Genomic DNA, 57,371 nt, shown 5'->3' with positions numbered 1-57,371 from the left:
GTCTCGCCGTTCACCCGGATCTCGCCGGCCGTGGGCTGTTCCAGCCCGGCCAGGATGCGCAGCACGGTGGACTTGCCGCAGCCGGACGGGCCGAGCAACGACAGGAACGACCCCTTCCGCGTACGCAGGTCCACGCCTTCGACGGCGGTCACGCCCTTGCCGAACGTCTTGCTCAGCCCGGTGACGCTGATGCCGGTCATGACAGCTTCAGGCTCGGGTCGGCCTCGTAGACCTCGTCCAGGATCGTCAGGTCGAACAGCTGCTCGGCCTTGATGGTCAGGCCCGCCTTGGCCAGGGAGTCGATGTTCTGCTCGATCAGCTCGGGGGTCATCGTGAACAGGCCGTTGGCCCGGACGTCCTCGGTGACGACGAGGTCGTTCTGCATCTTGGCCTCCTCGGTCTGCTCCTTGACGTCGAGGTTCTGGTCCTTGCCGTAGACCGTGGCGGCCAACTCGGCGGACCTGGCCGGGTCGGCGACGGCTTCCTTCCAGCCCTTGATCTCGGCCGTCAGGAACGCCTTGAGCTTGTCGCGCTCGCTGTCGATGGTCTGCTGCGTCACCGTGAACGTCTCGGCGACCAGCGGCAGGCCGGCGTCGGCGAGCAGCAGATAGGCGGGGTCGTGGCCCTGCATCCGCAGGTTCACCGGGCCGCTGGTGACGAAGCCGACGTACCCGTCGAGCTGGCCGGAGGTGAGCATCGAGGGGTCGGACTGGAACGGCACCCGCGTCACGCTCGCCGCGTCGATGCCGTTGGCCTTGAGCAGCGCGTTCCAGACCAGCTCGTTGGAGTCCTGCACGCCGATCCGCTTGCCGACCAGGTCCGTGGCCTCCTTGATCGGGTTCTTGTTCAGTGAGATGACGGCGAACGGGTTCTTCTGGAACGTCGCGCCGACGATCTTCAGCGGGGCGCCCTGCAGGACGGCGGGGGCGGTGATGGTCGGCGCGGACAGGCCCGCCCAGCAGCGGCCGGTCGCCAGTCCCGACTCGACAGAGGTGCCTGAGCCGCCGCCCGACAGCAGCTCGACCTGCGTGAACCCGGCCGACTTGAAGTGGCCGTTGGTGTCGGCGAAGTACTCGCCGGCGAACTCGACGTTCTTCTTCCATGACAGCTGCAGCTTGACCGAGCCGAACCCACTGCCGGAGGAGGCGGTCGACGTGCCGCTGTCACCGCAGGCGGCCAACCCGAACGCCAGACCGGCCAGACCCGTTGTCCGCAGGAACGCGCGGCGGTCGAGGGTAGCCATATCTCTCCTTGGACGGCAGGGGAACGTGCAGGTCAGGAAGGTATACATCGATTATTACCATCATGTGACGGTATTTCCGGACGATACGCGGGCCTGGCCGCCGTAGCGCGCCAACTCGGGAAAACCGCTGGCCGATCCTGTAGGTCCCTACGAGAAGCTCGTACGAGGACCGTAGATCCCTCCAACCGTATGGAGGCTCGGGTAGCGTCGATCGTGAAATGAGACTCGACGGAATCCCCCTTTGGGACGGTACCGAACATCGCGGCCCGGTCGATCTGAGCTGGGAGCCGGACCAGATCACCGAGGTGGCCCCCGCCGCCGCCCGCTTCGACGACCTGTGCGTCCTGCCCGGCCTGGTCGACACCCACGTCCACCTGATCGGCCACGCGGGCCCCGGCGACCCGCCCGACTTCGCGACCTGGCCACTGGTCACCTCGCGGGACGAGCAGGTGCTGCACGGAGTCGCCCACGCCCAGCGGGCGATGCGGCACGGCGTGACGACGCTGCGCGACCTGGCGGGCGACGAGGCCCAGATCGCGCTGCGCCGGGCGTTCGACGCGGGGGTGCTGCCGGGGCCGCGCATCCAGGTGCACGGCGTGGTGGGGATGACGGCCGGGCACAACGACCTGTTCGTGCCGCCGGCGTTCCCGCTGCGCAAGCCCACGGCCGACGGGCCCGACGAGTGCCGCAAGCTCGTACGCACCTGGGCCAGAGCCGGAATGGACGGCATCAAGCTCACCACCAGCGGCGGCGTCCTGTCGATCGGCGACAAGAACCGCTGGCGCAACTACACCCGCGACGAGATCAAAGCGGTCGTGGACGAGGCGCACGCGCTCGGCATGCCGGTCGCCTCGCACGCCCACTCCGAGGACGGCATCCGGGTGGCCGTCGAAGAGGGCGTCGACTCGATCGAGCACGGCACGCTCATGAGCAGGGACCTGGCCGAGACCTTGGCCGCCCGCCGCACGCCGGTCGCCCCGACGCTGCTGATCAACGAGGCCATCGCGGAGGGCCGCGTCCCCGTCACGCCGGAGGCCAGGGCCAAGGCCGCCGAGCTGGTGGCCACCCGCGACGTGCTGCTGGCCCAGGCCCACGCGCTGGGCGTGCGGTTCGTGCTCGGCACCGACGCGAACGGCCACCACGTACGGTTCGGCGACCAGCTCGCCGAGGTCGTCCACATGACCAGGATCCTCGGCATGGACGCCGAGTCGGCGCTGCGCGCGGCCACCTCCGACGCGGCGGACTCGATCGGCGTGCCGGTCGGCAGGATCGCGCCCGGCCTCGGCGCCGACCTCATCGTGCTGCGCGGCCGCCCGTGGGAGCGCGTCGAGGACCTGGCCGCCGCCAACATCGTGGCCGTGGTCTCACGGGGCAGGCTCGTCGCGGGCCGCCTGCCCTGACCGCAGCGCCAGGTACAGGTCCGTACGATCCCGCATCGACGACATCCGCCGCCCGGTCAGCTCCTCGATCCGCTGCATCCGGTAGCGCAAGGTGTTGACGTGCACGTACAGCTCGTCGGCCGTGCGCTGCCAGGATCCGCAGGTCTCCAGGAAGATGTCCAGCGTGCGCAGCAGCTCGGAGCCGTGCCGCGCGTCGTACTCCACCACCGGCCCGAGCAGGTGCTCGCGGAACGACCTGCGCACGCTGGCCGGCAACGAGGCCAGCAGCAGGTCGAAGCTGGCGATGTCGGCCACCGACATGATCGACACGGGTCCCTGGCCGCCCCTGGCGGACTCCATGCCGCGCCTGGCCGTCTCCAGCGCCTCACCCAGCTGCGCCACGCTCGCCGCCACCTCGCTGATCCCGGCCGCGATGCTCAGCCCCGGCCGCTCCGCGACCAGAGCGCGCAGCTCGTCGGCCAGGCTCCTGCGCGACGCCCGGCCGTTGACCAGCACGGTCGCCTCGCCGGGCGAGCCGCCCACGATCAGGTGCCTGCCCTTCCTGGCCAGGCCCGCGTGCAGCACCTCCGGCAGGTCGTGCTCGCCCCCGGCCCTGAACACCACCATGGCCGTCGTGGGCAGCCCGGGGTCGGCGCCGAGCAACCTCATGTGTGCCGACACCTCGCCCGGCGGGATCTCGCCCAGCACGTCGAGCAGCGTCTGCGCCCTGACCCGCTCGGCGCCGCGCCGCTCGGCGGCGAAACCCTCGGCGGTCACGACCTCGGTGATCGCGCCGAACGACTGGTCGGGCGCCGCCAGGAGCAGCGGCAACCGCCGGCTCTCGCACGCCTTGACCAGCGCGCCTGGCAGCTCGCCGAGCACGATCAGGCCCACGACCAGGCCCGCCGCGTCGCTGGCCCACAACCCGTCGGCGAAGCGCTCGCAGTCGGCCGGCTCGCCGTACCAGACGCCGCTGGTGAGCACGAGATCGCCGGAGCGCAGGTAGCGCCGGGGGTCGGGCAGATCCGTCGGGTACGCGCGCCGGATCTCGCGATCCAGCACGTCGGCACCGGTGATGAGGGTCAGCCGCAGGTCGTCGCGTACGAGCAGATCCGCCAGCCTCATGAAATCTGATGTTATGCCAGCTCAACGCCTGAGAGTTCAGAGGTTCGCACGATACCTCCGGTGATCGCGGTCCGGTTTACTCGTCGTCATGCGTCCCAAAGCGGAACTCCACCTGCACATCGAAGGCACCCTCGAACCCGAGCTCGTCGTCGAGCTGGCCAGGCGGAACCGGGTCGATCTGCCGTCCTTCGACCCGGAGGTCATCCGCGCGCGCTACTCGTTCACGGACCTGCGGTCGTTCCTGGACGTCTACTACGAGAACCTGGCGGTGCTGCGTACCGAGGCGGACTTCTACGACCTCGCCACCGCCTACCTGCGGCGGGCCGCCGGGCAGGGCGTACGCCATGCGGAGATCTTCTTCGATCCGCAGGCGCATCTGAGCAGGGGCGTTCCGCTGGAGGTCGTCTTCGGCGGGTTGTCGGAGGCGGTGCGGGACGGCGAGGTGCCCGCCGCGCTGATCCTCTGCTTCCTGCGTGACCGAGGCGCGGAGGAGGCGGAGGAGGTGCTGCGGGCGGCGCTGCCGTATCGGGACCTGTTCATCGGGGTGGGGCTCGACTCGGCGGAGGTCGGCTATCCCCCGTCGCTGTTCAGGCGGGTGTTCGACATCGCCGCCTCCGAGGGGCTGCGCCGGGTGGCGCACGCGGGCGAGGAGGGCGGGCCCGACTACGTGTGGGAGGCGCTGGACATCCTGCGGGTGGAGCGGGTGGATCACGGGATCAGGGCGATGGAGGACCCTAGGCTCGTGGCCAGGCTGCGGGACGAGCGGATCCCGCTGACGGTGTGCCCGCTGTCGAACGTACGGTTGCGGGCGGTGCCGTCCCTGCGGGACCACATCCTGCCGGCGATGCTGGACGAGGGCCTGGTCGTGACCGTGAACTCGGACGACCCCGCGTACTTCGGGGGTTACGTCGAGGACAACTACGAGGCGCTGCGTCGGGAGCTCGGGATGACCGAGGAGCAGCTCGACCGGATCGCCCGCAACTCCTTCGAGGCGGCCTTCGTGCGGGGAACCGAGAGCGGCGGAGGGGCCCACCCTGCGGGCGGGCCCCATGATTGCGTTGATCAGCTTATGAGGACCGAGGTCAGCTGAGTGTGCACTTCACGTCGTCGCCGCTGCCCTTGCCGAGAATCCCGGACAGGATGTCGCCGGTGTCGAGGAAGATCAGGCCGGTCTTGTTGGCCTCGGCCTCGTGCGCGATGATGTTTTCGTCACCACAGACGAGGATGATCTTCCTCGAGTCGTCGCCTTCGTCCGCGGGCCACTTGGTGGTCGACGCGAGTGCGGAGCCGCCGGACAGGAGCAGTCCTCCAACGACCCCGGCCAGGATGAGCCCTGATTTGAACATAGAAGTATCTCCTCTGATACGGATTGACTACGCTCCGTAGCTACCGGGGAAGATCTGCCCTGCGGCCCAATTCGACAAACTACGAGGCCTTCGGCCTTGACCGGTACGAATACAACACCTGCACAAAGCAGTGCCGAAGATCAGCCGCCTTGACGATCAGATGTGATTCCGAGAACGGCGACCGGTGAATTCCTGCCCTTCCCGCGACCATGGTCCGAGCCCTTTTGCGGCATCACACTGGTCCTGGCCCGTAGGACGAATCATGACAACTCATATCGAACCATTACAATGAGTAACCGCCGCACGGCGTCGGAGAGCTCGCCAGACCCGCTCGCGGGCCCCCTACGGCACGGTGAGGATGACCGGGCCGTCGGCGGTGATGGCGACCGTGTGCTCGACGTGAACACTCCTGCTGCCGTCGCCCGAGCACACCGACCACCCGTCGGTGGCCACGTGGTAGTCGTCGTCGCCCCCGGCCATCAGGCTCGGCTCGATGGCGATCACCAGGCCGGGGCGCAGCCGCATCCCGCGTCCCCTCCTGGCCTCGTTGGGCACGAACGGCGACTCGTGCATGGCCCGCCCGATGCCGTGGCCGCCGAAGTCGTTCTGCATGCCGTAGCCTGCGCCGCGGCCGACCGTGGACATCGCGTGGCCGATGTCGCCCATTCTGCCGCCGGGCACGGCCGCCTCGATGCCGGCCGCCAGCGTCTCCTCGGCGACCGTGATGAGTTTGAGGTCCTCCTCGCGTGCCTGCCCGACCGTGAAGCTGACCGTGCCGTCGGCGTGCCAGCCGTCGATGTACGCGCCGGTGTCGATGCTGATCAGGTCACCGTCCCGCAACCGGTACGGCGTCGGCAGCCCGTGCAGCATGACGCCGTTCACGGACGTGCAGATCACGCCCGGGTACGGCATGGCGCCGAACGACGGGTGGTATCCGAGGAACGACGACCCCGCCCCGGCCTCCTCGATGACCGTCCGCGCCACCTCGTCCAACCGCTTCAGCGACACGCCGATGGCGGCCTGGTCGCGCACGGCGGCGTGGACGGCGGCGACCACCCGGCCCGCCTCCCGCATCGCGGCTATCTCCCCGGTGCTCTTGAGTTCGATCACGTCCATCCCTCCTTACCGATAACTATACCGGTATTATTATCACGGATCATGGTCGTGTCGAATCCCTCGCGATCGCCGACTTCCGGCTTGTCGACGTCCTGGAGCTTGAGCACCTCCGGCGAGCCGTAGGCGTAGTAGCGGATGGCCTTCATCGCGGCGCCCCTCTCCCACCGTAACGGCGGCTGTTCATGTGTAAGAAACTTCTGACATATGAAAGAAGGTAGCGCCAAGGATTCACTCGGACAATGCTCAGGTGCCGGCGGCCACCAGTTCGACCTCGAACCCGTCCGCGTTCTCCAGGTAGGCCGCGTAGTGCCGGTCACCGCCGGCATAGGGGTGACGGTCGGCGAACATCAACGTCCACCCGTGCCCGGGTGCCTGCTCGACCAGGGCATCGAGCGCGCCCCTGCTGCCCACGTGGAAGGCCAGGTGGTTCAGCCCGGGACGGCGACGGTCGTGCCGGTCTGCGGTGAGCGCGGGAGACCGCTCCACCACCAGGTAGGTGGCGCCCAGGCGCCAGCTGCGGCCGTCGTCCCAGTCCTGGAAGCGGGAGTAGCCGAGGGCCTCCAGCAGCCACTCCCAGCACGCGATGGCCCGCCGCAGGTCGGGCACCCAGATCTCGACGTGGTGCAGCGTTCCAGTAGGGACGTCCTCGCTCATACCGGGACATGCTAAAGGGGCAACGAGCGAGTGCTCGTTGCCCCTTCAGAACAGGTGGTTACGCCTGCAGCCAGCTCATCATCGGGCGGAGCTTGGCGCCCGTCTTCTCGATCGGGTTCTCGGCCAGCTCCTCACGGTGGCGGGTGAACTCCTTCTGGCCGCTGTCGAACTCCTCGACGAGCTGCCGGGCGAAGGTGCCGTCCTGGACCTCGGCCAGGATGCGGCGCATCTCCTGGCGGGCCTCGTCACCGATGACGCGCGGGCCACGGGTGTAGCCGCCGTACTCGGCCGTGTCGGAGACCGACCAGTACATCTTCGAGATGCCGCCCTCGTACATGAGGTCGACGATCAGCTTCATCTCGTGCAGGCACTCGAAGTAGGCGACCTCCGGCTGGTAGCCGGCCTCGATCAGCGTGTCGAAGCCCGCCTTGATGAGCTCGGAGACACCGCCGCACAGCACGGCCTGCTCGCCGAACAGGTCGGTCTCCGTCTCCTCCTTGAACGTGGTGCGCAGCGCCCCGGCGCGCGTCCCGCCGATGCCCTTGGCGTACGACAGCGCCAGGTCCAGCGCCTTGCCCGAGGCGTCCTTCTCGACGGCCACCAGACACGGCACGCCCCGGCCGGCCTCGAACTGCCGGCGGACCAGGTGCCCAGGACCCTTGGGCGCGACCATGCACACGTCTACGCCCTCAGGGGCCTCGATGAGGCCGTAGCGGATGTTCAGGCCGTGGCCGAAGAACAGCGCGTCGCCCTCGACCAGGTTGGGGGCGACGTGGTCGGCGTACAGGTGGCGCTGGATGTGGTCCGGCGCCAGGATCATCGTGAGGTTGGCCTCCTCGACCGCCTCCGACGGGGTGAGCACGCGCAGCCCGTCGTTCTCCGCCTTCTCGCGGCTCTTGGAGCCCTCAGGCAGACCGACTCGCACGTCCACGCCGGAGTCTCGCAGGGAGAGCGCGTGGGCGTGGCCCTGGCTGCCGTACCCCAGCACGGCCACGTGGCGTCCCTGGATGATCGACAGGTCGGCCTTGTCGTCGTAGTAGATCTCGGTCACTTGCTCAAAACCTTTCAGGCGATGATCAGGCAGTACGGTCCAGTGCCCTGAGGGACCGGTCGGTGATGGAACGGGCGCCGCGGCCGATGGCCACCATGCCCGACTGGACGAGTTCTTTGATCCCGAACGGCTCGAGCACCTTGATGAACGCGTCGAGCTTGTCGGGAGTGCCGGTGACCTCGATGGTCACCGCGTCGGCCGCCACGTCGATGCAGCGGGCACGGAAGAGTTGGACGAGCTCCAGCACGTGGGAGCGGTTCTCCGCGTCGGCCTTGACCTTGATCAGCATCAGCTCGCGCTGCACCGACTGCGTCGGGTCGAGCTCCACGATCTTGAGGACGTTCACCAGCTTGTTGAGCTGCTTGGTGACCTGCTCGAGAGGCAGCTCCTCGACGCTGACCACGATGGTCATCCGCGAGATGTCGTCATGCTCAGTAGGGCCTACGGCGAGGGAGTCGATGTTGAACCCGCGCCGGCTGAACAGCGCAGAAACCCGTGCGAGCACCCCAGGCTTGTTCTCGACAAGCACAGACAACGTGTGACGGCTCATTGGTCGCTCACCGCTCCTCGTTCGCTCCGCGGGCGCTCCTTCGTCGCGACCACTCCGCTCATTGCGTCGGGTTCGCTCCTAGTCATCTTCGTTCTCCCACCTAGGCGCCATGTCACGGGCGATCTTGATGTCGTCGTTGCTCGTGCCGGCCGCGACCATGGGCCAGACCATGGCGTCCTGGTGGACGACGAAGTCGACCACGACGGGCACGTCGTTGATCTCCATGGCCTTCTTGATGATGGCGTCCACGTCCTCGGGACGCTCGCAACGCAGCCCCACACAACCATAGGCCTCGGCCAGCTTGACGAAATCCGGAATGCGGCGTGTCGCCTGCAGGTCGGTGTTGGAGTAGCGCTGGTCGTAGAAGAGCGTCTGCCACTGGCGGACCATGCCCAGGTTGCCGTTGTTGATGACGGCGATCTTGACAGGCACGCCCTCCAGCGCGCAGGTGGCCAGCTCCTGGTTGGTCATCTGGAAGCAGCCGTCGCCGTCGATCGCCCACACGGTCGCGTCGGGCCGGCCCATCTTCGCGCCCATCGCGGCCGGCACCGCGAAGCCCATCGTGCCGAGGCCGCCGGAGTTGATGAACGTGCCCGGGTTCTCGTAGGCGATGAACTGCGAGGCCCACATCTGGTGCTGCCCGACCCCGGCCACGTAGTAGGTGTCCGGCCCGGCGATGGCGCTCAGCCGCTCCATGACGTACTGCGGGGCCAGCGACCCGTCCTCGAACGTCTCGTAACCCAGCGGGTACGTCTCCTTGTAACCGTTGAGCGTCGTCCACCAGTCGGCGTAGTCGCCCAGCTGCCCGGACGCCTGGATCACGCCGATGAGGTCGCTGATGACCTCCTTGCAGTCGCCCACGATCGGCACGTCGGCGTGGCGGTTCTTGGAGATCTCCGCCGGGTCGATGTCGGCGTGCACGACCTTCGCCTGCGGCGCGAAGGACGACAGATCGCCGGTCACCCGGTCGTCGAACCGCACGCCCAGGCCGATGAGCAGGTCGGACTTCTGCAGCGCGCCGACGGCGGAAACGCTGCCGTGCATCCCCGGCATGCCCATGTGCTGCGGGTGGCTGTCGGGGAAGGTGCCCCGCGCCATCAGGGTGGTGACGACCGGGATGTTGGTCAGCTCCGCCAGTTGCAGCAGCTCCGCCGCCGCGGCCGCCTTGTGGACGCCGCCGCCGACGTACAGGACCGGCCGCTTGGCCTCGGCCATCAGCTTGGCGGCCTCGCGGATCTGCTTGGAGTGGGGCCGGGTGACCGGTCGGTAGCCCGGCAGCTGCATGGTCGGCGGCCAGTTGAACGTGGTCTCCTGTTGCAGCGCGTCCTTGGAGATGTCCACGAGCACCGGCCCTGGCCGGCCGGTGGAGGCGATGTGGAACGCCTCCACGATCGTACGAGCGATGTCAGCCGGATCCGTGATCAGGAAATTGTGCTTGGTGACCGGCATGGTGATGCCCGAGATGTCGGCTTCCTGGAAGGCGTCCGTGCCGATCGCCCCGCTCGCCACCTGCCCGGTGATGGCCACGATCGGCACCGAGTCCATGTACGCGTCCGCGATCGGCGTGACGAGGTTGGTGGCCCCCGGTCCGCTGGTCGCCATGCACACCCCGACCCGGCCCGTGGCCTGCGCGTAGCCTTCTGCCGCGTGTCCCGCGCCCTGCTCGTGGCGTACGAGCACGTGCCGGACCTTGGTCGAGTCGTAGAGAGGATCGTAGGCCGGCAGAATGGCGCCGCCCGGGATCCCGAACACGGTGTCGACTCCCACGTGCTCCAACGCCCTCACCAGGGCTTGTGCACCTGTCATCCGTTCGGTCATCGGCTCGTTCCTTGCGTGGCTACTCGCTTAAGGACATAAAAAATGCCCCTTCCCACCAGGCGGTGGGGCTGGGGCGGCGCGCAGGTCGTGGTGCTTCGCTATCGGCCTGCGCGCCGGCGAAGTACTACGAGAATCTCACTGCGAAGCATGGCTTACACCATAGCCGCTCCGAATGCCCTGGTGTCAACTTGGTGGACACAAGTCTCAAACCGTGAGACTCGTCCTCATCAGCGAGTCGACTCCGCGCGCCGCCATCGGGCGGGCCACCAGGAAACCCTGGCCTCTCGTGCAGCCCATCTGCTTCAGCAACTCGAGCTGCTCGGGACGCTCGATGCCCTCGGCCACCACGATGAGCCCGAGGTCGTGACCGAGCCGCACGATCGTGCTGGTGAGCAGGGTCAGCGTGTCGTCGTTGCCGAGCCCGGACACGAAGGACGGATCTATCTTGATCATGTCGACAGGGAGCTGTCTGAGGAACGCCAGCGACGCGTAACCGGTGCCGAAGTCGTCGATCGCCAGGCGGACACCCAGCGCCCGCAGCTCGGACAGCCGCTTGATCGTCTCCTCGGCGTCCTCGACCAGCATCTCCTCGATCACCTCGAGGGTCAGCGCGGAGGCAGGCAACCCGCTCTCCGCGAGGGCCTCCTCGACCGTCTCGACGAACCGCGGCGCGGTGATCTGCCTGGCGGACAGGTTGAGCGACAACCCGATGTCCCACGAGGAGGCCCGCCACGCGGCCACCTCGCGGCACGCCTCGCGCAGGATCCACTCGCTCAGCGGCACGATCAGCCCGGTGTCCTCGGCCGGGCCGAGGAACTGCTCCGGCGGCACGAACACCGACCCGCGCCACCACCGCACCAGCGCCTCGACCGCCGTCACCCGCGACGTGGCCAGGTCGACGACCGGCTGGTATTCGATCGCGAACTGGTGCTCGATCAGCGCCCGCTGCAGGTCGGCGGCCAGCTCCAGGCGGCGCACCACGTCGGCGTGCATCTGCGCGGCGAACACCTCCACCCGCCGCCCGCCCAGCTCCTTGGAGCGCGCCATCGCCACGTCGGCGTTGCGGATGAGGTCGCCGGCCGGCATGTCGTCCTCGATGAACGCCACGCCCACGCTCGCGGTCAGCGCCACGTCGCGGTCGGCGACCCGGAACGGCTCCTGCGAGACCGCGCGCACGAGCCGCTCGGCCAGATCGACCGCGGTCTGCGCCTCGCCACCGGTCTCCACCAGCACCGCGAACTCGTCGCCGCCCCAGCGGGCGAGGGTGTCGTCGGCGCGCACGGCCCCGCGCAGCCGCCTGGCGGCCTGGCCGAGGAGGTAGTCGCCGCTGGCGTGGCCGACCGAGTCGTTGACGGAGGTGAACCCGTCGAGATCGAGGAAGATGACCGCGACGTTCGCCGCTCCGGCGCCGGACGTGCGCCCGGACAGCACCTCGCGGGTGCGCTCCTCGAAGTAGGCGCGGTTGGGCAGCCCGGTGACGCCGTCGTGGAAGGTCAGGTGGGCGACCTGGTTGCGCAGCGCCTCCTCGTCGCTGATGTCCCTGGTCGTCACCAGCATCAGCTCGTCGCCGCCGACGTGGCGGGTGGCGACGGACTCGGTGGGGCGCCAGGTGCCGTCGGACGCGCGCACACGGCAGGCGATCAGGCAGGCGCCGGGCGAGGCGTTCTCCTCGTCGAGGTGCATGGCGCGCATGGCGACCTGGATGCCCGGCACGTCCTCCGGGTGGATGTAGTCGAAGATCGACCCGCCGACCACCTGGTCGGCGCGGTAGCCGTACGTCGACTCGACGCCCGCGTCCACCTCGCGGACCACGCCTTCGTAGTCGCACAGGAGCACCACGTCGCCCGTGCTCTCCGCCAGCTCCCTGAGCTGCCGCTCGCCGAGCTTGACCAGGCCGCGCAGGCGTGTGTTGACCGCGGAAACCGTGAACAGGCGCACGACCAGGAGCAGCACCACGGAGACGGCGACCGCCACGACCCCGGTGACGGGCCGCTGGCCAGGCCCGCCGGCCAGGTGGGCTAGCAGCGTGCAGGCCGCCACGATGACCAGCACCAGCGGGACCACCGCGACCACGTTGCCGATCGCCTGGCCGCCCGCCGCGCTGGGGCGCGGGCCCCAGGGGATGGCGGCGAGCAGCAGGAACGCCACGGGCACGAGCATGAGGCTCCACGCCTGCGGATCGCCGTCGTCCAGCCGGGCCACGGCCGCCGCCAGGCCGGCCACGGTCATGGCGGCGAGCACGCCGACCCCGGCCAGGCCGAGCAGCCAGGAGGTCGCCTTGCTGGTGAGCACGGACGGGATCACGGCACACGTCACCAGCAGCGCCACCATGGGTGGCAGCATGACCAGCGTGAACCCCGCGGGGTCGCCCGCTCCCATGTAGACATGGCGCAGCTCGACCACCCAGCCGACCAGGAAGAGCGAGGCGGCGCACAGGTAGGCGTCGGTGAGGTGCCGCAGGACGACGCCCGCGGGAAGCTTGCGGTCGGCGGCGATCAACGCGCCGCCCGCCGTGACCACCGTGCCGACCAGCACGAACATGTCGGCGAAGCCGGACAGGAAGCTGTCGCCGAAGGGGCGCAGCGCAGCGCCGGCCGCCCAGATGACGGCGCCGCCGCCCATCCAGCGGGCGCCCATCGCCGCGGGGCGGTGCGCGGCCTGCCGCGCGGAGGCGGTCAGCAGGGAGGCCACGGCGACGATCGCCGTGAGCCCACCGGCGATCGCGCCGGAGAGCAAGGCCTGACCGCCCACGAGGAGCGCGGCAGCGAACACCACCGCGCCGGCCACCGCCGCTGCGGTCAGTGGCGCACGTGGATCACGCCAGCGGATCACAGTCGTTGCCCATCCCGTCTCGAACTCTGCACCTGTGAACCGCCGAAGCCCGGCGGACCACTTCGCCAGTGTGCGCGGTCACGGGTGCGCGGGTGGTGACAACGTCGATGTCGTCACCGATCTGATAACCACACAGACCAATTGCCGCCAAGAATTCCTTGACAGTGAGTCAGGAACTCCCTGCGAACGTAACCGTACGCACCGGAGGTCACGGACCAGCCACGGTCCGGAATCCTCTCAGTACGACTCGGTGATGATGTTGGTCAACTCCTCACCAGCGAGGTAGCGCCGCAGCTGGGAGCGCATCAGCCGCAGCATGCGGCGGCCGGACGCGGGGGTGCTGCCCGCGACGTGCGGGGTGATCAGCAACCCCGGAGCGCTCCAGAGGGGGTGGCCCTCGGGCAGCGGCTCGGGGGCGGTCACGTCGAGCGCGGCGCGCAGCCTGCCGTTCTTCAGCTCCGCGAGCAGGGCGTCGGTGTCGACGACCCCGCCCCTGGCGGCGTTGACGAGGACGGCGCCGCTCTTCATCCGGCCGAGGAACGCGGCGTCGACCATCCCGGTCGTGTGGGGGGTGGCGGGCACGAGCAGGACCACGACGTCCGCCTGGGGCAGCAGGGCGGGCAGCTCGTCCATGCCGTGGACGCCCTCGCGGGGGCTCCTGGCCACGCGTACGACCTCGACCTCGAACCCGTCGAGCCGGCGTTCGAGCGCGGCGCCGATGGAGCCGTACCCGACGATGAGGACGGTCGAGTCGGCGAGGACACCGGTGTGGTGGTAGGTCCACTCGCCCCTGCGCTGCGCGTCCACGAACCCGGGGAAGTCCCTGAGCACCGCGATCATCGCGCCGACCGCCCACTCGGCGGTGCCGGCGTCGTGGACGCCGCGCGCGTTGCACAGCACCGCGCCCTCGGGCATGTGCGGCCGGTACGGCTCCACGCCCGCGGTCACCGTCTGCACCAGCCGCAAGGAGCTCATCCTGGCCAGTGTCCCCGGCACGTCGGGCACGGTGATGAGCGGCGGGATCCAGACCTCCACCTCCTCGATCCCCTCCGGCATCGGGGACGTGCCGTCATAGATGGCACATTCCACCCCCGGAAGGTCGGACAGTACATCAGCCACCGAATCGGACGGAACCCAGGTCTTCATGCGGAGAACCTTACGACTCCGGGGGAAGTATGGAACACATGAGGAAGCTCTGGACGATCATGCTACTGGCCGCGCTCACCGCCTGCTCCAGCGCCGGAGAGCAGGTCGTGCCGACCGCCGCCGTGGTGGACGCCGCAGCGCCCGGCGAGCCGGAGGACGTGGCGACCGGACTGGCCGTGCCGTGGGCGATCGAGTTCCTGCCCGGCGGAGCGGACTCCGACGCGCTGGTGACCGAGCGGGACTCGGCCAGGCTGCTGCGCGTCAGCCAGTCCGGCGACGTGTCGGAACTCGCGACGATCGAGGGGGTACGACCGGACGGCGAGGGCGGCCTGATGGGAGTGGCCGCAAAAGGTGAGCACATATTCCTTTACTTCACCGCGGAACAGGACAACCGGATCGTCCGCTACACGCTCGGCGACAGCGGACTCAGCGACCGGAGAATCCTGGTCCAAGGCATCCCCAAGGCCGCCATCCACAACGGCGGCCGGCTCGAGTTCGGCCCCGACGGCTACCTGTACGCGACCACCGGCGAGACCGGCGACCGCGACCTTGCCCAGCGGCGCGACTCGCTCGGCGGCAAGATCCTGCGCATGACCGTGGACGGCGCGCCTGCGCCGGGCAACCCGTTCGGCACGCTGGTCTACAGCTACGGCCACCGCAACGTACAGGGCCTGGCCTGGGACGACTCCGGCCGCCTGTACGCCTCCGAGTTCGGCGCCGACGCCTACGACGAGGTCAACCTGATCAAGCCGGGCGCCAACTACGGCTGGCCCGAGGTCGAGGGCCGCGGCGACGACGACCGCTTCGAGAACCCGATCGTCACCTGGACGACGGCCGAGGCGTCGCCGTCCGGCATGGCGTACGCGAACGGCTCCCTGTGGGTCGGCGCGCTGCGCGGCGAGCGCCTGTGGCAGGTCCCGCTCGGCCGGGACGGCTCGGCGGGCAAGCCCGTCGCCCGCTTCCCCGACAGGTACGGCAGGCTCCGCGCGGTCACCAGGACCCCCGGCGGCGCGCTCTGGGTGGGCACCAGCAACAAGGACGGACGAGGGGATCCGGGCGCCGGTGACGACCGGATCATCTCTGTCAGCCTGGCGTAGCGGTGCAGGTCACCTGCGTCTGCGGCCGGTATTTCGTGGTCAGCTTCTTGTCCCGCTTGGCGACCTCGCCGTCCTGGAAGAACACGCGGGTGACGTCGATCGTGAAGCCCTGCTGGCCGGTCGTGGGCAGGCAGTCGGGCGCGGAGCTGGTCTCGCTGCGGAACGGCGTGAAGCTCCGCCGCTCCGACTCGACCGCCTGGATCTCGTCGTAGCGCTTGACGCCCCACAGCGCGACCGTGACCGACGTGTCGGTGAAGGCGGTCTTGACCAGCACACCGTTGTCGGAGTCGTTGCGCCACTTCAGATCCAGGTTCGGATAGAGCAGCGAGACGTCCCGGCCGGCCGGGTAGCGGGGGGCGTAGAAGTCCATCGGCTTGTGCTCGATGTCGTCGAACCCGGCGAAGAATGCCGCGTTGTACATCGCCGTGGCGAACTGGGCGTCGCCGCCGCCGACGATGTTCACCATCCGGCCGCCGACGATCTGCCCGGCCTCGACGTAGCCGTCCTCGACCGTGCGCTCGCCCACGACGTCGTTGATGGAGAACGTCTCCCCCGGCTTCACCAGGTGGCCGTCGAGCTCCTGGGCCATGCGCTTGATGTTGGTCACGCGCGGCTGACAGCAGTCGAACCGCGTGGTGAACGTGCTGACGAGCTCCTTGATGCCGAGGCCGCGTACCTGTGCGGTGGTGACGACCGGCTCGACGGTGCCGAGCCGCACGGGGATCGTCCTGGCACCGCCGGTGTCGAAGACCTTCTCGGCGTCCCTGGCCAGCAGCTTGTCGTTCACGCCCCGCCCGGTGCGCGAGGACACCAGCACCGGCTCACCGCCGACGATCTCGTACGTGGCGTCGCGCGGCTGCTGCGTGGCGTCGACCAGGCTGCTCTCCACGTTCGCCAGCACGGCCTTGGCGTCGAACTGGGGCACCAGCCCGCCGTCGCCGCTGGAGTTGTACGTGAGGTGCGCCGCGATCATGGCGGGCGGTATCTGCACCTGCTTGTCGTCGAGAGTCAGCGTGATGGGCCCGGCGACGGCCGCGCGCGCCTTGGTCAGGGCGTCCTGGACGGCCTCGGGCGTGGTGACGGGCTTGGCCGGCCGGATCGTGAGCGCCACCGTGCCGCCCCCGCTGAGGAAGGCGTCGCCGATCCTGCGTACGGCGTCGTCCCGGTCGAGCAGCACGCCGTCCTCCGGCTGGCGGGCCTTGGGCGTCAGGCCCTCGAAGAACACCCGGCCCTCGTGGGACTGCTTGTCCGCGGCCTCCGCCAGGCCCTCGACGGTCCTGGTGAGCTGCGAGGCGTCGACGGTGACCCTGGGCTCGAGCTCGGTCGTGCCGGTCAGGCCCCGCCACACCTCCTGCGGGCTGGGGAACCCGCTCGGCGCCTGCCCGATCGTGCCGACCACGTCGAGCTCCAGCCCGGCCTCGTCGACCTGGATGGTCTCCTTCGTGGCGCCGATCTCGACCACGACCGGCCTGCTGAGTCTGGTGGCCAGCTCGGTGCGGAGCTTGTCGGCCGCCTGGGTCACGGTGAGGCCGCCGATGTCGACGCCGCCCACGTGGGTGCCGCGCAGCACGGAGCCCGACATGACGACGGCGGGCACGACGTACGCCAGAGCCGCCAGCAACACCACGACCGTGAGCAGGCCCGGCAGCAGCCGGCGGCGCCTGGACGGCTCGGAGTCGTCGTAGGACGGCTGCAGTTCGGCCGGGGGCGGCGCGCCGAACACCGGGGCGGGCGGCTCCTTGCCGGCCATCGGCCACGGCTGCGCCGGTGGCGCCACCGGCGGCAGCGCGCCGCCAGAAGGACCGCCCTGAGCGCTCGGGGCCTGGGCCGGCCGGGACTCCTGCCTGTCCTGCGGGCCGAAGATGTCCCTGGACACACCCGGGGGCAGGCCTTCGATCCGCGGCTTCTTGGAGACGGCCGACGTGGGCATGGGCACCGAGGCGAACGGGTCGGTCGGTGATTCGATCGGTCCGGCGTTTCGCACGCCTCAATCTCCTCCCGGTCCGCAGCCAAGTCTCAGGCAACAGTAAGGCACGCCGATCCACATATGTCACGGGAAATGGCTACGGAAATGTGTCAACCTAGCCACCGGTAGCGATGTTCCGGTCGGCCGGCCGTCCCGTAGCGCGGCCTGAGTTCGGCCTGCCCCGCGACGCACAGGTATTCGAGATAGCGGCGGGCGCTGACCCGCGACAGGCCGGCGAGCTCGGCGGCCTCGGCGGCCGACAGATCGCGGCCCGCCTCTCGCAGGGTATCGGCCACCAGCGCGCAGGTGGCCGCGGACAACCCTTTCGGCATGGGGGCGACGCTCTTGGGGCTGCCGAAGAGGCGGTCCACGTCGTCCTGGCGGGCCTCGGGGCCGATGGCGGTCAGGCGCCTGCGGGTGTCGGCGTACTGCTGGAGGCGTTCGATGAGGGCGGCGGCGGTGAACGGCTTGATGAGGTAGTTGACCGCGCCCCCGCGCATGGCCTCCTTGACCGTGGGCACGTCGCGGGCCGCGCTGATCATGAGCACGTCCACGTCGTTGAGCGCCTTGAGCACCTCCAGGCCGGACATGTCGGGCAGGTAGATGTCGAGGAGCACGAGGTCGGGCCGCAGCTCGGCCACCGTGGCGAGCGCGTCGGCCCCGTTGTGCGCGACCGAGACGACACGAAAGCCCGGCACGCGAGCCACGTATCCACTGTGAATCCGCGCCACCATGAAGTCGTCGTCGACGACCAGAACTCTTATGGGGGAGGAGTTCATGGCCTCACCCCGTGAGGCGGGCTCGGTCGCCTCACGCCGCCGCCTTCCCCCGCTCCGGTCGCTCCGCTCCCGCCGCTCCTCCAGGCGACGGCACTCCCTCGCGTGCTCATGGCCTCACCCCGTGAGGCGGGCTCGGTCGCCTCACGCCGCCGCCTTCCCCCGCTCTGGTCGCTTCGCTCCCGCCGCTCCTCCAGGCGACGGCACTCCCTCGCAGGCCGGGGGCCTTCGCGGGGAGGAGGGCGGTGAAGACGGCGCCGCCGGAGTTGCGTACGCGGACCCAGCCGCCCCTGCGCAGGCAGGCCTGCCTGGTGAGGGCCAGGCCGAGCCCGCGCGGCCCCGAATGGGCGGCCTTGGTCGTGAAGCCCTCCCTGAACACCTCGTCCACCAGATCAGGGGCGATGCCCGGACCGGAGTCGCCGACGCGGACCCGCAGGCCGCCGGCGTCCGCCTGGACCGACACCTCGATCGTGCCCTCGGCCCCGTCGAGCGCGTCGATGGCGTTGGCGACCAGGTTGCCGACCACGAGGACCGCGTCCTGCGGGTCGCCGATCAGGCCCTCGGGCACCGCGGAGTCCTCCGACAGCACGAGCTCGGCGCCGCGCTCGGCCGCCTCGGCGGACTTGGCCAGGAGGAGGGCGGCGAGCGTGGGGTCCTGGACACGTTCGCGCAGGTCGGTGGCGTAGGTGCCGCGCGTGGTGCGGGTGATGAAGCTGATCGCCGCGTCGTGCTCGCCCAGCTCCAGAAGGCCGACGACGGTGTGCATGCGGTTGGCGAACTCGTGCGCCTGGGCCCGCAGCGCCTCGGTCGCGCTACTGGTGTCGTCGAGCTCGCGGGCCAGCCGGACCAGCTCGGTGCGGTCGCGCAGGGTGACGACCCAGCCGCGGTGCTGGCCGCGTACGGAGACCGGGGTGCGGTTGAGCACCAGCACGCGCTCGCCGTGCAGCACGACGCGGTCCTCGCCCGGGTCGGCGCCGCCGAGCACGTCGCGCATGCGCTCGGACACCGCCATCCGCGACAGATCCTCCCCCGCGCCGACGGACACGTCTTCGAGCAGCTCGCGGGCGGCGTCGTTGACCAGCGTGACCCGGCCGGCGAGGTCGAGCGCGAGCACGCCCTCCTTGACGCCGTGGAGCACGCCCTCGCGCTGCTCGAGCAACGCGGCGATCTCGCGCGGCTCCAGCCCGAACGTCTGCCTGCGCACCCGTGCGGTGATCAGCGCGGCCAGCGCGAGCCCGGCGAGCAGCACCGCCAGCGCCGTCCAGACCAGCGGCGGGAGCGCGGCGCCGAGTTGGCCGGTGACCGTGGTCTGCAGCACGCCGACCGAGACGAGGCCGATCACGGTGCCGTATTCGTCGCGGATGGGCGCCTTGCCCCTGACGGTGGTGCCGATGGTGCCGGTTTCGGTGCCAACCCAGCTCCTGCCGGTCCTGAGCACGGTCGTGCCGTCGGTGGACAGTTGCTTGCCGATCAGCGTGGCGTTGGGGTGGGCGTAGCGCTTCTGCCGGTCGTTGGCGATCACCACGTAGTCGGCGCCGGTCTCCTGCTGGACGCTCATGGCCAGCGGCTGCAGCACCGTCTCCGGGTTGGCCAGCTCGAACGCGTCGCGGACCTGCGGGAGCCCGGCCACCGACTGGGCGATCGCGAGCGCCCGCTGCTGGTGCAGGGAGTCGAGCTGGTTGCGTGTGTGCCCGGCCCATACGCCGCCCGTGCCCCCAACTGCGAGCAGCACGATCACCATCTGGAGCACGAACAGCTGGGTCCCGAGTGAGGCGTCGCGCACCCTGAGCCGGATCCGCAACGAGGCGAGGGCATCCATGTCAGGCCGCCTCTGGCCGGAAGGCTTGCACGGTTCACATGCAAACAAACGCAGGTCACGGCCAGGTCGCGACCAATACGACCACTATGACGCCAACCGCGCAAAGCCTCGACGCCCGTGGGAAGAAGCTTCACCATGCCAGTTCTACAACCGTGAAACCCCCCTGGAGTGATCATGCGTCTGCGCGTATTCGCCGCCCTCGCGGCGCTCTCCCTCGGCGCGCTGACCGGCTGCGGCCAGTCGGGCACCACCGCGAGCTCCTCCTTGCGCATCATGGCGCCGGCCGCGCCCGGCGGCGGCTGGGACCAGACCTCCCGTACGGCGGAGCAGGCGTTCAAGGCCGCCGACCCGCAGCGCAAGGTCGAGGTGTACAACGTGCCCGGTGCGGGCGGCACGATCGGCCTGGCGCAACTGGCCGGCGAGAAGGGCAACGGCAACCTGCTGATGACCATGGGCCTGGTCATGGTGGGCGCCATCGAGCAGAACAAGTCGAAGGTCACGCTGTCGGAGACCACGCCGATCGCCAAGCTGACCGAGGAGTACGAGATCGTCGTGGTCCCGGCCGAGTCCCCGTACAAGACGCTGGCCGACATGGTGACGGCGTGGAAGGCGGACCCGGCGAAGGTGTCGATCTCGGGCGGTTCGGCCGGCGGCACCGACCACATCGTGGCCGGGCTGATGGCCAAGGCCGCGGGCGTGGACCCCAAGCAGGTCAACTACATCGCCCACTCGGGCGGCGGCGAGGCGCTGAACGAACTGCTCGGCAACAAGGTCAGCGCGGGCATCTCGGGCGTGGCCGAGTTCGCGGAGCACGTGCGGTCCGGCAAGCTGCGCGCCCTGGGCGTGACGTCCGGCGAGCGGCTGCCCGACCTGGACGCGCCCACGCTTAAGGAGGCCGGGCTGGCCGTGGAGCTGGCCAACTGGCGCGGCTTCGTCGCCCCCGCCGGGATCTCCGACGCCGACAAGAAGACGTTGACCGACCTGGTCACCAAGATGCACGACGCGCAGCCGTGGAAGGACGCGGTGGCCAAGAACGGCTGGATCGACTCGTTCCAGACCGGGCCGGAGTTCGCCGCCTACCTGACCGCCGAGCAGACCCGGGTCAAGGCCATCATCGCCGAGATGGGGCTCGTCTCCTGATGGCGCGATGGTGGCGGCCCGAACTCGGGCTGGCGATCGTGGTGCTGGGGCTGGGTGTGTTCGTCGTGATCGGCACGCTGGACGTATCCGCGGCGGCCTCCCAGCTCGGCCTCGGTCCCCGGTTCTTCCCCATGCTGGTGGGCGGGGCCATGCTGATCGTCGGCCTGTGTTACGTGGTCGACGTCGTACGCGGCGGGCACGGCGATCCGGAGCAGAGCGAGGACGTGGACGCGGACGCGCCCGCGGACTGGCGCAGCATCGGCCTGGTCAGCGGCATCTTCCTGGCCTTCGCGGCCCTCCTGAACATGCTGGGCTGGATCATCGGCGCGAGCCTGCTGTTCTTCGGCCTGTCGGTGGCGCTCGGGGCCGAGCGCAAGGGGCGCGCGGCGCTGGTCGCGGTGGTCGTGGGCGTGGCGACGTACCTGCTGTTCGTCAAGGGGCTCGGTGTGTCGCTGCCGGGCGGGCCGCTGGAGGGAGTGATCTAGGTGGAGTCGTTCCAGCTCCTGATCGACGGCTTCGCCGCCGCCCTCACCCCGGTCAACCTCCTGTACGCGCTGGTCGGCGTCACGCTCGGCACGCTCGTCGGCGTCCTGCCCGGCATCGGCCCGGCCATGACCGTGGCGCTGCTGCTGCCGATCACGTTCACAGTGCCGCCGGCGAGCGCGTTCATCATGTTCGCGGGCATCTACTACGGCGGCATGTACGGCGGCTCGACCACCTCCATCCTGCTCAACACGCCGGGTGAGTCGTCGTCGATGATCACCGCGCTGGAGGGCAACAAGATGGCCAGGCGGGGCCGCGCGGCCCAGGCGCTGGCCACCGCGGCGATCGGCTCGTTCGTGGCAGGCACGCTGGCCACGGCCCTGCTGGTGGTGGCGGCTCCAGCCGTGGTGGCCTTCGCGATCTCGTTCGGACCCGAGGACTACTTCGCGCTGGCGATCCTGGCGTTCACCGCCGTGTCGTCCGTGTTGTCCCGCTCGGTCGTGCGCGGCCTGGCCTCTCTGGGGCTCGGCCTGGTGATCGGCCTCATCGGCATCGACCAGCAGACCGGGCAGGCGCGGCTGACCCTCGGCATCCCGCAACTGCTCGACGGCATCGACGTGGTGATCGTCGCGGTCGGCCTCTTCGCGCTCGGCGAAGCCCTCTACGTGGCCTCCCGGCTGCGCCACACCCCGCCGGAAGTGGTGCCGGTGGGGCGCGCGTGGATGGGCCGCGCGGACTGGCGCCGCTCCTGGGCGCCCTGGCTGCGCGGCACCGCGCTGGGCTTCCCGTTCGGCGCGCTGCCCGGCGGCGGCGCCGAGATCCCCACCTTCCTGTCGTACGCCGCCGAGAAGCGCCTGGCCAAGGGCGTGGCCAAGGAGGAGTACGGCAAGGGCGCCATCGAGGGCGTCGCCGGGCCGGAGGCGGCCAACAACGCCTCGGCCGCCGGCACCCTGGTCCCGCTGCTCACGCTGGGCCTGCCCACGTCGGCGACGGCCGCGATCATGCTCGCCGCCTTCCAGCAGTACGGCCTGCAACCCGGCCCGCAGCTGTTCGACCACAACCCGGCGCTGGTATGGGGCATGATCGCGTCGCTGTTCATCGGCAACACGATGCTGCTGGTGCTGAATCTGCCGCTGGCTCCCCTGTGGGCCCGCGTGCTGCGGATCCAGCGGCCGTACCTCTATGCCGGGATCGTGCTGTTCGCCGCACTGGGCGTCTACGCGTTGAACGGCACGGTGGTGGACCTGTTCGTGCTGTTCGTGCTCGGCCTGCTGGGGTACGCCATGCGCCGCTTCGGCCTGCCGATCGCGCCGGCCGTCATCGGCATGATCCTCGGACCGATGGCGGAGATCCAGCTGCGGCGGGCGCTGGCCATCGGGGCGGGTGACGTGAGCGTACTGGTGCGCAGCCCGGTAGCGGTCGTCCTGCTGCTTCTGGCCGCTCTCGCCCTGCTCGTCCCCGTGTTCAGGAGGCTCGCGACCCGGCGGTAGGGCCCACGCTCCCGCTTCGGTCCCTGTGCTTCGGTCCCTGTGCTTCGGTCCCTGTGCTTCGGTCCCTGTGCTTCGGTCCCTGTGCTTCGGTCCCTGTGCGCGAAAGGGCCCCGCCACTTCAGTGGACGGGGCCCTCAGACGTCGCGCGCTACTCCGAGACGCCCAGCTTCTCCAGGATCAGCTGCCGGGCGCGGCCCGCGTCGGCCTTGCCCTTGCTGGCCCGCATGACGCCGCCCACCAGGGCCCCGGCGGCCGCGATCTTGCCGGACCGCACCTTGTCCGCCGCGTCGGCGTTGTCCGCGAGCACCTGGTCGACGATCGCCGACAGCTCGCCCTCGTCGTTGACGATCCGCAGCCCACGCCGCTCGACCACCTCGTCGGGCGTGCCCTCGCCGCCCAGCACGCCTTCGAGCACCTCACGCGCCAGCTTGTCGTTGAGCGCGCCCGAGGCCACCAGCTCGGTCACCCTGGCGATCTGGGCCGGGGTGATGGGCAGGTCGGCGAGCGGGGTGACGGTCTCGTTGGCGCGCCGCGCCAGCTCGCCCATCCACCACTTGCGCGCGTCCGCGGCCGGTGCGCCCGCCGCGACCGTGGCCTCGACCAGGTCGAACGCGTCGGCGTTGTGCATGGCCTGCATGTCCAGGTCGGACACGCCCCACTCGGCCTGCAGCCGCTTGCGGCGCGCCAACGGCAGCTCGGGCAGTGCCGCCTTCAGCTCGGCCACCCACGCCGCCTCCGGTGCGATCGGCACCAGGTCGGGCTCGGGGAAGTAGCGGTAGTCCTGCGCCTCCTCCTTGGACCTGCCCGACGTGGTGGTGCCGGAGTCCTCGTGGAAGTGCCTGGTCTCCTGAACGATCTTCCCGCCGTCGGCCAGGACGGCCGCCTGCCGCTCGATCTCGCTCCGCACGGCCCGCTCGACGCTGCGCAGGGAGTTGACGTTCTTGGTCTCCGTACGGGTGCCCCATTCGGACGCGCCGCGCGGCATCAGCGACACGTTGACGTCGCAGCGCAGCGACCCCTCCTCCATGCGCACGTCGGACACGCCCAGCGAGCGCATGATCTCGCGCAGCTCGGTGACGTAGGCCTTGGCCACCTCGGGCGCGAGCCTGTCGGTGCCCGGGATCGGCTTGGTCACGATCTCGACCAGCGGGATGCCGGCGCGGTTGTAGTCGACGATCGAGTAGTCGGCCCCGTGGATGCGCCCGGTCGCGCCGCCCACGTGGGTGGACTTGCCGGTGTCCTCCTCCAGGTGCACCCGCTCGATCTCGATCCGCACGCTCTGCCCTTCGACCTCGATGTCGAGGTAGCCGTCGAAGCAGAGCGGCTCGTCGTACTGGGAGATCTGGTAGTTCTTCGGCATGTCCGGATAAAAGTAGTTTTTCCGGGCGAAGCGGCACCAGTCGGCGATCGAGCAGTTGAGCGCGAGGCCGATGCGGATCGTCGACTCGATGGCCATGGTGTTGGCCACCGGCAGCGACCCGGGGAACGCCAGGCAGGTCGGGCAGACCTGCGTGTTGGGCGGGGCGCCGAAGGTCGTCTTGCAGCCGCAGAACATCTTCGACTTCGTGCCCAGCTCGACGTGCGTCTCCAGTCCGAGCACCGGCTCGAACCGGTCGAGCGCTTCCTCATAGACCATGGTCATAGCGACGGGGCCTCCTTCAGCAACGGGCCGCCCCAGCGGCTCTCCAGGGCCTGCTCCACGGCCGCGCCGACGCGGTAGCAGCGGTCGTCGGCCAGCACCGGGGCCATGATCTGCAGGCCCACCGGCAGGCCGTCCTCGTCGGCCAGGCCGCACGGCACCGACATGGCCGCGTTGCCCGACAGGTTGGACGGGATGGTGCACAGGTCGGCGAGGTACATCGCCATCGGGTCGTCGATCCGCTCGCCGATCGGGAACGCCGTGGTCGGCGTGGTCGGCGACACCAGCACGTCGACCTGCTGGTAGGCGGCCTCGAACTCACGGGAGATGACCGTGCGGACCTTCTGCGCCTGGCCGTAGTAGGCGTCGTAGTAGCCGCTCGACAGCGCGTACGTGCCGAGCATGATGCGCCGCTTGACCTCGGGACCGAAGCCGGCCGCCCTGGTCAGCGCCATGACCTCCTCGGCACTGCGGGTGCCGTCGTCGCCGACGCGCAGGCCGTAGCGCATGGCGTCGAAGCGCGCCAGGTTGGACGAGGCCTCCGACGGCGCGATCAGGTAGTAGGCCGGCAGCGCGATCGTGAACGACGGGCACGAGACCTCGACGACCTTGGCCCCGAGCGACTCCAGCAACTGGACGGCCTCGTGGTAGCGGGTCAGGACGCCGGGCTGGAAGCCCTCGCCGGCGAACTCCTTGACCACGCCGATCCGCATGCCGGAGATGTCGGCATTCCTGGCGGCCTCGACCACGGACGGCACGGGGGCGTCGATCGACGTGGAGTCCATCGGGTCGTACCCGGAGAACGCCTCGTGCAGCAGCGCCGCGTCGAGCACGTTGCGGGCGAACGGGCCCGGCGTGTCCAGCGAGCTCGCGAACGCGATGACCCCATAACGGGACGAACCACCATAAGTGGGCTTCATGCCCACGATCCCGGTCACCGCAGCGGGCTGCCTGATCGATCCGCCCGTGTCGGTGCCCGTGGACAGCGGCGCCTCGTACGCGGCCACGGCGGCACTCGAACCACCCGACGACCCGCCAGGCACCCTCGACAGGTCCCACGGGTTGTGGGTCGGGTGGAAGGCGGAGTTTTCCGTGGAGGAGCCCATGGCGAACTCGTCGAGGTTCGTCTTGCCCAGGATCACGAGCCCGGCCTGGCGCAGCCGCTTGGTGACGGTGGCGTCGTACGGCGGCCGCCAGCCCTCAAGGATCTTGGACGCGGCGGTCGTCGGCATGTCATGCGTGCTGAAGATGTCCTTGTGCGCGATCGGCACCCCGGCCAGCGGCCCGAGCTTCTCGCCCGCCCTGAGCCTGGTGTCGACGGCCCGCGCCTGCTCGATCGTCGTTTCGTGATCGACGTGCAGGAACGCCCTGACCTTCGGCTCGACCTCGCCCATCCGGCCCAGGTGCGCCTCGGCCACCTCGACGGCCGACACCTCGCCGTCGGCGATCATCGAGCCCAGCTCGGCAGCCGTCTTGCGGATCAGACTCATGCCTCCTCCCCGAGGATGCGCGGCACCTTGAAGCGGTCGTCCTCGACGGCGGGAGCGCCGACGAGGGCCTGCTCGGGCGTGAGGGACTGTCGCACCTCGTCGGCACGGAAGACATTGGTCAGCGGAAGCGCGTGCGACGAAGGCGGCACATCTTCGGCGGCGACCTCGGACACCTTCGCGACCGACTCGATGATGGTATCGAGCTGGGTGGCGTAGTGGTCGAGCTCGTCGTCCGTGAGCGCCAGCCTGGACAATCGGGCCAGGTGTGCGACCTCGTCGCGGGTTATGGCGGACATGAGTCGTTGAACCCGTTTCGTGGATGGAGTTTTGACACTGCCATCCTAGGGGGCTTGACCAAGCGCCCCCGAACCATTAACCCCGCTCGGAACTGGCCACCCTGCCCCGCCTCCTCTCATCCGTAGAGTTCGTCCACCCCGACCCGGCGCACGTCGCTCTCACCCGCGAGCGCGCCGTCGAACCCCGCACCGCTGTAGCAGGCCAGCACGGTGTCTCTGACGTCGTATCCCTTGGCGTCGAGCAGGTCCCTGGCCCGCCTCAACCGGGCGACGTGCCCCGGCCTCATGGTCTTGCCCCACTTCACCTCGCCCAGCGAGAGAACGCGCTTTCGCTCACCAGGCATGGCGGGCGCGAAGACCGCCACATCGATCTGGATCTGCTCGTGCCGAACCGGATCAACGACGACCCCGGCGCCGATCTCGCAGGGGAGTTCCTCGAAGAAGTCATCGTAGAGCAGCACGAACTGACGGCACATCTCCTCGAAGTGCGGCCCAAGCACCTGATCAAGAAACCTGGCCCTGGACCCCTTCCACACGTTCGCCGCTCTGCCGCTCTCCAGCAGCCCCCAGCGTGGCCGCATCACGGCGTGGTAGAAGTTGAGCAGCGGTTCGCAGACACGGTAGACCGAGCGCGATGAGCGAAAGACGTCGGGCTCCCTGCGCAGGAAACAGGAATCCTCCAGGACGTTGAGGTGGTGACCGATGTCGGCCGCCTTACGCCGACATACCCGGCGATCCCGCCCCGCGTGCAGTTGCCCGCGGCCACCGCCGCCAGCACCGAGTGATACATCGCCGAATCGTGCACCTCGGCCTCTTCCTTCAGGAGATAACGAGCCTCCTTGAACAGCGGGATGATGGGGTTGAGTGCCGTTCGCCGCACCCAGTCGTCGAAGTCGTCCAGACCGTCCGGCACGTCGCCGTTCGCGAGGGGAAGGTACGCGGGGGTTCCTCCCACAACGGCGTGGGCCTGCACAGCCAGCAGCGGGTCCGTGATGCTCCAGTACCGAGCGGCGAGCCGGTAGTCGAACGGACGCACCACAAGTTCCAGCGATGCCCGCCCCCGCAAAGGGGCATTGCCCGCCAGCAAGCGGCCCATCACAGACATCGCAGAACCGCACAACAGCAGGAACACCGGAGCGTTCTTGAAGACCGCCCGGTCGATTTCCCGCTGGATGGTGGAGGGCAGCGCGGGCGAGACCTTGCTGAGGTTGGGGAACTCGTCGATCACCATGAGCTCACGCCGCTCCGCGCTGATCGCGAAGAGCTGCTTGATCGCGTCGTCCCAGCTCGCAAAGCTGAACGGCGCCGGTGGGCCGACGTGCTCGGTGAGCGCCGTGGCGAACAGGTTCAGCGCATCGCCTTGTTCACGCTGAGCGACTGACTTCCGGTCGGTAGTCGTATTCGATCTCCGGGCCCGTTCCTGAGTGGTCGCGGAGCCAGACCGTGACGTCGGCGGCCGACATGGGCTCGCCGAACAGCCAGCCCTGTCCCATGTCGCAGCCCATCTCGGCGAGCCGCATCGCCACCTCGTCAGACTCCACGCCCTCCGCGACCGAACGCAGGCCGAGCGAGCGGACCAGGTCGACGATCGAGCGGACGATCCGGTCGTCGTCCTGCGACTCGGCGATGCGGCGGACGAACGAGGCGTCGATCTTCACCTCGGACACCGCCAGGCCCTGGAGCCTGATCAGCGAGGAGTAGCCGGTGCCGAAGTCGTCGAGCGCCAGGGGGACGCCCAGCGTGGCCAGGGCCTTGATCGTCTCCTGGGTGTAGGCCTGGTCGCCCGTCAGGATGCGCTCGGTGACCTCCAGCTGGATGGCCGCCGGCGGCAGGCCGTACTTGGCCAGGCCCACCTCCAGCCGCTCAGGCAGCGCCGAGTCGAGCAGGTCGCGGGCGGAGATGTTGACCGAGATCTGCACCCGGAGCCCGGTGTGCCACCAGAGGGCGGCCTGCTCCAGCGCCGCGTCGATGACGTACGCCGTGAGCTGCCGCATCAGGTAGGACTGCTCGGCCAGCGGCACGAAGTCAGACGGCGCGATCGGCCCGTGCACCTGGTGCCGCCAGCGCAGCAGGGCCTCCACACCGTGGACCGCGCCGGTGCCGAGACCGACCTTGGGCTGGTAGTGCAGCCGCAGCTCGCGGTTGTCGATGGCGCGGCGCAACTCGCCGAGCAGGTTGAGGCGTTCTGGCGAGTTACGGTCCTTGTCCGGCTGGTAGAGCTCGACCCCGGTACGCGCCTCCTTCGCCAGGTACATCGCCACGTCCGCGCGCTGCAACAGCAGCTCGAAGTCGGGCGCGTGGTCCGGGTAGAGCGCTATCCCGACGGAGCCGTCCACGTCGAAGGTCATGCCCTCCAGCCGCACCGGCTCGGTCAGCGCCGCCCGCAACCTGGCGGCCACCTCCCTGGCCGCGTGGGTGTCCCTGATCGAGGGCAGCAGCACGGCGAACTCGTCGCCGCCCAGCCGCGCCACGACGTCGCCCGGCCGTACGGAATGGGTGAGGCGGTGCGCGACCATCTGCAGCAACCGGTCGCCCACCGGGTGGCCCATCGTGTCGTTGACCTCCTTGAACCGGTCGAGGTCAAGCAGGAACAGCCCGACCCGCTCGTCCTGGCGGGCCTCGGCGAGGGCCTCCTCGGTGCTGACGACGAGCATCTTGCGGTTGGGCAGCCCGGTCAGCTCGTCGTGCATGGCCTGGTGGTCACGGCGCATGGAGAGCGTGGCGGTGAAGTAGACGGCGGCCAGGGGCGCGACGAAGAGCGGCACGAGGCCCGGCGAGTGGCTCATGACGACGACGACCAACGGCGCCAGGCCAAGCAGCCCGGCGTAGACCAGGCCCTGCGGAACCAGCGTGGCCTTCAGCACGCGCGTGATCGAGCGCCGCTCGTGCAACGCGACCGCGCCGCACACGAGCGTGGCCCTGGTGGCGAAGTACGCGACCCCGGCCAGCGCGATCGCGAGCAGATCATCCCCGCCGGGCACCCACGGAACGGCGGAGCTCGGCACGATCCCGAACGCCCCCAGCACCACGGCCGCCGCGGTCAGCGCGAGGGTCGACTGGGCGATGTTGAACATGACCCGATGCCACGACTTACGCGTCACCACGCCGTTGATCACCACGCCGACGGCCTGCATCAACACCGCCACCGGCAGCCCGAAGTGCAGTAACACGGCGAAGGTGAACATGGTGGACGGGTAGGTGCCGCCGACCGCGGTCGCGGAGGACACCATCACGGGCCGCAGCTCGCCCAGGATCACCAGCACCGCCAGCACCCAGAACAACGGGGTGCGGGCGAACTCCTCCAGCGCTCCCGCGTCCAGCCGGAGCATGGCCACGACGAGAGCGGTGAAGCCGATCACGGTGACGCCCGCGAGAAACGCCCACAAAGGCGTACCGACGCGTGGTCCTGTGTCGCGGGTGTCAGTTGGGTCAGTCATCGGTAACAGAACCCCCATTAGGTCACTATGGGAGGGTACGACCTTCACCCCACTTCGCGAAACCAACCGCGTACGTTCCGTAATACTCCTATCCGACATATACCCAAAAACCACCGTATGTAGCAAACCGCTCACCCATGCGTGCGGAGGCGGCCTTCCAGGGCGCCCCTCAGCCACCGAACAGCCACCCACCAGGCGTAAGCCATCACCACCGGCCGCGGAACGGCGGCCCGCCCCACCACAGCCGCCCGCGTCCAGACCCGCCACACCAGTCGGAGCCCCAACCCCGCCATAGGACGGCAACCCGGACCGCCAGGGCGCCGTCAACCCACAGGACCCTCGGAGCGAACCCCGACCTGGGACCTTCGGGGCGACCGTCATCCCACGGGAGCCCTCGGGGCGACCTCAACTCAGGGGACTCTCGGCGCGCATGTCACTCATGGGAGCGTCCGGGGGACAGCCTCGGAACCGTCGGGGCGAGCGTCAGGCCTCGGGAGTGACCGCCGCCTGCGCCGCCGCCTCCGGGCCTTCGTTCAGCAGGACCTCGAAGCCGGCCCCGTCCAAAACCGGCACGCCGAGACTGACCGCCTTGTCATACTTCGACCCCGCGTTCTCCCCCGCCACCAGGAACGACGTCTTCTTCGACACCGACGAGGCCACCTTCCCGCCCCGGGCGGCCAGGGCGTCCGAGGCCGAGTCTCGTGTGTAGCCCTCCAGCGTCCCCGTCACCACGAACGTCAGCCCTTCGAGGGTCTGCGGCCCCTTCTCCGGCGCCGGCTCGTCCTCCATCCGGACCCCGGCGGCCCGCCACCGCTCGATGATCTCCCGATGCCAGTCGACCTCGAACCATTCCTTGATCGTCGCCGCCACCCGCGGCCCGATGCCCTCGACCGCGACCAGCTCCTCCTCCGAGGCGTTCATGACGGTCTCGATCGAGCGCATCTCCTTGGCCAGGTCGCGTGCGGTGGGCAGCCCGACGTGCCGGATCGACAGGGCCACCAGCACCTGGGCGAGCGGGGCCTGCTTGGCCTTCTCCAGCTCCTCGATGAGCTGGAGTGCGTTTTGGCTGGGCTCACCGCTGACGTTGGAGAAGAAGGTGACGACCTTCTCCTCGCCGGTCTTGGGGTCGATCTTGGGCAGACCGTTGTCCTGGTCACGGACCACCGACCTGATGGGGATGAGCTGCTCCAGCGTCAGGTCGAACAGGTCCGCCTCGGTGCGCAGGACCGGCTGCTGCGACGGCACCGGCTGGGTGAGCGCGGTGGCCGCGACGTAGCCGAGCCCGTCGATGTCGAGCGCGGTCCGGCCGGCGATGTGGTAGACGCGCTCACGGATCTGCGCCGGGCAACCACGGGCGTTGGGGCAGCGCAGGTCGGCGTCGCCCTCCCGCTCGTACGCCAGCTCAGTCCCGCACTCCGGGCAGTGCGTGGGCATGACGAACTCCTGCTCGGACCCGTCGCGCAGCGCCGTCACCGGCCCGACGATCTCGGGGATGACGTCACCGGCCTTGCGCAGCACCACGGTGTCGCCGATCAGCACGCCCTTCTTCTTCACGATGGCGGCGTTGTGGAGCGTGGCCCGCTGCACGGTCGAGCCGGACACCACGACGGGCTCCATCACCGCGAACGGCGTGGCCCGCCCGGTCCTGCCGATGCCCACCTGGACGTCGAGGAGCTTGGTGTTGACCTCTTCCGGCGGGTATTTGTAGGCGATCGCCCACCGGGGCGCCCGCGAGGTGGAGCCCAGCTCCCGCTGCGTGCGGAAGTCGTCGATCTTCACCACGACCCCGTCGATCTCGTAGGCGGGATCGTGCCGGTGGATGCCGTAGTGCTGGATGTACTCGTTGATCTCGGTGGGCCCCGGCAGTACCTTGTAGAGATCGCTGACCGGCAGCCCGAGCTCGCGCAGCCGCTCGTAGACCTGCGACTGCGTGCGCGGCTCGGTCGCGCCCTCCCAGACGCCGACGCCGTGCACCAGCATCCGCAGGGGCCGCTGGGCCGTGATGCGCGGATCCTTCTGCCTGAGCGTGCCCGCCGCGAAGTTGCGCGGGTTGGCGAAGGGCGGCAGGCCCTGCTCGACGAGCTGCTCGTTGAGCCGCCTGAAGTCCTCGACCTCGATGTAGACCTCGCCGCGCACCTCGACCAGGCTCGGGACGTCGTCTCCCTTGAGCCGGTGCGGCACGCCCCTGATCGTGCGGACGTTGGGCGTCACGTCGTCGCCCGTGCGCCCGTCGCCCCTGGTCGCGCCGCGCTCCAGCTTGCCGTCGCGGTAGATCAGCGCGATGGCCAGCCCGTCGATCTTGAGCTCGCACAGGTAGGGGCCGGGGTCGCCCTCGGCGAGCCGCTCGGTCCGCGCATACCAGCCCGCCATGTCCTCGGCGTGGAAGGCGTTGTCGAGGCTCTCCATCCTGGCCAGGTGGGAGACCTTGGCGAAGTCGCCGGAGACCGGCGCGCCGACCTGCTGCGTCGGCGAGTCTGGCGTCTGCAGCGCCGGGTGGGCCTCCTCCAGCGCGAGCAGTTCCTTGAACCACTCGTCGAACTGGGCGTCGCTCACCGTCGGCTGGTCGAGCACGTAGTAGCGCCAGCGCGCCTCCTCAACCAGCTCGCTCAGCTCGGCATGCCGCTTGAGCGCGGCCACGGGCACGCCCCCGACCTCGGCGTCCGGCCCGCCCGCTGATGCGGTCGATCGCTCGCTCACGTGGGGTCTCCTTCCATCCAACACCCACTGCAAACGCTACCGTCCAGCACCGACAAGAACAGGCCGGCAACTGGGGCGACTTCCCTGGTCGTACGGCATAAGAGCGTCATTTCGCGGGATCGTCCTTGAGCACCTGGGCGGCCTTGCGGCAGGCGGTCAGCGCGGCCCGCGCGTAGCCGGGCGACGCCCCGGCGAGCCCGCAGGCGGGCGTCAGCACGACCTGCCCGGACAGCCGGTCCGGCGCGAACCCGAGCCGCCGCCAGAGCGCCACCGCGGGTTCGGCCACCATCCCCACGTCAGGCAACCGCGCGTCCCTCCCCGGCACGACGCCCAGGAACAGCGCCATCCCCGCCTCGACGAGCTCACCCAGCGCGTCCTCGTCCCGCCGCCGCAGCCGGGAGGCGTCCACCGAGATCCCCCGGACCCCGGCCCGGCGAAGAACGTCGAAGGGCACCGAGGACGCGCAACAGTGCAGCACGGGCGCGTCGAACGAGCGCATCGACTCCTCCACCCGCCACTCCTCCACCGCGGCCAGCCGTCCGAACCCGGAGGCCGTCGGCACGGTCCCGGCCAGCGCGCCGGGCAACCCGGGCTCGTCGAGCTGCAACACGATCTCGGTCACCCCGGGCAGCCGCCGCCGTACCTCGGCGCAGTGATCGGCCACCCCCTGCGCCAGCGAGGCGATCAGATCGCGTACGGCCCCCGCGTCGGAGAGCATCTTGTCCCCGTGCTTCAGCTCGATCGCCCCGGCCAGCGTCCACGGCCCGCACACCTGCAGCTTCAGCGGGCCCGCGTAGTCGTGCCCGACCTCTTCGAGCCCGTCGAGGTCCCGCCGCAGATGATCGACCGCCCGCTGGTGATCGCGCCCCGGCCGGTCGCTCAGCCGCCACCCCGAGGGCTGCACCTCGACGGAGAGATCGACGAGCAACCCGGCGGTCCTGCCGGTCATGTCGGCCCCGACGCCCCTGGCCGGCAGCTCTGGAAGGTACGGCAGTCCCGGCACTTCACCGAACACGACCCTGATGGCTTCGACATGATCCTCGCCCGGGTGCGAGCCGATCCCGGTGGCTTCCCACGTTGACATGGCACAAGCGTAGGCTCTGCTGAATGAAGCTCACGAAATACGGCCACGCGTGCGTACGCTTGGAGAAGGACGGCAAGGTCCTGGTCATCGACCCGGGGACGTTCACCGAGGGGCCGATCCTCGACGGCGCGGACGCGGTGCTCATCACCCACCAGCACGCCGACCACGTGGACGTCGGCAGGCTCACCGCCGCCTCGCCGGACCTCGAGGTCTGGACCTGCGAGGGCGTCGCCGCCGAGCTGACCGGTGTGCCGGCCAAGGTCCAGGTGGTGCGGCACGGCGACGCGTTCGACACGGCCGGGTTCGGGGTGAAGGTGTTCGGGGAGTGGCACGCCAAGAACCACCCCGACACACCCGTCGTCCAGAACGTCGGCTTTCTCGTGGAGGACGAGGTCTTCTACCCCGGCGACGCGCTCACCGTCCCGGACGTGACGGTGCCGACCCTGCTGGTCCCGACGAACGCGCCGTGGATGAAGCTCATGGAAATGGTCGAATATCTGCGTACGGTACGGCCGCGCAAGGCGTTCTCCACCCATGACGGCCTGCTCAACGACCTCGGGCTCAGCCTGGTGGACAACTGGCTGAAGATGGAGTCCGACAAGCAGCACGCCGAGATGCGCCGGCTCGGGATCGGCGAGTCCGTGACGCTCGGCTAGCGGGGACTCGGCGACGCTCAGCCGGCGGAGACGATGGTTGCCGAACCGATGACGGTGGACCCCGAGTAGAGGACCGCCGCCTGCCCGGCGGCCACGCCGGTGGCCGGCCGGTCGAGGTCGACGCGCAGCCCGCCGCCCTCCTCCTCGAAGCTGCAGGAGTAGACCTCGCCGTGCGCCCGTAGCTGCACGGTCAGGTCGTCGAAGCGGGACGGCCCGTTCCAGACCGGGCGGCCGCAGGTGATCGAGGTCACCTGCAGCGCCGAACGCGGGCCGACCGTCACCGTGTTGGACACCGGCTCGATCGACAGCACGTAGCGCGGCCTGCCGTCGGTGGCGGGCCGGTCGATGTGCAGGCCCTTGCGCTGGCCCACCGTGAACCCGTGGGCCCCCTGGTGGCTGCCCACCACGGCACCGCTCTGGTCGACGATGGGACCTTCGGCCGCGCCGAGGCGCCCGGCCAGGAAGCCACGCGTGTCGCCGTCGGCGATGAAGCAGATGTCGTGGCTGTCGGGCTTGTCGGCCACGGTCAGGCCGCGCCTGGCGGCCTCCTCGCGCACCTCGGCCTTGGTGGAGTCACCCAGCGGGAAGATCGCGTGGCCGAGCTGCTCACGGGTGAGCACGCCCAGCACGTAGGACTGGTCCTTGCCCTGGTCGGCGCTCCTGGACAGGACGCCGTCCACGAGCCTCGCGTGGTGACCCGTGGCCACCGCGTCGAAGCCCAGGGCCAGCGCCCGGTCGAGCACCGCCGAGAACTTGATCTTCTCGTTGCACCGCAGGCACGGGTTGGGCGTGCGGCCCGCGGCGTATTCGGCGACGAAGTCCTCGATCACGTCGCGCTGGAAACGCTCGGCCATGTCCCAGATGTAGAACGGGATGCCGATCACGTCCGCGGCCCGCCGCGCGTCGCGTGAGTCCTCGATCGTGCAGCACCCCCGCGCGCCCGTGCGGTGGGATTGGGGGTTGGCGGACAGGGCGAGATGGACACCAGTGACGTCGTGACCGGCCTCGGCGATCCGAGCGGCGGCCACGGCAGAGTCGACGCCGCCCGACATGGCGGCAAGCACACGCAGTCCCATGGTGTTTCCAGCGTACTGTCCGGCGGGGAGTGTGCTGAGCGGCGAGGAGTCTGGAAGGATTCACGGCATGCGACTGTTCGGGCGCAAGAACGCCGAGGAAGAGACCGGCAGGCGGCGGGACGAGGAGATCGCGCGCTTCTGGGCGTGGTGGCAGGAGACCAGGCCGCGGCTCGACTCACTGGTGGCGGCGGGCGAGACCGGCGGGCTGGAGGAGTGGCTGGCCCCCGCCGTCGCCGCGCTCCATCCCAGCCTGGTCTGGGAGCTGGCGCCCGGCAGGAACGCCGCGCACGCCCTGGTGGTGACCTCGGCGGGCGACGCCGAGCTGCGCCCGCTCGCGCATCGCTGGGCCAAGGCGGCGCCGCCGGCCGACCTGCTGTGGGAGTTCCACCCGTCGCGGCAGGCCAACCCGCAGGCGACGGACCTCACCATCGACGTGGGCGGGTTCGACTTCGCGCTGGACAAGCTGGCGCTGGGGCTGCGCGTCCCGAGGAACCAGTCGCGCGTGGACGTGGCCGCGTACCATCCGATCTTCGGGGAGCTCGACGAGGAGACCAGGATGGAGACCGCGCTGCTGGCCCTCGACTGGCTGCTCGGCGAGGACGACGTGGCGCGGTGGGTGGGCGAGATCACGGCCGCCACGTTCCCGCCGATCGACTCCGTGGCCGCCGTGCACCTGCCCGCCGTGGTCGCCGACCTGGCCTCCGGGTTCGAGGAGGAGCAGTGGGTGCTGCTCGAAGGTCAGACCGCGGGTGGCGCGCCGCTCGCCGCCGCGGCCCGCCACCCGCTGCGCCCGGTCGACCATCCGCTGCTCGATCAGCACATCGCCATCACGCTCCCGTACGCCCACCGCGACGACAAGGGTCTGCCCACCGGCGACTCGACAGCGGCGTTGAGTGACTTCGAGGAGCGGCTGACCGCCTGCCTGGTGGAGCTGGGCGACCAGGCGATGCTCGCGGTGCATCTGACCGCCGAGGGGCATCGGATCATCCACGTCTACGCCGACTCCGCCGGTGACGCCGCGACCCCGGCCAAGGAGCTGGTCGCGGGCTGGCGGGAAGGCCGCGCCCGGGTCGACGTGGCCGCCGACCCGGCCTGGACCGCCGTGTCCCCCTTCGTCAGCTGATCATCCGCCGTCGCGGCCCCCGCCGGACCGGCTGGGGCCGTCGGCTGGGAGCGCGCCTGGCGAGTCAGCTCAGGCCGGCTCGGCGGGCGCGTTCGACGGCGGCGGGCAGCACCTCGATGAGGCGGTCGACGTCCTCCTGCGTCGAGGTGTGGCCCAGCGTGAACCTGAGCGACCCACGAGCCGCCGCCGCGTCCGCCCCCATGGCGAGCAGCACGTGGGACGGCTGCGCCACCCCCGCCGAGCACGCGGAACCGGTCGAGCACTCCACACCCTTGGCGTCGAGCAGCATGAGCAGCGCATCGCCCTCACACCCTGGGAACGAGAAATGAGCGTTGCCGGGCAGCCGCCCCCGCGCAGCCGGGAAACCGGGCCCCGGCAGGCCAGGGCCTTCCAGCTGGTCTTGGGGCGAGGGGCTTGCCCCCCGCAGGTCGGGATCGCCGTTCAGCACCACGTCGGGGATGGCTTGGCGGACGCGATGGATCAGGTCGTCGCGCAGCGCGGTCAGACGGCGGCCCAGCGCCTCCTGCTCCTTCACCGCGGTGCTGACCGCGGCGGCGAGACCGGCGATGGCGGGCGCGTCGAGCGTGCCCGAGCGCACGTCGCGCTCCTGGCCGCCGCCGTGTTGCACGGAGACCGGCGTCAGCCCTCTGGCCAGCAGCAACGCGCCGACCCCCATCGGGCCCCCCACCTTGTGCCCGGTCAGCGTGAGGGCGTCGGCCCCCGAGCCGGCGAACGACACCGGCAGCTGCCCCACCGCCTGCACGGCATCGGTGTGGAACGGGATGCCGTGGTCGTGGGCGATGGCGGCCAGCACGTGCACGGGCTGGATGGTGCCGACCTCGTTGTTGGCCCACATGACACTGATCATGGCGACGTCGCCTGGGTCGCGGTCGATGGCGGCGCGCAACGTGTCGGGATGGACCCGGCCGTACTCGTCGACCTCCAGCAGCTCCACCTCGGCGCCCTGGCTGTCGGCCAGCCAGTGGGCCGGGTCGAGCGCGGCGTGGTGCTCGACGGAGCTGATCAGCACGCGCCGCCTCGGCCGGCGCGCCCAGTAGAGACCCTTGATGGCGAGGTTGTCGGCCTCGGTGCCCCCGGACGTGAACACGACCTCGCTGGGCCGGGCGCCGAGCGCGTCGGCTATCGTCTCGCGGGACTCCTCGACCACCCTGCGCACCTGCCGCCCCGCCGCGTGCAGCGAGGAAGCATTTCCGACCCGTTTCAGTTGCTCCGTCATGGCCTCGATCGCCTCGGGCAACATCGGGGTGGTAGCCGCATGATCAAGATAGGCCGACGGTCTGCTCACCCGCTCAGAGTATCTCGTTTGAAACTGTACCGTCCGGACGGTACAGTTGGCCGTATGAGAAGGGACGGACTCTTGGACGCGGCGGAGGAGCTCCTCTGCGACCAGGGTTCCACCGCGCTCACCCTGGCCGCCGTGGCGGACCGCGCGGGCGTGAGCAAAGGCGGTCTTCTCTATCACTACGGCTCCAAAGAAGCCCTGATCAAGGGCATGGTGGAGCGGTTGATCGAAGATTTCGACGAGCTCGTGGCGGCCCAGCCCGGCGCGACCTATACCGAGCGTTACGTGGGCGCCACGATGGCGGCCGTCCGTTCGGGGAGGTTGCGACGGTGGGCGGTCGTCACCGGGGCGTCGGGCAACCTGTTCCTGCTCGCGCCGCTGCGCGAGGCCATGGCCCGATGGCATCGGGAGGGGTTGAGCGAGGAGCCGGATCCGGTGGGGGCCCAGATCGTCCGGCTCGCGTGTGAAGGGCTCTGGGACGTGGCCAGCCACGACCCGGAGCTGAACACGGAGGACGATCTCCAGGCCCTGGAGACCCGCCTCAGAGCCCTGCTCAAACCCACCTGACCCACCCTTCACCCACCCTCACCAGCACCGCGGCCCGGACCGTGATCGGTCCGGGCCGGTCCCACGTCTTGAGAGCCCGGCTGAAGCCCGCTCGGACCTTCCCTGCGTCCCCTCCCTGGTCACCCCCTGCCCGTCTCCACGGCCCGGGGGTGCTGACGCGCCAGAAACCCATTGATGAACTCGTACGAGGAGCAGCCGTATGACCCCCGACCTGAGGAACGCCCGCTACGGGGCGGTCCTCACCTTCGTCCTCGCCGGCCTGATGGTGGGCACGATGACCGTGCGCATCCCGGCCCTGACCGACAAGCTCGCCCTGTCCGAGTCCACGGTCGGCGCCGTCCTGCTGGCATGGGGGCTGGGCGCGCTGGTGACCATGCAGTCCATGCGGCGGGTCATGGCCGGCGCGGGCAGCCGGGCGGTCCTGCGGGTCGGCGGCCCGCTCACCGCGCTCGGACTGATCGCCGTGGCGTTCGCCCCTGACCTCCCGTCGCTCCTCGCGGCCGTGGTGTTCTTCGGCATGGCGTTCGGCACGGTCGACGTCGCGATGAACGCCCAGGGTTCCACGGTCGAGCAGGCGTACGGCCGTCCGCTCATGAACGGCATGCACGCCGGCTGGTGCGTGGGCGCCATCTCAGCCGGCGTCCTCGGCAGCCTGTCGATCGCCGCGGGCCTGTCGTTCACCGCCAACGTGGCGCTGGTCGGCGTGCTGTCGCTGCCGGTCATGGTGCTGCTCGGCCGCACGTACCTGCCGGAGGCCGCGACGGCGGAGCGGGCCACGGCGGGTCGCCGCCGCATGCCGCCGATCGTCTACCTGCTGGGCACGATCATGTTCTTCGCGTTCATGGTCGAGGGCACGGTCGCCGACTGGAACGGCCTGTACATGCGTGACGAACTCGGCGCCCCCGAGGCGCTGGCTGCGCTCGGGTACCCGGTGTTCGAGACCGGCATGCTGGTCGCCAGGCTCATCGGCGACCGGCTGCGGGTCAGGTTCGGGGTGCGCGGCATGCTGACCGTCTCCGGGGTGGCGACGGCCGGGTTCTTCGCGGTCGTGCTGGTGGCGCCGGCGGCGATGGTGGCCGTGTTCGCGATGTTCTTCGTCGGGCTCGGCGTGGCGACGATCTCGCCGCTGACCTTGTCGCTGGCCGGCACCGCGACCGACGCTCCCGGCCCGGCGATCGCCCAGGCGGGCGCCATGGGGTACGCGGGCCTGCTGCTCGGCCCGGTCGTGATCGGGTTCCTGTCGGACGCCACCTCGCTGCGTACCGCGCTCGGGATCGGCGTGGTCCTGGGCGTGCTGATCGCGCTGGCCGCCCGCCTCCTGCCACGCGCGGAGCGCGCCACGGTCAGCCCGCTCCCCACGCGGGAGCGCGAGCCCGCCGAGGCCGCCGCCTGACCTCCGCCTCAGGCGGGCCGTCTCATGGTGGCGGCGAGCTTGAGCACCCCGCCGATCGTCCATGGCCCAAGAGTCGCACGGCGGGGCGCACCCGGAAACAGCTCAGTGCACGCTGAGCCGGGGCTGTGGTCAGGTGTAGCCCCAGGCAACGGCGTACTTGGCGAGCTCGGGTGACGTCGCGCCGGTGTACTCCAGGGTGCGGGCGGGCTGGATCCGGCCGGACTTGATGGTGTCGCTGCGATCGCCGAGGTTCGGCAGGAACGGGCCGTGGTCGTACTCGCCGTATTCGAGCATCCCAGCCTCCCACTCCACGCCCAGGTACTCGCAGACCTCGCGGGTGACCCGCGCGGGGTCGGCGGTCAGCTCCTCGTACCGCAGCGTCAGGCCGTCGAGGGTGCGGCGGGCCTGTTCCAAGGGTTTGAAGTACTTCAGCGCGTTCGCCCCCAGGGCGGCCCGGGTGGCGGTGTTGCCCTTGCGGTTCTCCAGCGAGGAGACCACGGCCTCCGGGTGGCGCAGCAGGAAGAGAAACTTCGCCTTCGGCCAGGCGTAATGCAGCCGCTCCCAGGTGAAGACATTGCCCGGGGTCTTGTCGACGACGATGTCCTTCTCGCTGCGCAGCAGCTCCAGGTGCAGGATGCGGTCCCACAGCACGTGCTCCAGCTCCACCTGGTCCAGCCCGAGCTCCTGCATGGACTGCTCGGAGAAGCCGGGGGTCAGTTGCACCCCGATGGTGCGCAGGTGCAGCTCATGCGCGGCGCGGATGCGGGAGTGGCTGTTGAGCAGCATGCGTAACAACGTGGAACCCGAGCGCACGGGAGCGATCACGAAGACCGGCGACTCCACCTGCCGCGGCATGATCGGAATGTTGTAGTCGACGACCTGCGTGCGCTTCGGAGGCCGCGGGGCCTTCGACTTCTCTGCGGCCTCCGCCGCCGTCAGCGGCCGCGGGGGGCGCAGCGCCTGCCCCAGAAGCCGAAACCGTCGCTTGATGCCGGTGTTCACGACGCCCATGCTGCGTTCTGCTGCCCTTCGTCCCTCTGTTCGCTCTCTTCTTGGAGTGGGCGCCGGAACCACTGCGGTAACGGGCGCCACAGCTGGACAAACGTAACGTAACGGGCAGGTGGCGGCAATTGCTCGGATCTGGGAGTTACCTGTGGATTTCTGCAGGCAGGCCCTCATGGCGTGGCCCCCTCACAGAGAACGCACAGATTCCCACAGAACGCACTCAACCCGCCGCCCCACGCTTGGACCCATGATCCAGCTCACCGGATTGACCAAACGCCACGGCGAGGTGCTCGCCGTGGACGATCTCACCTTCACCGTACGACCCGGCCTGGTCACGGGCTTCCCGGGACTTGCGCGCTCGGTGTCCGTGGCTCGTCACTGCGTTAGAAGCGTCCTGGCCGCAGCCGGGCATCAGAACGTCGACGGTGCGCTGCTCGTGGTCAGCGAGCTGGTGGGAAACGCGGTGGTGCATACCGTCTCGGGGCTGGCGGGTGGGCTGGTCACCGTGGACATCCGGGAAATCGGCCAGAACATGGCCCGTATAGACGTTATCGACCAAGGAGCGTCTACCGCGCCGCAGGTGTGCGAATCCAGTGATACGGCCTCTTCGGGACGTGGCCTCCGACTGGTCGAGGAGACGGCGGTCCGGTGGGGCGTCCGCGATGACTCCCTTGGAGGCAAGGCCGTGTGGGCGGAGGTGCTCACGACAGAAGACACCCCAGTCGCCTTGATCGATGCGTCGATCTGGGCCGTCGAGGAGGATGCCAAAGCGTGAGCAGCGCCGACCTGGCCAGCCTCTCGTCTCCGCGCACGACGCGAGGTAGGACGATGAAGAGCGCCGCGATCCCCACGATTGAGACGGCCTGAATCTTCCCCCCGCGAAGCGCCCACCGCGAGGACCTCGCCCGTGAAGCCGGGGGCCCGCGGAGAAGGCGGGCCCCGGCTCCGAAAGGGCTACTTGCGCTTGTTGACCTCTTCGGTGAGTTGGGGAACGACCTGGTGGAGGTCGCCCACGACCCCATAGTCGGCGAGTTCGAAGATCGGCGCCTCGGGGTCCTTGTTGATGGCGACGATCGTCTTGGCGGTCTGCATGCCCGCCCGATGCTGGATCGCCCCCGAGATGCCGGCCGCGATGTACAGCTGCGGCGACACCGTCTTACCCGTCTGGCCGACCTGGAACTGGTGCGGGTACCAGCCCGCGTCCGTGGCGGCACGGGAGGCGCCCACCGCGGCGCCCAGGGCGTCGGCCAGGCCCTCGATGACGGAGAAGTTCTCGGCTGAGCCCACGCCGCGGCCGCCGGAGACGACGATCGCGGCCTCGGTCAGCTCGGGCCGGGCGCCCTTCTCCTGCTTGACCCGCTCGACGACGCGGGCGGCCTTGGCGGCGTCGGACAGGGTGACCGCCACCTCTTCCTCGGTCCCGGCGCCGGCGGCCGCCACGGGGGCGGTCGAGTTGGGACGTACGGCGAAGATCGGCGTCCCCTTGCTCACCTTCGCCCGTACGTTGATGCCACCGCCGAAAATGGACTGGTCGGCCACGAAGCCGTCACCCAGCCCCACGGCGTCGGTGATGGCGCCGGAGTCGGTCTTGACCGCGAGGCGCCCGGCGATCTCCTTGCCCTCGGCCGTGGCGGCGATCAGGACGGCCGAAGGCGCCTTCGCGGCCACGAGCTGGGCGAGCAGCTCGGCCTTGGGCGCGACCACGTAGTCGACGATGTCGCCCGAGGCGGCGACGTAGATCTTGTCAGCGCCGTACTCGGCGAGCCTGGCCTTGGCCTCGGCGGTGATGCCGGGACCGGCCCAGACGGCGGCGGGCGTGCCGAGCGAGCGGGCCAGGGTCAGCAACTCCAGCGTGACCTTCTTGACCTCGCCGTCGACATGCTCCACGAGAACGAGAATTTCCGACATTTCCGCAATCCCCCGTTCTCAGATGAACTTCTTGTCGGCGAGGAAGTCGGCGGCCTTCGTCCCGCCGTCACCCTCGTCCTTGACGATCGTGCCGGCGGCGCGCGGCGGCGCGGCGGCGAAGTCGACGACCTCGGACCACGCGGCGCCCAGGCCGACCAGGGAGGCGTCGATGGAGGCGTCGCCGATGGCCAGCGTCTCGACCGGCTTCTTCTTGGCCGCCATGATGCCCTTGAACGAGGGGTAGCGCGGCTCGTTGATCTTCTCGACCACGGATACGACGGCCGGCAGCGTGGCCTCGACCTTGTCGTAGCCGTAGTCGGCGAGGCGCTGGATCCTGATCGAGGAGCCCTCGACGTCGACCTTGTTGGCCAGCGTCAGCTGGGGCGTGCCCAGGCGCTCGGCGAGCATCGCGGCGAGCATGCCGGTGCGCGCGTCGGTGGACTCCGAGCCCAGGATGACCAGGTCGAAACCGATCTTCTTGAGCACCTGCGCCATCGCGTACGAGGTCGACAGCGCGTCCGAACCGTGCAGCGCGTCGTCGCTGAGATGGACGGCCTTGTCGGCGCCCATGGCCAGGGCCTTGCGGATGGTGTCGGTGGCCTTGCCCGGGCCCATGGTGAGCACCGTCACCTCGCCACCGTGGGCCTCCTTGAGCTTCAGTGCCTCCTCGACCGCGTACTCGTCAAGCTCGTTGACCACGCCGTCGGCGGCGTCCCGGTCGAGCGTCTTGTCATCGGACCGCAGCTTGCGCTCGGTCGCCGTGTCGGGGACCTGCTTCACGCAGACGACGATGTTCATGGCCGGTGGCCGACCTCCCGTTTCGCGTGCGCCCCCGCCTCGCTGCGGTGGCGCCGGATGCAATGCTGTCCAGACTGCCAGGTGCCCGCCGGGCTCCTGGCAGCGGGTGTGTATTGTGGTTTTCGGTCATGTTACCCAGCAGTAGCTTAAGCGCAAACACGCTGTGCCCCTGCCTCCCCACCATACCGAACTTCATTCTGTTCGTGCGGCCGGGGGGTCATGCCGACAGCAGGAACACGATGCCCAGCACGAGCGCCGTCCCCGCGAACAGGGCCAGCGTGAACGTGCTGAACAGCGCCGCCAGCCCGAAGCAGAGCCCCACGGCCCCCGCAACACTGACCATATCGACGATCATCCGGCTACGCCGGTAAGGGCTCCGCGAGAACAAGGCGACGCCGGCGTCGGAGACCACGCCCAGCGCGTACGCCGCCAGCAGGAAGAGCGCCACCTCGGGCAGCGGCTCACGGGCGGCGGCGGCCAGCAGCGACACGAACAACCCCGAGCCGACGAGCCACCACCTGCGCACCTTCTCCCGGTGCCTGGCCCTGGACTCCTCCACCGTCCTGCGATGCCGTTCCTTGCCGGGCCGCCACTCCCTGGTGCTCTCGTCGTCGGCGGCGGGGTGGGGGCGCGCGACCGTACCGGCGGGCTGGGGGTGAACCTGGCGCACGTGGGAGACGGGCGCGACGCCCAGCCTGGCGCAGATCTGCGTGGCCGTCGGCCGCGCCGCCGGGTCGGTGGACAGGCACTCCCGTAACAACGGCTCCAGCCAGTCCGGCACGCCTTCGAGGTCGGGCGGGTGGTGCACGACGCGGTAGGCGACCGCGGAGGCGGGCCCCTGCCCGTACGGCTGCCGCCCGGTCGCCGCGTACGCCAGCGTCGCCCCGAACGAGAACACGTCGGCCTCCACGCCCGCGCTCTTGCCCTCCAGCACCTCGGGCGCCAGGTAGCCAGGCGTGCCCACCACCGCGCCCGAGGCCGTGACAGACAGCGAGTCGAGTGCGCTGGCGATGCCGAAGTCGATGACGACGGGCTCGCCCTCGGTCATCATCACGTTGGCCGGCTTGAGATCGCGGTGCACCACACCGGCCTCGTGCATGGCCAGCAGCGCGTCGGCCAGGCCAGTGGCCAGCCTGCGCAGGTCGGCGACCGGCACGGGCACCGCGCTCAGCGGACGGCCCTGGACATAACGGGTCACGAGGTACGGCCTCGCGCCCTCCAGCGAGGCGTCGAGCACCTCCGCCACGTGCGGCCCGCCTGCCCTGCGCATGGTCTCCACCTCGCGCGCCAGTCGGGCGAGCGCGCCGCCGTCGGCCGCGACGTGCGGGTGGAGCACCTTGACCGCGACCGTGCGGCCCTCGGCGTCGAGCGCGAGGTGTACCGCACCGAACCCGCCCGCTCCGAGCCGGGAGAGTAGCTCATACGGGCCGAGGTGCTCGCTCATACCTCATCTCTCCCCACGGGAGGCGACGGGGACACTACCTCTCCCCACGGGAGGCGGCGGGGACACTCAGAACCAGTTGGTCAGGAACCCCAGCCCGAGGGTGTCGAGCAGGTTGCCGATCAAGCCGGTGATCAAGGTGATGGTGTTCTGGCGGGCGTCGTCGGCCAGGTCGTTGATGACCGACTCCGGCGCCCGCCACGGCGACCAGACCGGCTCCTGCCCGAGCGCGAACATCACCGCGAACAGCGCCGCCGTGCCCATCAGCACCACCGCGACCAGCGCCGCACCAGGGCTGCGCAGCACGCCGGTGAGTGTGCGGGTGACGGCTTTGCGCGGCGCGCCGCCGCCGGGCAGCACGAACAGGCCCGCAGCCACGGCGCCCGCCGCGTACGCGGCCGCGTCGTTGACGCCCATCCGGCCCGCCCAGTAGAGGACGCCCCAGACGCACACGCCGAACAGCAGCGCAAGCGGCACGTGCACCGCCGTCACGAGCGCCGACTTCACCAGCGCCCACGGCGTGCCGACGAGGGCGAGCAGCGGATCGGCGGCGCTGTTGCCCCGCACCTGGCGCCTCTTGACGAGGTCGCCGAAGAGGTATTCGCCGAGCCGCAGCACCAGCGCGAGCGCGACGGCGATCGCGCCCACCGTGACCGGCATCATGACGGTCAGCGCGATCAGCGTGACCAGCATGAGCAGCCCCACGAGCTGGCTGCCGAACAGGTATCTCTTCCGCTCGGCCGGCGGCGTGTGCCGGCGTGGCTCGGGCGGCGGAGTGTACGGCCTGGCCTGCTGCTGCGGCGCGGGATAGCCGGCCACGCGCTGGTCGGTGCGTGGCATCGGCTGCCGGGCGGCGACCGGCGCGGGCACGTAGGGCGGCGGCCGCTCCTCGCGGTAGGGCGGGGGCCGCTCCTCGCGGTAGGGCGGGGGCTGCTGCTCGCGGCGGGCCTGCTTGCGGGACGGGGCCGTCGGCGGCGGCGCGGTGCTGCCGTACTCGACCGGCGGGAGCAGGTCGGAGAACGTCTCCATGGTCCGCGTACGGTCGCCCATCCGCTTGGTGCCCGTCGGCCCCTCGAACGCGGCCTCGTTGAACGTGGTGACGGCGGGGTCGAGCGCCCTGGCCATCCGCAGCAGCTCCTGGGCACCTGGCCGGGCCGTCGGTTCGACGTTGAGCGCCCGGCTGAGCCAGCCGCGCAGCCACACGGGCGCCTTGTCGAGCTGCGCCCGCCCTTCCATGATGTTGAAGCAGACCGCCTCGAACGTCCCCGTGCCGAACGGCGGCGCGCCCGTCGCGGCGAAGAACACCGTGGACGCCAGCGCGTGCACGTCGGCCGCCTGGGTGATCTCGGAGTCGCGGATGATCTCGGGCGCCAGGTAGCCAGGCGTGCCGACGAACATGCCCGTCTGGGTGAGCCTGGTCGCGTTGACCAGGTGGGCGATGCCGAAGTCGATGACCAGCGGCTCGGCGTCGACGAGCATGACGTTGGAGGGCTTGAAGTCGCGGTGGATCACGTCGGCCGCGTGGATGGCCACCAGGGCCTGGCAGAGCCCCTGGGCGAGCCTGATGATCTCGCGCGCCTCCAGGGCCCCCTCGGCCAGGACGGTGTCCTCCAGGGTGCGGCCGGGGGCGAAGCGGGTCACGACGTAGGGCTGGCCGCCCACGAGTTCGGCGTCGATGACCTCGGCCACGTGCGGGCTGCGCACCCGGCGCATGGTCTCGACCTCACGGGTCAGCCGGTCGCGGGCCTTGAGGTCGGCGGCCACGTGGGGGTGCAGCACCTTGATGGCGACCTCGCGGCCGTCGCCGTCGAGGCCCAGGTGGACGACCCCCATGCCGCCCTCGCCGATCTTCCTGACCAGCCGGTAGGGTCCGAGGCGTTCTGGTGCTTGGATGGTCATCGCCGCCTTCCCCGCGTCATTCCCCGGAACTCCCCCTCAATCCTTCGAGTTCCCCGACCACTGGCTGGACGTCCAGCGGGCTCCATACGGCCCCCCTTGCCTTGTCCCCGAACGTGCTCGCGGCGAGGATCAGCGAGAGCGCGGCACCCGCCGCGAGGACTCCCGCCATCACCATGGCCGCTGTTCTCGAGGGTACGAGCGATGAGAGCGTTCTGCGCATCTGTTTGCCCGGCCCCTCGACTCCGGGGCCTGCGCAAACGGTCCAGAGAGCGATCGCGGCGCCCCAGGCCAGTGCGTAGGACGGGTCCATCCCGGCGACCACGGTGAGCAGCAGCGTCACCGGGAGTCCCAGGATGAGCGCGTAGAGTGCCAGTGCCAGCGTGATGCCCGCCGACTTGGCCAGCGCCGCGGGCTGCGCGAGCACCAGGAGCACGTCGAGCGCCGCCGCCCCCGCGGCCCTGCGGGCCGTGAGCTGCGGCTGCGCCAGGTCTGCGGCGCGCAGCAGCACCGCGACCGGGACCGCCACGACCGCCACGAGCACGGGCGCGAACACGGCCGCCACGATCATGAGCACTAAAAGCATCGCCCCCGCCACGCCGTACGCCCGGGAACGCTGCAGCACGTTGCCCGGCGGCACGCTCGGGATGTACGGCTCGCGCCTGGTCTGCGGGTCGCGCTGGTACTGCGGCTGCGCCGGGATGTAGGGCGGCGGCTGGGCCGGGGTCGGGCCGTGCCGATGGTATTCGGGCGCGTCGGGACCCTGGCCGTACCTGCCCGCCTCCCTGCCCGCGTCCTGGCTGAGCCGGCCTGCTTCCGGGCCCGTGTTCAGCCTGCCGTAGTCGGGCGAACCCGGGCGTACGCGCCTGGTGGGCACGTCGGCCTCGCCCTGCTGGGCGGCGGGCCCGTGGTTGTTGACCGGGTTGTTCGGGTTGTTGGCGGGGTTGCCGGTCGGCTGCTGCCACGGCTGGGACACGCCGGCCTCGCGCTGGATCTGCCGCAGTTCCTCCGGCGACACCCTGCGGGTCGGCCACGGGTCGGCCTGGTTAGGCAGCAGCGAGACGTACGGCTGGTCCTGCGGCGGCTGGGCGGGCTGCTCCTGGCCCTCGAGCAGCCGCTTCGGCGTCACCGGCGGCGTGGAGCGGTCGTAGGCCGGGTGGTCGCCCACGCGCGGCGGCGCGTGGTCGGCCTTCGAGGGCGTGCCGTAGCCGGTCGGCGGAGACGCCGCGGAGCCGGTCGGCGGCGGGGTCGCGAAGTCGGCCGGCGGCGTCTCGGGGCGCGGCATGGTCGAGATCTCGTCGGGCGCGGCACCGGGCGGTTGCCTGGGCAACATCCTGGCGGCCTGCTCGGCCAGGTCGGCCGCGTTGGGGCGCTTGGCCGGGTTGCGCTGGAAGGCCGCCTTCAGCAGCGGCTGCAGCGTCCCCGGGGCCGCGCTGACGTCCGCCTTGCCCGCGGTGATGTTGTAGAAGATCATCTCCAGCGTGCCCTTGCCGAAGGGCGGCTGGCCGGTGGCCGCGAACAGCAGGGTGCCCGCCCACGCGTGGATGTCGACCTCGGGCCCCGCCTCCTGGCCCTCGATGATCTCGGGCGCGAGGTAGCCGGGCGTGCCGATGAACATGCCGGTCTGGGTCAGCCTCGTGGCGTCGACCGCCTGCGCGATGCCGAAGTCGATCAGGACCGGCTCGCCGTCCAGGATGAGCACGTTGCCGGGCTTCAGGTCGCGGTGGATCACGCCCACCGAGTGGACGACGGCCAGCGCCGAGGCCACTCCGTGCGCGACCCTGACCAGCGCGGGCAGGTCGAGCGGCCCGTCGTCCTTGACGATCTCGTCGAGCGGGCGGCCAGGCACGTAACGCGTGACGATGTACGGCCGATGACCGGTCACGTCGGCGTCGAGCACCTCCGCGATGAACTCGCTGCGCACCCGGCGCATGGTCTCGACCTCGCGCGAAAGCCGCCGCCTGGCGACCTCGTCACCGGCGACCTCCGCGCGCAGGACCTTGACCGCCACCTGCCGCCCCTGCGGGTCGACAGCGAGGTGGACAACGCCCATCCCGCCTTCACCGAGCCGCCTGAGCAGCCGGTAAGGGCCTAGTCGGTCATCGTTCATGGCATGAAGCACCATACCGGCTTAATCCCCGCCCACGAGATGAACCATGAGGCCACATTCCCACTCGTACAACGTCCAGAAAGGGCTCATCGGTTTCCCATCCAACGGTCTCGAATCGGCTTCAGTTTTACTTCGACGCCATCAGGGCCGGTCCCGGCGTCTGGCCATGCCTGTCAGCCGGACAGGGCGAGCACCTCGGCGCCCTTCAGCCCGGCCAGCGCGGCGCCGGAGACGGCGAGCTTGGATCGGCGCACACCGCTTCCGATCACCACCCTCGGCTGCTCCGCGACGTGTGTGTCCACCAGGATCGGCCAGTCGCCCGGCAGGCCGAGCGGGGTGATGCCGCCGTATTCCATTCCGGTCAGCTCGACCGCGTCGGACATCGGCGCGAAGCTGGCCTTGCGGGCGCCGAGATGCCGGCGTACGACGCCGTTCACGTCGACGCGCATCGTCGCGAGGATCATGCACGCGGCGTAGCGCGTCTCGCCGCCCCTCCTGGCCGCCACGACCACGCAGTTCGCTGACTCGCCGAGCGGCTCGCCGTACCGTTCGCAGAACGCCGCCGTGTCGGCCAGTTCGGGGTCGATCTCGGCCACCTCAGCGCCTTCCACCTGCGGTACGGCCAGCGCCACAGGATCGGCCAGCAGGTCGGTCCGTTCGGTCGCGGGCACCCAGTGCAACGTCATCCCATCTCCTCGGGTCGCTCCTCCCATCGACACTACGGCGGGCCGCGTCCGATGGTCCACCGCAGGTCACGGTGTCCAGCGGCCGCTCAAGGGAGTGGCGACCCCGTCACGGGGACCGCAGCACCCGCTGGTGCAGCCTGGTGACGGCGTCGCGCGCCGATTCCATGGCGCCCGCCTGCCAGGCGATCAGATGGGTGAGCCAGTCGCCCGCGAAGTACACCCTTCCCGCGGGGCGTTGCAGAAGAGTGAAGGACGAATCAAAGGCGGGCCAGCGCACCCAGCCTCCTTGGATGTGCGGCTGACGATGCCAGGCTATGGAGGCGCTGGAGAGGATGTTCTGGCGGTACTTCTCGCCGTGGATCTTCTTACCCTGGGTGAGCGCCCGGCGCCTTCTGTCGTCCGGGGTGAGGGCTCCGTACAGCTCGGCTTCGCGCTCGGTGTTGTAGTAGCCGACGAGGACGCCGCGTTCGGAGTGGTAGCCGTGGGATGGATACCAGATGTGGGTGATGTCCAGGTCGGTCTCGGTGACGCCGCCGTAGATGCGGTCTTCCAGCTCCCACCAGCGGGTGCCGTACTCCAGGCCGATCTTGCCGGCGGCCACGGGGACCGGGGTGGCGAGGGCGGTGGTGATCTGGGCGCCCAGGTTGTGCGGGATCTTGGCGAGTACGTGGGGCGGGAGGGCGGCCACGCAGTAGTCGGCCTTGATGGCGCCGCCGTCCCAGACGACCTCGACGCCGTCGGCCATGGTCGTGACCTTGGTGACCTTGGCGCCCGTTCTGATGCGGTCCTGGCCCACCGCGTCGGTCAGTTTGGCGACGATCGCGTCCATGCCGCCGACGGGCTGGAACATGGGGGTGGCCTGGTCGTAGCCGAAGTCGTTGGTGATGGCCCTGCCGGTGCCCGCGGCGAGGATCTGGTGGAGGGGGCCGGGGGCTTGGAGCGGGGTCCCGGTATCGATTGCCGGAAATTTCGTGAAACCGCGCCGTTCGGAGCCTTCGTACTCCAGTTTGGGGCCCAGGTCGCCGAACCTTCTCAGGAATTCGAGCAGCCTTTCCTGGTCGTCGCCGGTGATAGCCTTGTCGAGCGCGCCGATATTTGTGGCTTTAGCGAGAAGCTCCGCGACATATCCGTACATGTCGGCGCGGGCCGTGCGCGCCCGCATCGTCTGGCCGTTGGTGTGCACGTAGGCGGCGGCGTTGCTGTTCACGAACGTCTCGATGGGGATGCCGAGCTCGCGGCAGTAGTCGAGGGTGACCATCCAGGGGGCGATGCGGCCGGGTCCCGCGTTGAAGTACACGCCCTCGCCGAACGTCACCTCCTGCGCCGGGCCGTTCAGCTCGGTCAGGCGGTCGCCGGCGCGTAACGTCAGGTTCCTGCCGCCCGCCTTCTCCCTGGCTTCGAGGAGCGTGCAGTCGTAGCCGGCCTTGCCGAGCTCGTACGCGGCGGTCAGCCCCGCCACGCCCGCGCCAAGGATCACCACCTTGGCCGCGCCCTTGCCGCGCAGGGCGAAGTCGCCCGGCCTGGGGGCGGCGAACTCCTTGTCCTGCTCGGAGGGCGCCAGACCGAGGGCGCCCATGGCGGCGTACATGGCGCCCGCGCCACCGACCGCCCCGATCCCGACGAGCAACCCCCGCCGGGTCAGCGCCGCGCCTTCCACGTCCACCCGCTCCCTACGCCCTCACACTCACGCCCAACAATTCGCCTCAAGGATCCCGCCCGGCCATCTCGCCCGCGATCCCGCCCGGCGATTCCGCCCACCGATCCTGCCCGGCGATTCCGCCCGGCCATCCCGCCCCGCGATCCTGCCCGGCGATTCCGCCCGGCCATCCCGCCCCGCGATTCCGCATGTCGCTGCGGCCTCAGCCGTAGGGGCCGCTGCCGCAGGCGATCTGGCCGCCGATGGTGGCGAAGATGCCGAACAGGGCCATGATCTGGGCGAAGTCGTCCGTCGTGAACTCGGTGTGCCGCGGCCCCACGGTCTTGACGCCGGGAACCAACGCCACCGCGGCGGCGATGGCAGTGGAGTTCCACTCCACCCCCAGCGTGTACGGCGCCGCCACCTGATAGGGCGTGAAGTCGCTCAACCGGCCGAGCGCTCGCGCCGTGGCCTCACGAATCTGAGCCTGGGCGACACTCGGCGGCAGCAACTCGGCCGAGAACTTGTCGATCCCCTTCTTCACCGGCACGGTCTCGACGTCGCCGAGCAACTCACGCGCCTCTTCACCGACGGCCTCGTCCCCGGTGACCAGCACGACCGGCACACCGTGGAAACCCGCGCACGCCGCGACCAGCCGCGTCTCGCCGCACAGGCCGCCGTTGAGGTAGACGTTCTGGATCTCCTTGCCCATCCAGGTGTGGTTGAGCACGCCGTGCGGCACGCCGGCACGGGCGTGGTAGCCCACGAAGCAGGCGGCCTGGAACGACCTGTCCAACCCCTGCGCCATCCGCTGTGCCTTGCCGGGTCCGCGGATGAGGCTGGCCCGCGGGTCCAGCAGCTCGATCCGGAGGTTCTTGGTGGAGCCGTGGGCGTCGTTGACCAGCACGCTCGTCGCCCCACCCGCGAACGCCCCCTCGACGGCGGCGTTGGCGTCGGCGGTCATCAGTTCGCAGCCGCGCTCATAGCCCCGCTTGCCGGCGTGCATCTCCTCGGGGTCGGTCAACCCCGTCACGCCCTCCATGTCCACCGACAGATAGACCTTCACGCACCCAACTCCTCGATCAACCCGGCCATGTCCCCGCGCCGCCGCTCAACGACGTCGAAAGCCCATGTCTCCACCGTCGCCCCTCACCGCTTTCAGGACCCCACGACTCCGCCGCCCCTCAACGCCTCAGGACCCCACGTCTTCACATGCCGTCCCTCGACCGTGTCGAGGATCCCCACATCTTCGCCCACCGTCCCTCGACGGCGTCGGGAGCTCCACGTCTTCGCCTGGTCTGCTTCGACCGCGTCGGGAGCTCGACGTCGTCGCCTGGCCTGCTTCGACCGCGTCAGGACGTCTTCCCCCGCCATCCTTCGGCGGCGTCAGGAGCTCCGCGTCTCCGCCTGCTGTCCTCAACGGCGTCAGGAGCCCCATGTCTCGACCCGCCGTACCTCGGCCTCCGTCATGATGCCGACGTTCTCCGTCATGAACGCGACCGCCTGGTCGCGCCACTGATCGGGGATCTCCGCGAGCGCCTTCGGGTAGCAGTGGTCGAGCCAGCTCGTGGACTCCTCGGTTGCGTCGAAGTATTCGAGCGCCTTGGCGAAGAGGGTGTCCTCGATGCCGGGAATGCGCGCCAGCCCGTACTCGATCATCTCCTGTCCGCCGTAGGGCGGCTTCTTACGCCACTTGCGAGCGGCGGGCTGGTCGGCGGTGATGGGGGTGTTGAGCGGGCGGCGCTCGACGGCGGCCTGGATGAGCTCCTTGTACAGGCACTTCCCGCAGGTACGGCACGGGCCGCCGGTGCCGCGCAGGCACCACCGGACCTGGTCCTTGAGCGGGGAGCTCAGGGCGAGACGCATGGTGACCGCCTCGCTCACACCGCCGACGGGCAGCACCAGATGTACGCCCACCGCCGCGAACAACCGCCCCCACCTGCCGTGCGGCGACCACATGGGGTTGTCGGGCGTGTAGCGGCCCAAGTAGCGACCGCCGCCTAGCCACCGTGAACCGATTTCATAGCCGAAACCGAGGCCACCGAGGTTCAGGCGGTCGGCGAGGAGCAACGCGCCTGCCGCCACCGCGTGGTGTTCCGGGTAACCGGGGCGCGGGTCGGACAGGGTGTACTCGAGGTCGGACGTGACGACGGTCAATTCCCTGCCGGTCTTCGCGGCGAGCTTGGCCAGCACGTCGGAGCGGTAATGCGGCCAGCGGTTGGGGACCCGTGGGTGCGTCACCCGCTGGAAGTGGACGAAGGGCGCGTCCGGGTAGACCGTGGCCGCCGCCACGGAGTCGGCCCCGCCGCTGTACGAGATCGCGAGCGTCGCCCCGGGCCCGCGCGGCTCGGCGGCCACCGGGCCTGCCTCGACGCCCCACCCGTCGTGGAGCGTCTGGGCCACCTCGGCCGATATGGCGCGGTCGAAGGAGACCTGCTTCCTGGTCCACGGCGCCACGATCGTCCAGGCTGCGACGGCGAAGAGGTCCGGGTGGGCGTCGTCGGGCACACCGCCGATGGAGCAGGAGTTCGTGGCCAGTCTGATGGGGTGCTCGTCCGAGGCCCTGCCGGTGATCTCGTCCTCCGGGTCGAGCCGGAAGTTGAGCTCCCCGCCCGTCCACGTCACACGCACTGCTGCCCCAAGCCTTCCCCGTGCCGCCCCGCGATCACACCCGACGCCGACCCGTCCGCAGACCGCCCCGCGATCAGACCAGATCCGGACCCGTCCGCAGACCCTCCCGCGATCAAACTGGACCCGGACCCCTCCGCCGACCGCCCCACAGTCGACGCGTCCGCAGACCGACGTGTGATCAGACCAGATCCGGACCCGTCCACCGAGCGCCCCACCATCGAGGCGTCCGACGACCGACCCGCCATCACGCCGGACCCGGACGCGTCCGCCGAGTGCCCCACCATTGAGGTGTCCGACGACCGTCCTGCGATCACGCCGGACGCCGGCGCGTCCAGCGGACGCTCGGTGGGGTCGGCGTATGCGCCGGGCGGGCGGCCCGACGATCCCGCCGTACCGCCGATCCTGCGGATGTTCTCGTAGCGGTGGTTTCGGAGGTCGTCGATGGCCTGCCAGAACAGCACCTCGTTCTGGAGCACCCAGTCCAGCGCCTTCGCCGTCTCCTGGGCCAGCCGGTACGTGTCGGCGATCTTCGCCTGGTCCACCACGGGCTGGCGGGCGTTCTTGAGCCGCTCCACCTCTCCGTGGAGGGTGGCCATCTCCCGTCGCAGGGTCTGGACCTCCCAGAGCGCGTCCCTGATGTCCTGACGATGATCGGCGATGGAGATGTAACGGGAGTCGAACCACGTACGCACGGCCTTACGCAGCCGGGCAGGGACGAGGACGCGCATCATGAAACGCCACCATACTGGCAAACCCACATCCTCATGGGCAGGCCTTCCCGAATGGCGCTACGCGTACGGTGAAATGTCAGCTTTGCCGATGCACGCGGCGTTACATGAGTTCACAAGGTGTCGGGGCGTAAAGCAGGGCGGCGGGATGGCATCCGAAGTCTCTGTCACTATGAGTAAGTGAATGATAACGTTCCGCAACATGCCCTCCCCCGCACACGATACGTTGAACACCCTGTTCAGGAACCGGCCCACGCTCGCCGTGGAGCTGCTGAAGGACCTCTTCGACATAGATCTGCCGACGGACACGCTGGTGAAGGTCGCCCCCGCGGACCTGAGCGACGTACCGACGCAGCCGAGCAGGGGCGACCAGGCCTTCACCCTCGGGTGGCGGCGCGAGCCGTTGCACAGCGTCATCGTCGAGCTGCAGGATTCGCCGTGTGAGGAGAAGCGGCAACAGTGGGCCAGGCGCGCGGCGGCGCTCTGGCTCCGGCTGAACCGTCCCGTGCTGGTGCTCGTCCTGTGTCCCGACCGCAGCGTCGCCACCTGGGCTTCGCAGCCGGTCGTCACGACCCTGCCCGGCTACATGATGCATCCGCTGATCGTCGGCCCCGAGCAGATCAAGCCCATCACCGACTCCGCCCGCGCCGCCGAGCACCTGGAGGCGGCCGTCATATCCGTCATGGCCCACGGCGGCGACCACGCGGTCGCGGAGACGTTCATGGAGGCCCTGGGCAGGGTCGAAGAACACCACGGCGCGCAGTACTACGAATACGCATATCTCCTGTCGCCTACCGAGGTGCGGCAGGTCATGGAGGAGATCATGCCGTCCTGGCCGGTTCACAGCCCGTTCGCCCGCGAGCACTTCACCAAGGGTCGAGCCGCCGGCCTGTCAGAGGGCAAGGCGCGGGCCGTGCTGACCGTGCTGAAGGCACGCGGCATCACGGTGACCGACGAGGCCCTCACGACCATCAGGTCCTGCAGGAGCCAGGAGCAGCTCGACGAATGGGCGCATCGCGCGGCCACCGCGCTGACCGTAGACGAACTGTTCGTCTAGAGCCGTCTGGAGCTCCTCGCCCAGGGCTCTTCCTCCAGCTCTTCGTCCAGGGCGTGTGCCGGTCAGCGGCCGGTGAACTTGGGCTTGCCCTTCTCCGCGAAGGCGCGCATGCCGATCTTCGCGTCCTCCGTGCCGAAGAGGCCGGAGAACTGGACGCGTTCGATCTCCAGGCCGGTGTCGAGGTCGACTTCGAGCCCGTGGTCGACGGCCTGCTTGGCGGCGCGCAGCGCGACCGTGGGCCCGCCGACGAAGGTGGCGGCCCATTCGAGCGCGGCCGTGTAGACCTGCTCGTCCGGGACGACCCGGTCCACCAGGCCCATCGCGAGCGCCTCGGGGGCGGGGACGTGGCGGCCCGTGTAGATGAGGTCCTTGGCCCGAGCCGGGCCGATCAGTCGGGGCAGGCGCTGGGTGCCACCCGCGCCGGGGATGATGCCGAGTGAGATCTCCGGCTGCCCGAGCTTGGCCGTCTCCCCCGCGACGCGGAAGTCGGCGCACAGCGCCAGCTCACAACCACCCCCGAGCGCGTAGCCGGTGATGGCGGCGATGACCGGCTTGCCGATCTGCGCGACCGTGGTGAAGCAGGCCTGGAGCTTGCGGGAATGGGTGGACATGTCGGCATAGGACATGTCGGCCATCTCTTTGATGTCGGCGCCGGCCGCGAAGACCTTCTTCCCGCCGTACAGGATGACGGCCTGCACCTGCGGGTCGGCGTCCACGATGCCGGCCGCCTCGCCGATCTCGCGCTGGACCTGGCCGTTGAGGGCGTTCATCTTTGGACGATCAAGCCGGATCGTGGCAATCTGGTCAGCCACCTCGACGCTCACAAACTCACCCATGGCTCGAACCTAACAGAGCGGATACGACCGCCCCGGCGGCGTTCCGCGTGTCGCCGGTCAACGGGCCGCGGACTTGACCTCGTCCACCGTGCGCTTGCTGCGCGACACCCGTACCAGTGCCGCGGACAGCCGGGCCAGCTCGTCGTTCGAGTGGGCCAGCGAGGCCAGCGGGCGGGCCTGGCGCGGCAGCCCGAGCTTGCCCGCCCCGTCCAGCACCCGCTGGTCCAGATGCGGCGCGACCTGCGGCCACACGGCCTGCGCCTCGCGCAGGAAGATGTCCGCCCCGGTCGGCCCGATGCCGGGGAACTCCATCAGCAGCGCGGCGACCCGCCGGTCGTCGCCCTTGGCCTCGTCGCGCAGCTTGCGCAGGTCGCCCTTCCAGCGGTCGATCAGGAGGTCGGCGCCGTCGCCGAGCATGGTGGCGGTACGTTCGTCGTAGCGGCGGTAGTGGCCGCGGCCGAGCGCGTCCACGCGGTCCTGCCAGCTCGCCTCCCGCATGGCCTTCGGCGTGCTGTACCCGGCGGCGAACAGCTCCTTCGCGGCCGCCACCGCGACCTCGGCCGAGATCCGGGCGCTGAGCAGCATGGCCAGGACGAGCAACTGGTAGAGCGGTTTCGGGTGGTCCGAGAGCTTGATGCCGGCCTCGCCGGCGAACGTGCGGCCGTACCGGTCGAGCAGGACGTCGAGTACGGCTTTGTCGGTCTTACCCATGTCGCTCCGCTACCCGGCGGCGGCCTGGACATTCGCCCTCTTCGGCGCCCTCTTCGGCGCCGTCCTTGGCGCCGGGTCCGGGGCCCGGTTTGGGGGCGGGTCCGGGGCCCGGTTCGGGGCGGGTTTGGTGTCGGGG

At 70.1% G+C, this 57,371-nt stretch carries 49 protein-coding genes and 1 pseudogene (1 of these 50 running past the window's edge); 12 read left to right on the top strand and 38 right to left on the bottom strand.

Going from position 1 to position 57,371, the window contains the following annotated elements:
* Positions 1-200: the 5' end (the start) of an ABC transporter ATP-binding protein gene (locus tag ITP53_RS12265; protein WP_195895472.1), read on the bottom strand. It extends 550 nt beyond the left edge of the window; only the first 200 of its 750 coding nucleotides appear in the window; the start codon lies at positions 198-200; its stop codon lies beyond the left edge, outside the window.
* Positions 197-1,243, bottom strand: coding sequence for an ABC transporter substrate-binding protein (locus tag ITP53_RS12260; protein WP_207755876.1), 1,047 nt, complete (start codon positions 1,241-1,243; stop codon positions 197-199). Before ITP53_RS12260 ends, ITP53_RS12265 begins: the two co-directional genes overlap by 4 nt.
* Before the next feature lie 218 nt (positions 1,244-1,461).
* Here ITP53_RS12260 and ITP53_RS12255 point away from each other — a divergent pair, with 218 nt between their 5' ends.
* Entirely contained in the window at positions 1,462-2,643 is a 1,182-nt protein-coding gene (locus ITP53_RS12255) for a metal-dependent hydrolase family protein (protein ID WP_195895470.1), read from the top strand.
* Here ITP53_RS12255 and ITP53_RS12250 read toward each other — a convergent pair.
* Positions 2,608-3,747, bottom strand: a complete 1,140-nt coding sequence (locus ITP53_RS12250) for a PucR family transcriptional regulator (RefSeq protein ID WP_195895469.1) — start codon at positions 3,745-3,747, stop codon at positions 2,608-2,610. The two genes, ITP53_RS12255 and ITP53_RS12250, sit on opposite strands and share 36 nt — an antisense overlap.
* 88 nt (positions 3,748-3,835) lie before the next feature.
* On the opposite strand from ITP53_RS12250, the gene ITP53_RS12245 reads away from it, so the two are divergent.
* The gene (locus ITP53_RS12245) at positions 3,836-4,837 is read left to right on the top strand and encodes an adenosine deaminase (RefSeq protein WP_195895468.1); all 1,002 of its coding nucleotides are present in this window, start codon (positions 3,836-3,838) and stop codon (positions 4,835-4,837) included.
* Here ITP53_RS12245 and ITP53_RS12240 read toward each other — a convergent pair.
* From ITP53_RS12240 to ITP53_RS12200, 9 genes and pseudogenes are all read right to left on the bottom strand, one after another.
* Entirely contained in the window at positions 4,830-5,093 is a 264-nt protein-coding gene (locus tag ITP53_RS12240; RefSeq protein ID WP_195895467.1) for a hypothetical protein, read from the bottom strand. The two genes, ITP53_RS12245 and ITP53_RS12240, sit on opposite strands and share 8 nt — an antisense overlap.
* Positions 5,094-5,435: 342 nt before the next feature.
* A complete protein-coding gene (gene map, locus ITP53_RS12235; protein WP_207755875.1) occupies positions 5,436-6,209 on the bottom strand; it encodes a type I methionyl aminopeptidase in 774 nt (257 codons plus the stop codon).
* Positions 6,200-6,355 carry a hypothetical protein gene (locus ITP53_RS12230; RefSeq protein ID WP_195895490.1) on the bottom strand — a complete coding sequence of 52 codons (156 nt, stop codon included), beginning with the start codon at positions 6,353-6,355 and terminating at the stop codon, positions 6,200-6,202. Before ITP53_RS12230 ends, map begins: the two co-directional genes overlap by 10 nt.
* 97 nt (positions 6,356-6,452) lie before the next feature.
* Positions 6,453-6,863: a VOC family protein gene (locus ITP53_RS12225; RefSeq protein WP_195895466.1), complete on the bottom strand. Its 411-nt coding sequence runs from the start codon at positions 6,861-6,863 to the stop codon at positions 6,453-6,455.
* 58 nt (positions 6,864-6,921) lie between these two features.
* Complete coding sequence (gene ilvC, locus ITP53_RS12220; protein ID WP_195895488.1) at positions 6,922-7,905, bottom strand: ketol-acid reductoisomerase; 984 nt, start codon at positions 7,903-7,905, stop codon at positions 6,922-6,924.
* A 34-nt stretch (positions 7,906-7,939) separates the two neighbouring features.
* Positions 7,940-8,464, bottom strand: a complete 525-nt coding sequence (gene ilvN, locus ITP53_RS12215) for an acetolactate synthase small subunit (protein WP_195895465.1) — start codon at positions 8,462-8,464, stop codon at positions 7,940-7,942.
* Positions 8,465-8,542: 78 nt separating this feature from the next.
* Positions 8,543-10,288, bottom strand: a pseudogene (locus tag ITP53_RS12210) (acetolactate synthase large subunit); the annotation flags it as partial.
* A gap of 198 nt (positions 10,289-10,486) precedes the next feature.
* Positions 10,487-13,114 (bottom strand): putative bifunctional diguanylate cyclase/phosphodiesterase, encoded by a 2,628-nt coding sequence (locus ITP53_RS12205; protein WP_328814378.1) that lies wholly within the window; start codon positions 13,112-13,114, stop codon positions 10,487-10,489.
* A gap of 237 nt (positions 13,115-13,351) precedes the next feature.
* Positions 13,352-14,260, bottom strand: a complete 909-nt coding sequence (locus ITP53_RS12200) for a 2-hydroxyacid dehydrogenase (RefSeq protein WP_195895463.1) — start codon at positions 14,258-14,260, stop codon at positions 13,352-13,354.
* Between the two features lie 29 nt (positions 14,261-14,289).
* On the opposite strand from ITP53_RS12200, the gene ITP53_RS12195 reads away from it, so the two are divergent.
* Positions 14,290-15,357, top strand: a complete 1,068-nt coding sequence (locus ITP53_RS12195) for a PQQ-dependent sugar dehydrogenase (RefSeq protein WP_407941226.1) — start codon at positions 14,290-14,292, stop codon at positions 15,355-15,357.
* Here ITP53_RS12195 and ITP53_RS12190 read toward each other — a convergent pair.
* From ITP53_RS12190 to ITP53_RS12180, 3 genes are all read right to left on the bottom strand, one after another.
* Complete coding sequence (locus ITP53_RS12190; RefSeq protein WP_195895461.1) at positions 15,344-17,341, bottom strand: VanW family protein; 1,998 nt, start codon at positions 17,339-17,341, stop codon at positions 15,344-15,346. The two genes, ITP53_RS12195 and ITP53_RS12190, sit on opposite strands and share 14 nt — an antisense overlap.
* 92 nt (positions 17,342-17,433) lie before the next feature.
* A complete protein-coding gene (locus ITP53_RS12185; RefSeq protein WP_195895460.1) occupies positions 17,434-18,102 on the bottom strand; it encodes a response regulator in 669 nt (222 codons plus the stop codon).
* Between the two features lie 106 nt (positions 18,103-18,208).
* Positions 18,209-19,918 (bottom strand): ATP-binding protein, encoded by a 1,710-nt coding sequence (locus ITP53_RS12180; protein ID WP_236050741.1) that lies wholly within the window; start codon positions 19,916-19,918, stop codon positions 18,209-18,211.
* A 174-nt stretch (positions 19,919-20,092) separates the two neighbouring features.
* Here ITP53_RS12180 and ITP53_RS12175 point away from each other — a divergent pair, with 174 nt between their 5' ends.
* From ITP53_RS12175 to ITP53_RS12165, 3 genes are read left to right on the top strand one after another with little or no spacing between them, the layout of a single operon-like run.
* Entirely contained in the window at positions 20,093-21,058 is a 966-nt protein-coding gene (locus ITP53_RS12175) for a Bug family tripartite tricarboxylate transporter substrate binding protein (RefSeq protein ID WP_195895459.1), read from the top strand.
* The gene (locus ITP53_RS12170) at positions 21,058-21,543 is read left to right on the top strand and encodes a tripartite tricarboxylate transporter TctB family protein (protein ID WP_195895458.1); all 486 of its coding nucleotides are present in this window, start codon (positions 21,058-21,060) and stop codon (positions 21,541-21,543) included. Before ITP53_RS12175 ends, ITP53_RS12170 begins: the two co-directional genes overlap by 1 nt.
* Positions 21,544-23,031 carry a tripartite tricarboxylate transporter permease gene (locus ITP53_RS12165; protein WP_195895457.1) on the top strand — a complete coding sequence of 496 codons (1,488 nt, stop codon included), beginning with the start codon at positions 21,544-21,546 and terminating at the stop codon, positions 23,029-23,031.
* Positions 23,032-23,179: 148 nt separating this feature from the next.
* Here the strand turns inward: ITP53_RS12165 and gatB are convergent, their stop codons facing one another.
* The 8 genes from gatB to ITP53_RS12125 all read right to left on the bottom strand — a co-directional run bounded on the left by gatB (position 23,180) and on the right by ITP53_RS12125 (position 33,674).
* A complete protein-coding gene (gatB, locus tag ITP53_RS12160) occupies positions 23,180-24,667 on the bottom strand; it encodes an Asp-tRNA(Asn)/Glu-tRNA(Gln) amidotransferase subunit GatB (RefSeq protein ID WP_195895485.1) in 1,488 nt (495 codons plus the stop codon).
* Positions 24,668-24,669: 2 nt separating this feature from the next.
* The gene (gene gatA / locus ITP53_RS12155; RefSeq protein ID WP_195895456.1) at positions 24,670-26,160 is read right to left on the bottom strand and encodes an Asp-tRNA(Asn)/Glu-tRNA(Gln) amidotransferase subunit GatA; all 1,491 of its coding nucleotides are present in this window, start codon (positions 26,158-26,160) and stop codon (positions 24,670-24,672) included.
* Complete coding sequence (gatC, locus tag ITP53_RS12150) at positions 26,157-26,456, bottom strand: Asp-tRNA(Asn)/Glu-tRNA(Gln) amidotransferase subunit GatC (RefSeq protein ID WP_195895455.1); 300 nt, start codon at positions 26,454-26,456, stop codon at positions 26,157-26,159. The genes gatA and gatC overlap by 4 nt, the downstream gene beginning before the upstream one ends.
* A 116-nt stretch (positions 26,457-26,572) precedes the next feature.
* Entirely contained in the window at positions 26,573-27,037 is a 465-nt protein-coding gene (locus tag ITP53_RS12145) for a hypothetical protein (RefSeq protein WP_195895454.1), read from the bottom strand.
* A complete protein-coding gene (locus ITP53_RS12140; protein WP_195895453.1) occupies positions 27,037-27,687 on the bottom strand; it encodes an AAA family ATPase in 651 nt (216 codons plus the stop codon). Before ITP53_RS12140 ends, ITP53_RS12145 begins: the two co-directional genes overlap by 1 nt.
* 133 nt (positions 27,688-27,820) lie before the next feature.
* Entirely contained in the window at positions 27,821-29,893 is a 2,073-nt protein-coding gene (locus ITP53_RS12135) for a putative bifunctional diguanylate cyclase/phosphodiesterase (RefSeq protein WP_195895452.1), read from the bottom strand.
* Positions 29,894-30,376: 483 nt separating this feature from the next.
* The gene (ligA, locus tag ITP53_RS12130) at positions 30,377-32,590 is read right to left on the bottom strand and encodes an NAD-dependent DNA ligase LigA (protein WP_195895451.1); all 2,214 of its coding nucleotides are present in this window, start codon (positions 32,588-32,590) and stop codon (positions 30,377-30,379) included.
* 106 nt (positions 32,591-32,696) lie between these two features.
* Complete coding sequence (locus ITP53_RS12125; RefSeq protein ID WP_195895450.1) at positions 32,697-33,674, bottom strand: methionine synthase; 978 nt, start codon at positions 33,672-33,674, stop codon at positions 32,697-32,699.
* A gap of 23 nt (positions 33,675-33,697) precedes the next feature.
* Here ITP53_RS12125 and ITP53_RS12120 point away from each other — a divergent pair, with 23 nt between their 5' ends.
* Positions 33,698-34,330, top strand: a complete 633-nt coding sequence (locus ITP53_RS12120) for an MBL fold metallo-hydrolase (RefSeq protein ID WP_195895449.1) — start codon at positions 33,698-33,700, stop codon at positions 34,328-34,330.
* Between the two features lie 17 nt (positions 34,331-34,347).
* Here ITP53_RS12120 and mnmA read toward each other — a convergent pair whose 3' ends face one another.
* The gene (mnmA, locus tag ITP53_RS12115) at positions 34,348-35,406 is read right to left on the bottom strand and encodes a tRNA 2-thiouridine(34) synthase MnmA (protein WP_195895448.1); all 1,059 of its coding nucleotides are present in this window, start codon (positions 35,404-35,406) and stop codon (positions 34,348-34,350) included.
* A 67-nt stretch (positions 35,407-35,473) separates the two neighbouring features.
* On the opposite strand from mnmA, the gene ITP53_RS12110 reads away from it, so the two are divergent.
* Positions 35,474-36,529, top strand: coding sequence for a DUF695 domain-containing protein (locus tag ITP53_RS12110; protein ID WP_195895447.1), 1,056 nt, complete (start codon positions 35,474-35,476; stop codon positions 36,527-36,529).
* A 64-nt stretch (positions 36,530-36,593) separates the two neighbouring features.
* Here ITP53_RS12110 and ITP53_RS12105 read toward each other — a convergent pair whose 3' ends face one another.
* A complete protein-coding gene (locus tag ITP53_RS12105; protein WP_328814377.1) occupies positions 36,594-37,835 on the bottom strand; it encodes a cysteine desulfurase family protein in 1,242 nt (413 codons plus the stop codon).
* A gap of 54 nt (positions 37,836-37,889) precedes the next feature.
* Here ITP53_RS12105 and ITP53_RS12100 point away from each other — a divergent pair, with 54 nt between their 5' ends.
* Complete coding sequence (locus ITP53_RS12100) at positions 37,890-38,399, top strand: TetR/AcrR family transcriptional regulator (protein ID WP_195895446.1); 510 nt, start codon at positions 37,890-37,892, stop codon at positions 38,397-38,399.
* A gap of 199 nt (positions 38,400-38,598) precedes the next feature.
* The gene (locus ITP53_RS12095) at positions 38,599-39,792 is read left to right on the top strand and encodes an MFS transporter (protein WP_195895445.1); all 1,194 of its coding nucleotides are present in this window, start codon (positions 38,599-38,601) and stop codon (positions 39,790-39,792) included.
* 129 nt (positions 39,793-39,921) lie between these two features.
* On the opposite strand, the gene ITP53_RS12090 is transcribed toward ITP53_RS12095, so the two are convergent.
* Complete coding sequence (locus ITP53_RS12090; RefSeq protein ID WP_207755874.1) at positions 39,922-40,794, bottom strand: sulfotransferase family protein; 873 nt, start codon at positions 40,792-40,794, stop codon at positions 39,922-39,924.
* 250 nt (positions 40,795-41,044) lie between these two features.
* Between ITP53_RS12090 and ITP53_RS12085 the strand changes: the two genes are divergently transcribed.
* Positions 41,045-41,572: an ATP-binding protein gene (locus ITP53_RS12085; RefSeq protein ID WP_195895443.1), complete on the top strand. Its 528-nt coding sequence runs from the start codon at positions 41,045-41,047 to the stop codon at positions 41,570-41,572.
* Between the two features lie 179 nt (positions 41,573-41,751).
* Here ITP53_RS12085 and ITP53_RS12080 read toward each other — a convergent pair whose 3' ends face one another.
* From ITP53_RS12080 to ITP53_RS12035, 10 genes are all read right to left on the bottom strand, one after another.
* Complete coding sequence (locus tag ITP53_RS12080; protein ID WP_195895442.1) at positions 41,752-42,705, bottom strand: electron transfer flavoprotein subunit alpha/FixB family protein; 954 nt, start codon at positions 42,703-42,705, stop codon at positions 41,752-41,754.
* Between the two features lie 18 nt (positions 42,706-42,723).
* On the bottom strand, positions 42,724-43,503 hold the full coding sequence (locus tag ITP53_RS12075) for an electron transfer flavoprotein subunit beta/FixA family protein (RefSeq protein WP_195895441.1): 780 nt from the start codon (positions 43,501-43,503) through the stop codon (positions 42,724-42,726).
* Positions 43,504-43,720: 217 nt separating this feature from the next.
* Positions 43,721-44,947: a serine/threonine-protein kinase gene (locus tag ITP53_RS12070; protein ID WP_195895440.1), complete on the bottom strand. Its 1,227-nt coding sequence runs from the start codon at positions 44,945-44,947 to the stop codon at positions 43,721-43,723.
* Between the two features lie 66 nt (positions 44,948-45,013).
* A complete protein-coding gene (locus ITP53_RS12065) occupies positions 45,014-46,843 on the bottom strand; it encodes a serine/threonine-protein kinase (RefSeq protein WP_195895439.1) in 1,830 nt (609 codons plus the stop codon).
* Positions 46,844-46,859: 16 nt separating this feature from the next.
* Positions 46,860-48,950 carry a serine/threonine-protein kinase gene (locus tag ITP53_RS57305; RefSeq protein WP_236050740.1) on the bottom strand — a complete coding sequence of 697 codons (2,091 nt, stop codon included), beginning with the start codon at positions 48,948-48,950 and terminating at the stop codon, positions 46,860-46,862.
* 173 nt (positions 48,951-49,123) lie between these two features.
* Positions 49,124-49,636, bottom strand: a complete 513-nt coding sequence (locus ITP53_RS12055; RefSeq protein ID WP_195895438.1) for a YbaK/EbsC family protein — start codon at positions 49,634-49,636, stop codon at positions 49,124-49,126.
* Between the two features lie 106 nt (positions 49,637-49,742).
* On the bottom strand, positions 49,743-51,299 hold the full coding sequence (locus tag ITP53_RS12050; protein ID WP_328814376.1) for a flavin monoamine oxidase family protein: 1,557 nt from the start codon (positions 51,297-51,299) through the stop codon (positions 49,743-49,745).
* 196 nt (positions 51,300-51,495) lie between these two features.
* Positions 51,496-52,338: a M55 family metallopeptidase gene (locus tag ITP53_RS12045; RefSeq protein WP_195895437.1), complete on the bottom strand. Its 843-nt coding sequence runs from the start codon at positions 52,336-52,338 to the stop codon at positions 51,496-51,498.
* A 359-nt stretch (positions 52,339-52,697) separates the two neighbouring features.
* Complete coding sequence (locus tag ITP53_RS60225; RefSeq protein ID WP_328814375.1) at positions 52,698-53,897, bottom strand: DUF6395 domain-containing protein; 1,200 nt, start codon at positions 53,895-53,897, stop codon at positions 52,698-52,700.
* The gene (locus tag ITP53_RS12035) at positions 53,894-54,634 is read right to left on the bottom strand and encodes a hypothetical protein (RefSeq protein ID WP_195895435.1); all 741 of its coding nucleotides are present in this window, start codon (positions 54,632-54,634) and stop codon (positions 53,894-53,896) included. Before ITP53_RS12035 ends, ITP53_RS60225 begins: the two co-directional genes overlap by 4 nt.
* A gap of 199 nt (positions 54,635-54,833) precedes the next feature.
* Here ITP53_RS12035 and ITP53_RS12030 point away from each other — a divergent pair, with 199 nt between their 5' ends.
* On the top strand, positions 54,834-55,688 hold the full coding sequence (locus ITP53_RS12030; protein ID WP_195895434.1) for a hypothetical protein: 855 nt from the start codon (positions 54,834-54,836) through the stop codon (positions 55,686-55,688).
* Between the two features lie 62 nt (positions 55,689-55,750).
* On the opposite strand, the gene ITP53_RS12025 is transcribed toward ITP53_RS12030, so the two are convergent.
* Together ITP53_RS12025 and ITP53_RS12020 are read right to left on the bottom strand one after the other, a co-directional pair.
* Entirely contained in the window at positions 55,751-56,524 is a 774-nt protein-coding gene (locus ITP53_RS12025) for an enoyl-CoA hydratase/isomerase family protein (RefSeq protein ID WP_195895433.1), read from the bottom strand.
* A gap of 57 nt (positions 56,525-56,581) precedes the next feature.
* A complete protein-coding gene (locus tag ITP53_RS12020; protein ID WP_195895432.1) occupies positions 56,582-57,235 on the bottom strand; it encodes a hypothetical protein in 654 nt (217 codons plus the stop codon).
* Positions 57,236-57,371 lie beyond the last annotated feature (136 nt).

Origin of the sequence: Nonomuraea cypriaca, from assembly GCF_015645445.1 — a bacterium.
GTDB lineage: Bacteria > Actinomycetota > Actinomycetes > Streptosporangiales > Streptosporangiaceae > Nonomuraea > Nonomuraea cypriaca.
The sequence above is the reverse complement of the archived record's forward strand: the minus strand, read 5'-3'. Positions and strand labels throughout refer to the sequence as shown.

Excerpts from the sequence above, each read along its gene's own strand:
- ITP53_RS12030 (WP_195895434.1), top strand. The coding sequence starts at position 54,834 with ATGCCCTCCCCCGCACACGATACGTTGAACACCCTGTTCAGGAACCGG.
- ITP53_RS12070 (WP_195895440.1), bottom strand. The coding sequence starts at position 44,947 with ATGAGCGAGCACCTCGGCCCGTATGAGCTACTCTCCCGGCTCGGAGCG.
- gatC (WP_195895455.1), bottom strand. The coding sequence starts at position 26,456 with ATGTCCGCCATAACCCGCGACGAGGTCGCACACCTGGCCCGATTGTCC.
- ITP53_RS12245 (WP_195895468.1), top strand. The coding sequence starts at position 3,836 with ATGCGTCCCAAAGCGGAACTCCACCTGCACATCGAAGGCACCCTCGAA.
- ITP53_RS57305 (WP_236050740.1), bottom strand. The coding sequence starts at position 48,950 with ATGAACGATGACCGACTAGGCCCTTACCGGCTGCTCAGGCGGCTCGGT.
- ITP53_RS12080 (WP_195895442.1), bottom strand. The coding sequence starts at position 42,705 with ATGTCGGAAATTCTCGTTCTCGTGGAGCATGTCGACGGCGAGGTCAAG.
- ITP53_RS12255 (WP_195895470.1), top strand. The coding sequence starts at position 1,462 with ATGAGACTCGACGGAATCCCCCTTTGGGACGGTACCGAACATCGCGGC.
- ITP53_RS12125 (WP_195895450.1), bottom strand. The coding sequence starts at position 33,674 with ATGTCAACGTGGGAAGCCACCGGGATCGGCTCGCACCCGGGCGAGGAT.
- ITP53_RS12055 (WP_195895438.1), bottom strand. The coding sequence starts at position 49,636 with ATGACGTTGCACTGGGTGCCCGCGACCGAACGGACCGACCTGCTGGCC.
- ITP53_RS12145 (WP_195895454.1), bottom strand. The coding sequence starts at position 27,037 with ATGCGGCCACGCTGGGGGCTGCTGGAGAGCGGCAGAGCGGCGAACGTG.
- ilvN (WP_195895465.1), bottom strand. The coding sequence starts at position 8,464 with ATGAGCCGTCACACGTTGTCTGTGCTTGTCGAGAACAAGCCTGGGGTG.
- ITP53_RS12075 (WP_195895441.1), bottom strand. The coding sequence starts at position 43,503 with ATGAACATCGTCGTCTGCGTGAAGCAGGTCCCCGACACGGCGACCGAG.
- ITP53_RS12065 (WP_195895439.1), bottom strand. The coding sequence starts at position 46,843 with ATGACCATCCAAGCACCAGAACGCCTCGGACCCTACCGGCTGGTCAGG.
- map (WP_207755875.1), bottom strand. The coding sequence starts at position 6,209 with ATGGACGTGATCGAACTCAAGAGCACCGGGGAGATAGCCGCGATGCGG.
- ITP53_RS12180 (WP_236050741.1), bottom strand. The coding sequence starts at position 19,918 with ATGGATGCCCTCGCCTCGTTGCGGATCCGGCTCAGGGTGCGCGACGCC.
- ITP53_RS12170 (WP_195895458.1), top strand. The coding sequence starts at position 21,058 with ATGGCGCGATGGTGGCGGCCCGAACTCGGGCTGGCGATCGTGGTGCTG.
- ITP53_RS12240 (WP_195895467.1), bottom strand. The coding sequence starts at position 5,093 with ATGTTCAAATCAGGGCTCATCCTGGCCGGGGTCGTTGGAGGACTGCTC.
- ITP53_RS12225 (WP_195895466.1), bottom strand. The coding sequence starts at position 6,863 with ATGAGCGAGGACGTCCCTACTGGAACGCTGCACCACGTCGAGATCTGG.
- ITP53_RS12120 (WP_195895449.1), top strand. The coding sequence starts at position 33,698 with ATGAAGCTCACGAAATACGGCCACGCGTGCGTACGCTTGGAGAAGGAC.
- mnmA (WP_195895448.1), bottom strand. The coding sequence starts at position 35,406 with ATGGGACTGCGTGTGCTTGCCGCCATGTCGGGCGGCGTCGACTCTGCC.
- ITP53_RS12095 (WP_195895445.1), top strand. The coding sequence starts at position 38,599 with ATGACCCCCGACCTGAGGAACGCCCGCTACGGGGCGGTCCTCACCTTC.
- ITP53_RS12230 (WP_195895490.1), bottom strand. The coding sequence starts at position 6,355 with ATGAAGGCCATCCGCTACTACGCCTACGGCTCGCCGGAGGTGCTCAAG.
- ITP53_RS12035 (WP_195895435.1), bottom strand. The coding sequence starts at position 54,634 with ATGATGCGCGTCCTCGTCCCTGCCCGGCTGCGTAAGGCCGTGCGTACG.
- ITP53_RS12200 (WP_195895463.1), bottom strand. The coding sequence starts at position 14,260 with ATGAAGACCTGGGTTCCGTCCGATTCGGTGGCTGATGTACTGTCCGAC.
- ITP53_RS12140 (WP_195895453.1), bottom strand. The coding sequence starts at position 27,687 with ATGGTGATCGACGAGTTCCCCAACCTCAGCAAGGTCTCGCCCGCGCTG.
- gatB (WP_195895485.1), bottom strand. The coding sequence starts at position 24,667 with ATGGTCTATGAGGAAGCGCTCGACCGGTTCGAGCCGGTGCTCGGACTG.
- ITP53_RS12250 (WP_195895469.1), bottom strand. The coding sequence starts at position 3,747 with ATGAGGCTGGCGGATCTGCTCGTACGCGACGACCTGCGGCTGACCCTC.
- ITP53_RS12085 (WP_195895443.1), top strand. The coding sequence starts at position 41,045 with ATGATCCAGCTCACCGGATTGACCAAACGCCACGGCGAGGTGCTCGCC.
- gatA (WP_195895456.1), bottom strand. The coding sequence starts at position 26,160 with ATGAGTCTGATCCGCAAGACGGCTGCCGAGCTGGGCTCGATGATCGCC.
- ITP53_RS12025 (WP_195895433.1), bottom strand. The coding sequence starts at position 56,524 with ATGGGTGAGTTTGTGAGCGTCGAGGTGGCTGACCAGATTGCCACGATC.
- ITP53_RS12135 (WP_195895452.1), bottom strand. The coding sequence starts at position 29,893 with ATGACTGACCCAACTGACACCCGCGACACAGGACCACGCGTCGGTACG.
- ITP53_RS12110 (WP_195895447.1), top strand. The coding sequence starts at position 35,474 with ATGCGACTGTTCGGGCGCAAGAACGCCGAGGAAGAGACCGGCAGGCGG.
- ITP53_RS12020 (WP_195895432.1), bottom strand. The coding sequence starts at position 57,235 with ATGGGTAAGACCGACAAAGCCGTACTCGACGTCCTGCTCGACCGGTAC.
- ITP53_RS12175 (WP_195895459.1), top strand. The coding sequence starts at position 20,093 with ATGCGTCTGCGCGTATTCGCCGCCCTCGCGGCGCTCTCCCTCGGCGCG.
- ITP53_RS12195 (WP_407941226.1), top strand. The coding sequence starts at position 14,290 with ATGGAACACATGAGGAAGCTCTGGACGATCATGCTACTGGCCGCGCTC.
- ITP53_RS12185 (WP_195895460.1), bottom strand. The coding sequence starts at position 18,102 with ATGAACTCCTCCCCCATAAGAGTTCTGGTCGTCGACGACGACTTCATG.
- ITP53_RS12100 (WP_195895446.1), top strand. The coding sequence starts at position 37,890 with ATGAGAAGGGACGGACTCTTGGACGCGGCGGAGGAGCTCCTCTGCGAC.
- ITP53_RS12260 (WP_207755876.1), bottom strand. The coding sequence starts at position 1,243 with ATGGCTACCCTCGACCGCCGCGCGTTCCTGCGGACAACGGGTCTGGCC.